Source organism: Pseudalkalibacillus salsuginis (assembly GCF_021646685.1).
Taxonomy (GTDB): domain Bacteria; phylum Bacillota; class Bacilli; order Bacillales; family Fictibacillaceae; genus Pseudalkalibacillus; species Pseudalkalibacillus salsuginis.
In genome coordinates, this window is record NZ_JAKJHW010000004.1 from 1 (window position 1) to 57,671 (window position 57,671).

Annotated in this window: 61 protein-coding genes (1 of these 61 running past the window's edge); 47 read left to right on the forward strand and 14 right to left on the reverse strand. The window is 41.3% G+C overall.

Annotation, left to right across the window (positions count from 1 at the left end; all coding sequences use genetic code 11):
* Positions 1 to 235: 235 nt before the first annotated feature.
* Positions 236 to 877: a YktB family protein gene (locus L1611_RS11830; RefSeq protein WP_236313304.1), complete on the reverse strand. Its 642-nt coding sequence runs from the start codon at positions 875 to 877 to the stop codon at positions 236 to 238.
* Between the two features lie 201 nt (positions 878 to 1,078).
* Here L1611_RS11830 and L1611_RS11835 point away from each other — a divergent pair, with 201 nt between their 5' ends.
* The 3 genes from L1611_RS11835 to L1611_RS11845 all read left to right on the forward strand — a co-directional run bounded on the left by L1611_RS11835 (position 1,079) and on the right by L1611_RS11845 (position 2,673).
* Positions 1,079 to 1,267 carry a hypothetical protein gene (locus tag L1611_RS11835; protein WP_221563994.1) on the forward strand — a complete coding sequence of 63 codons (189 nt, stop codon included), beginning with the start codon at positions 1,079 to 1,081 and terminating at the stop codon, positions 1,265 to 1,267.
* A gap of 145 nt (positions 1,268 to 1,412) precedes the next feature.
* Positions 1,413 to 2,210, forward strand: coding sequence for an inositol monophosphatase family protein (locus L1611_RS11840; protein ID WP_236313305.1), 798 nt, complete (start codon positions 1,413 to 1,415; stop codon positions 2,208 to 2,210).
* Positions 2,203 to 2,673 (forward strand): GNAT family N-acetyltransferase, encoded by a 471-nt coding sequence (locus tag L1611_RS11845; RefSeq protein WP_236313306.1) that lies wholly within the window; start codon positions 2,203 to 2,205, stop codon positions 2,671 to 2,673. Before L1611_RS11840 ends, L1611_RS11845 begins: the two co-directional genes overlap by 8 nt.
* An 88-nt stretch (positions 2,674 to 2,761) precedes the next feature.
* Here L1611_RS11845 and L1611_RS11850 read toward each other — a convergent pair whose 3' ends face one another.
* A complete protein-coding gene (locus L1611_RS11850; protein WP_236313307.1) occupies positions 2,762 to 2,953 on the reverse strand; it encodes a DUF5325 family protein in 192 nt (63 codons plus the stop codon).
* A 192-nt stretch (positions 2,954 to 3,145) separates the two neighbouring features.
* On the opposite strand from L1611_RS11850, the gene typA reads away from it, so the two are divergent.
* The 3 genes from typA to L1611_RS11865 all read left to right on the forward strand — a co-directional run bounded on the left by typA (position 3,146) and on the right by L1611_RS11865 (position 5,799).
* Positions 3,146 to 4,987, forward strand: a complete 1,842-nt coding sequence (gene typA / locus L1611_RS11855; protein ID WP_236313310.1) for a translational GTPase TypA — start codon at positions 3,146 to 3,148, stop codon at positions 4,985 to 4,987.
* Positions 4,988 to 5,008: 21 nt separating this feature from the next.
* Complete coding sequence (locus tag L1611_RS11860) at positions 5,009 to 5,332, forward strand: YlaH-like family protein (RefSeq protein WP_236313311.1); 324 nt, start codon at positions 5,009 to 5,011, stop codon at positions 5,330 to 5,332.
* A gap of 197 nt (positions 5,333 to 5,529) precedes the next feature.
* Positions 5,530 to 5,799, forward strand: a complete 270-nt coding sequence (locus L1611_RS11865; protein WP_236313312.1) for a hypothetical protein — start codon at positions 5,530 to 5,532, stop codon at positions 5,797 to 5,799.
* A 4-nt stretch (positions 5,800 to 5,803) separates the two neighbouring features.
* Here the strand turns inward: L1611_RS11865 and L1611_RS11870 are convergent, their stop codons facing one another.
* Positions 5,804 to 6,004, reverse strand: coding sequence for a YlaI family protein (locus L1611_RS11870; protein WP_225065429.1), 201 nt, complete (start codon positions 6,002 to 6,004; stop codon positions 5,804 to 5,806).
* Between the two features lie 261 nt (positions 6,005 to 6,265).
* On the opposite strand from L1611_RS11870, the gene L1611_RS11875 reads away from it, so the two are divergent.
* Positions 6,266 to 6,721, forward strand: a complete 456-nt coding sequence (locus L1611_RS11875; RefSeq protein ID WP_236313315.1) for a pyridoxamine 5'-phosphate oxidase family protein — start codon at positions 6,266 to 6,268, stop codon at positions 6,719 to 6,721.
* 292 nt (positions 6,722 to 7,013) lie between these two features.
* On the opposite strand, the gene L1611_RS11880 is transcribed toward L1611_RS11875, so the two are convergent.
* Positions 7,014 to 7,634: a YhcN/YlaJ family sporulation lipoprotein gene (locus tag L1611_RS11880; RefSeq protein ID WP_236313318.1), complete on the reverse strand. Its 621-nt coding sequence runs from the start codon at positions 7,632 to 7,634 to the stop codon at positions 7,014 to 7,016.
* Positions 7,635 to 7,783: 149 nt separating this feature from the next.
* Positions 7,784 to 8,275 (reverse strand): peptidyl-prolyl cis-trans isomerase, encoded by a 492-nt coding sequence (locus L1611_RS11885; RefSeq protein WP_236313319.1) that lies wholly within the window; start codon positions 8,273 to 8,275, stop codon positions 7,784 to 7,786.
* Positions 8,276 to 8,413: 138 nt separating this feature from the next.
* On the opposite strand from L1611_RS11885, the gene glsA reads away from it, so the two are divergent.
* The 5 genes from glsA to pyc all read left to right on the forward strand — a co-directional run bounded on the left by glsA (position 8,414) and on the right by pyc (position 15,085).
* A complete protein-coding gene (gene glsA, locus L1611_RS11890; RefSeq protein ID WP_236313321.1) occupies positions 8,414 to 9,343 on the forward strand; it encodes a glutaminase A in 930 nt (309 codons plus the stop codon).
* A 101-nt stretch (positions 9,344 to 9,444) separates the two neighbouring features.
* Positions 9,445 to 9,711, forward strand: coding sequence for an Fpa/YlaN family protein (locus L1611_RS11895; RefSeq protein WP_407681733.1), 267 nt, complete (start codon positions 9,445 to 9,447; stop codon positions 9,709 to 9,711).
* Positions 9,712 to 9,860: 149 nt separating this feature from the next.
* On the forward strand, positions 9,861 to 10,346 hold the full coding sequence (locus L1611_RS11900) for a site-2 protease family protein (RefSeq protein ID WP_236313323.1): 486 nt from the start codon (positions 9,861 to 9,863) through the stop codon (positions 10,344 to 10,346).
* 86 nt (positions 10,347 to 10,432) lie between these two features.
* The gene (gene ftsW, locus L1611_RS11905) at positions 10,433 to 11,632 is read left to right on the forward strand and encodes a putative lipid II flippase FtsW (RefSeq protein WP_236313324.1); all 1,200 of its coding nucleotides are present in this window, start codon (positions 10,433 to 10,435) and stop codon (positions 11,630 to 11,632) included.
* Between the two features lie 15 nt (positions 11,633 to 11,647).
* Positions 11,648 to 15,085 (forward strand): pyruvate carboxylase, encoded by a 3,438-nt coding sequence (gene pyc / locus L1611_RS11910; protein WP_236313334.1) that lies wholly within the window; start codon positions 11,648 to 11,650, stop codon positions 15,083 to 15,085.
* A 62-nt stretch (positions 15,086 to 15,147) separates the two neighbouring features.
* Here the strand turns inward: pyc and L1611_RS11915 are convergent, their stop codons facing one another.
* Complete coding sequence (locus L1611_RS11915; RefSeq protein ID WP_236313337.1) at positions 15,148 to 16,035, reverse strand: COX15/CtaA family protein; 888 nt, start codon at positions 16,033 to 16,035, stop codon at positions 15,148 to 15,150.
* Between the two features lie 504 nt (positions 16,036 to 16,539).
* Between L1611_RS11915 and cyoE the strand changes: the two genes are divergently transcribed.
* From cyoE to L1611_RS11950, 7 genes are all read left to right on the forward strand, one after another.
* Positions 16,540 to 17,478, forward strand: a complete 939-nt coding sequence (gene cyoE, locus L1611_RS11920; RefSeq protein ID WP_407681729.1) for a heme o synthase — start codon at positions 16,540 to 16,542, stop codon at positions 17,476 to 17,478.
* 81 nt (positions 17,479 to 17,559) lie between these two features.
* Entirely contained in the window at positions 17,560 to 18,615 is a 1,056-nt protein-coding gene (gene coxB, locus L1611_RS11925) for a cytochrome c oxidase subunit II (protein ID WP_236313339.1), read from the forward strand.
* Between the two features lie 35 nt (positions 18,616 to 18,650).
* Positions 18,651 to 20,510, forward strand: a complete 1,860-nt coding sequence (gene ctaD / locus L1611_RS11930) for a cytochrome c oxidase subunit I (protein WP_236313345.1) — start codon at positions 18,651 to 18,653, stop codon at positions 20,508 to 20,510.
* Positions 20,510 to 21,130 (forward strand): cytochrome c oxidase subunit 3, encoded by a 621-nt coding sequence (locus L1611_RS11935; RefSeq protein WP_225065441.1) that lies wholly within the window; start codon positions 20,510 to 20,512, stop codon positions 21,128 to 21,130. The genes ctaD and L1611_RS11935 overlap by 1 nt, the downstream gene beginning before the upstream one ends.
* A 3-nt stretch (positions 21,131 to 21,133) precedes the next feature.
* Positions 21,134 to 21,466 carry a cytochrome C oxidase subunit IV family protein gene (locus L1611_RS11940; RefSeq protein ID WP_236313347.1) on the forward strand — a complete coding sequence of 111 codons (333 nt, stop codon included), beginning with the start codon at positions 21,134 to 21,136 and terminating at the stop codon, positions 21,464 to 21,466.
* A 296-nt stretch (positions 21,467 to 21,762) separates the two neighbouring features.
* Positions 21,763 to 22,635, forward strand: coding sequence for a cytochrome c oxidase assembly protein (locus tag L1611_RS11945; protein WP_236313355.1), 873 nt, complete (start codon positions 21,763 to 21,765; stop codon positions 22,633 to 22,635).
* Positions 22,636 to 22,761: 126 nt separating this feature from the next.
* A complete protein-coding gene (locus L1611_RS11950) occupies positions 22,762 to 23,955 on the forward strand; it encodes a GNAT family N-acetyltransferase (protein WP_236313357.1) in 1,194 nt (397 codons plus the stop codon).
* 158 nt (positions 23,956 to 24,113) lie between these two features.
* On the opposite strand, the gene ytvI is transcribed toward L1611_RS11950, so the two are convergent.
* Positions 24,114 to 25,175 carry a sporulation integral membrane protein YtvI gene (ytvI, locus tag L1611_RS11955; protein WP_236313358.1) on the reverse strand — a complete coding sequence of 354 codons (1,062 nt, stop codon included), beginning with the start codon at positions 25,173 to 25,175 and terminating at the stop codon, positions 24,114 to 24,116.
* Between the two features lie 213 nt (positions 25,176 to 25,388).
* Entirely contained in the window at positions 25,389 to 25,751 is a 363-nt protein-coding gene (locus L1611_RS11960; RefSeq protein WP_236313361.1) for a YugN family protein, read from the reverse strand.
* Between the two features lie 367 nt (positions 25,752 to 26,118).
* On the opposite strand from L1611_RS11960, the gene L1611_RS11965 reads away from it, so the two are divergent.
* The gene (locus tag L1611_RS11965; protein WP_236313363.1) at positions 26,119 to 27,159 is read left to right on the forward strand and encodes a CAP domain-containing protein; all 1,041 of its coding nucleotides are present in this window, start codon (positions 26,119 to 26,121) and stop codon (positions 27,157 to 27,159) included.
* 103 nt (positions 27,160 to 27,262) lie between these two features.
* Here L1611_RS11965 and L1611_RS11970 read toward each other — a convergent pair whose 3' ends face one another.
* Positions 27,263 to 27,751 carry a PaaI family thioesterase gene (locus tag L1611_RS11970; RefSeq protein WP_236313366.1) on the reverse strand — a complete coding sequence of 163 codons (489 nt, stop codon included), beginning with the start codon at positions 27,749 to 27,751 and terminating at the stop codon, positions 27,263 to 27,265.
* A gap of 142 nt (positions 27,752 to 27,893) precedes the next feature.
* On the opposite strand from L1611_RS11970, the gene ylbD reads away from it, so the two are divergent.
* From ylbD to L1611_RS11985, 3 genes are all read left to right on the forward strand, one after another.
* Positions 27,894 to 28,313 (forward strand): YlbD family protein, encoded by a 420-nt coding sequence (ylbD, locus tag L1611_RS11975; RefSeq protein WP_236313370.1) that lies wholly within the window; start codon positions 27,894 to 27,896, stop codon positions 28,311 to 28,313.
* Positions 28,314 to 28,330: 17 nt separating this feature from the next.
* On the forward strand, positions 28,331 to 28,558 hold the full coding sequence (locus L1611_RS11980; protein WP_236313383.1) for a YlbE-like family protein: 228 nt from the start codon (positions 28,331 to 28,333) through the stop codon (positions 28,556 to 28,558).
* A 201-nt stretch (positions 28,559 to 28,759) separates the two neighbouring features.
* Positions 28,760 to 29,188: a hypothetical protein gene (locus L1611_RS11985; protein ID WP_236313385.1), complete on the forward strand. Its 429-nt coding sequence runs from the start codon at positions 28,760 to 28,762 to the stop codon at positions 29,186 to 29,188.
* Between the two features lie 3 nt (positions 29,189 to 29,191).
* Here L1611_RS11985 and L1611_RS11990 read toward each other — a convergent pair whose 3' ends face one another.
* Positions 29,192 to 30,004 carry an ATP-grasp domain-containing protein gene (locus tag L1611_RS11990; protein WP_236313387.1) on the reverse strand — a complete coding sequence of 271 codons (813 nt, stop codon included), beginning with the start codon at positions 30,002 to 30,004 and terminating at the stop codon, positions 29,192 to 29,194.
* A gap of 199 nt (positions 30,005 to 30,203) precedes the next feature.
* Here L1611_RS11990 and L1611_RS11995 point away from each other — a divergent pair, with 199 nt between their 5' ends.
* Positions 30,204 to 30,644, forward strand: coding sequence for a YlbF/YmcA family competence regulator (locus L1611_RS11995; protein ID WP_236313389.1), 441 nt, complete (start codon positions 30,204 to 30,206; stop codon positions 30,642 to 30,644).
* Positions 30,645 to 31,509: 865 nt separating this feature from the next.
* Positions 31,510 to 31,785 (forward strand): YlbG family protein, encoded by a 276-nt coding sequence (locus L1611_RS12000; RefSeq protein ID WP_225065454.1) that lies wholly within the window; start codon positions 31,510 to 31,512, stop codon positions 31,783 to 31,785.
* A 3-nt stretch (positions 31,786 to 31,788) separates the two neighbouring features.
* Here the strand turns inward: L1611_RS12000 and L1611_RS12005 are convergent, their stop codons facing one another.
* A complete protein-coding gene (locus tag L1611_RS12005; RefSeq protein ID WP_236313398.1) occupies positions 31,789 to 32,166 on the reverse strand; it encodes a DUF7147 family protein in 378 nt (125 codons plus the stop codon).
* Positions 32,167 to 32,657: 491 nt separating this feature from the next.
* Between L1611_RS12005 and rsmD the strand changes: the two genes are divergently transcribed.
* A complete protein-coding gene (rsmD, locus tag L1611_RS12010) occupies positions 32,658 to 33,230 on the forward strand; it encodes a 16S rRNA (guanine(966)-N(2))-methyltransferase RsmD (RefSeq protein ID WP_322972550.1) in 573 nt (190 codons plus the stop codon).
* A complete protein-coding gene (coaD, locus tag L1611_RS12015) occupies positions 33,231 to 33,719 on the forward strand; it encodes a pantetheine-phosphate adenylyltransferase (protein ID WP_236313405.1) in 489 nt (162 codons plus the stop codon).
* Positions 33,720 to 33,735: 16 nt separating this feature from the next.
* Here the strand turns inward: coaD and ylbJ are convergent, their stop codons facing one another.
* Positions 33,736 to 34,956, reverse strand: a complete 1,221-nt coding sequence (gene ylbJ, locus L1611_RS12020; RefSeq protein WP_236313406.1) for a sporulation integral membrane protein YlbJ — start codon at positions 34,954 to 34,956, stop codon at positions 33,736 to 33,738.
* A gap of 128 nt (positions 34,957 to 35,084) precedes the next feature.
* On the opposite strand from ylbJ, the gene L1611_RS12025 reads away from it, so the two are divergent.
* Together L1611_RS12025 and L1611_RS12030 are read left to right on the forward strand one after the other, a co-directional pair.
* Positions 35,085 to 35,879: a patatin-like phospholipase family protein gene (locus tag L1611_RS12025; RefSeq protein ID WP_236313408.1), complete on the forward strand. Its 795-nt coding sequence runs from the start codon at positions 35,085 to 35,087 to the stop codon at positions 35,877 to 35,879.
* Positions 35,866 to 36,894 (forward strand): SepM family pheromone-processing serine protease, encoded by a 1,029-nt coding sequence (locus L1611_RS12030; RefSeq protein WP_236313411.1) that lies wholly within the window; start codon positions 35,866 to 35,868, stop codon positions 36,892 to 36,894. The genes L1611_RS12025 and L1611_RS12030 overlap by 14 nt, the downstream gene beginning before the upstream one ends.
* Before the next feature lie 76 nt (positions 36,895 to 36,970).
* Here the strand turns inward: L1611_RS12030 and L1611_RS12035 are convergent, their stop codons facing one another.
* A complete protein-coding gene (locus L1611_RS12035) occupies positions 36,971 to 38,188 on the reverse strand; it encodes a nucleotidyltransferase (RefSeq protein ID WP_236313413.1) in 1,218 nt (405 codons plus the stop codon).
* 195 nt (positions 38,189 to 38,383) lie between these two features.
* Between L1611_RS12035 and L1611_RS12040 the strand changes: the two genes are divergently transcribed.
* The 4 genes from L1611_RS12040 to L1611_RS12055 all read left to right on the forward strand — a co-directional run bounded on the left by L1611_RS12040 (position 38,384) and on the right by L1611_RS12055 (position 41,097).
* The gene (locus L1611_RS12040) at positions 38,384 to 38,911 is read left to right on the forward strand and encodes a YceD family protein (protein WP_236313416.1); all 528 of its coding nucleotides are present in this window, start codon (positions 38,384 to 38,386) and stop codon (positions 38,909 to 38,911) included.
* 60 nt (positions 38,912 to 38,971) lie between these two features.
* Positions 38,972 to 39,145: a 50S ribosomal protein L32 gene (gene rpmF, locus L1611_RS12045; RefSeq protein ID WP_221564071.1), complete on the forward strand. Its 174-nt coding sequence runs from the start codon at positions 38,972 to 38,974 to the stop codon at positions 39,143 to 39,145.
* 423 nt (positions 39,146 to 39,568) lie between these two features.
* Entirely contained in the window at positions 39,569 to 40,330 is a 762-nt protein-coding gene (locus L1611_RS12050; RefSeq protein WP_236313419.1) for an enoyl-CoA hydratase/isomerase family protein, read from the forward strand.
* A gap of 116 nt (positions 40,331 to 40,446) precedes the next feature.
* Positions 40,447 to 41,097, forward strand: coding sequence for an RsfA family transcriptional regulator (locus L1611_RS12055; RefSeq protein WP_236313425.1), 651 nt, complete (start codon positions 40,447 to 40,449; stop codon positions 41,095 to 41,097).
* Between the two features lie 82 nt (positions 41,098 to 41,179).
* Here the strand turns inward: L1611_RS12055 and L1611_RS12060 are convergent, their stop codons facing one another.
* Positions 41,180 to 41,704 (reverse strand): N-acetyltransferase, encoded by a 525-nt coding sequence (locus L1611_RS12060; RefSeq protein ID WP_236313426.1) that lies wholly within the window; start codon positions 41,702 to 41,704, stop codon positions 41,180 to 41,182.
* Positions 41,705 to 41,872: 168 nt separating this feature from the next.
* On the opposite strand from L1611_RS12060, the gene L1611_RS12065 reads away from it, so the two are divergent.
* From L1611_RS12065 to murD, 14 genes are all read left to right on the forward strand, one after another.
* Complete coding sequence (locus tag L1611_RS12065; RefSeq protein WP_236313428.1) at positions 41,873 to 43,219, forward strand: acetyl-CoA carboxylase biotin carboxylase subunit; 1,347 nt, start codon at positions 41,873 to 41,875, stop codon at positions 43,217 to 43,219.
* Between the two features lie 12 nt (positions 43,220 to 43,231).
* A complete protein-coding gene (locus L1611_RS12070; RefSeq protein ID WP_236313430.1) occupies positions 43,232 to 43,444 on the forward strand; it encodes a biotin/lipoyl-containing protein in 213 nt (70 codons plus the stop codon).
* Positions 43,445 to 43,492: 48 nt separating this feature from the next.
* Positions 43,493 to 45,031 carry an acyl-CoA carboxylase subunit beta gene (locus tag L1611_RS12075; RefSeq protein WP_236313433.1) on the forward strand — a complete coding sequence of 513 codons (1,539 nt, stop codon included), beginning with the start codon at positions 43,493 to 43,495 and terminating at the stop codon, positions 45,029 to 45,031.
* A 306-nt stretch (positions 45,032 to 45,337) separates the two neighbouring features.
* The gene (locus L1611_RS12080; RefSeq protein ID WP_236313435.1) at positions 45,338 to 46,249 is read left to right on the forward strand and encodes a 2-dehydropantoate 2-reductase; all 912 of its coding nucleotides are present in this window, start codon (positions 45,338 to 45,340) and stop codon (positions 46,247 to 46,249) included.
* Complete coding sequence (locus L1611_RS12085; RefSeq protein WP_236313438.1) at positions 46,242 to 46,625, forward strand: DUF3397 domain-containing protein; 384 nt, start codon at positions 46,242 to 46,244, stop codon at positions 46,623 to 46,625. Before L1611_RS12080 ends, L1611_RS12085 begins: the two co-directional genes overlap by 8 nt.
* Positions 46,626 to 46,813: 188 nt before the next feature.
* Positions 46,814 to 48,433: a bacillithiol biosynthesis cysteine-adding enzyme BshC gene (bshC, locus tag L1611_RS12090; RefSeq protein WP_236313441.1), complete on the forward strand. Its 1,620-nt coding sequence runs from the start codon at positions 46,814 to 46,816 to the stop codon at positions 48,431 to 48,433.
* A 263-nt stretch (positions 48,434 to 48,696) separates the two neighbouring features.
* Entirely contained in the window at positions 48,697 to 49,128 is a 432-nt protein-coding gene (mraZ, locus tag L1611_RS12095) for a division/cell wall cluster transcriptional repressor MraZ (RefSeq protein ID WP_236313453.1), read from the forward strand.
* Between the two features lie 44 nt (positions 49,129 to 49,172).
* A complete protein-coding gene (rsmH, locus tag L1611_RS12100) occupies positions 49,173 to 50,105 on the forward strand; it encodes a 16S rRNA (cytosine(1402)-N(4))-methyltransferase RsmH (RefSeq protein WP_236313467.1) in 933 nt (310 codons plus the stop codon).
* Between the two features lie 17 nt (positions 50,106 to 50,122).
* The gene (ftsL, locus tag L1611_RS12105) at positions 50,123 to 50,485 is read left to right on the forward strand and encodes a cell division protein FtsL (RefSeq protein ID WP_236313469.1); all 363 of its coding nucleotides are present in this window, start codon (positions 50,123 to 50,125) and stop codon (positions 50,483 to 50,485) included.
* 16 nt (positions 50,486 to 50,501) lie between these two features.
* Positions 50,502 to 52,706: a penicillin-binding protein gene (locus L1611_RS12110; RefSeq protein WP_236313471.1), complete on the forward strand. Its 2,205-nt coding sequence runs from the start codon at positions 50,502 to 50,504 to the stop codon at positions 52,704 to 52,706.
* A gap of 66 nt (positions 52,707 to 52,772) precedes the next feature.
* Complete coding sequence (locus tag L1611_RS12115) at positions 52,773 to 54,707, forward strand: stage V sporulation protein D (protein ID WP_236313480.1); 1,935 nt, start codon at positions 52,773 to 52,775, stop codon at positions 54,705 to 54,707.
* Between the two features lie 205 nt (positions 54,708 to 54,912).
* Entirely contained in the window at positions 54,913 to 56,379 is a 1,467-nt protein-coding gene (locus L1611_RS12120; protein WP_236313483.1) for a UDP-N-acetylmuramoyl-L-alanyl-D-glutamate--2,6-diaminopimelate ligase, read from the forward strand.
* Between the two features lie 63 nt (positions 56,380 to 56,442).
* On the forward strand, positions 56,443 to 57,414 hold the full coding sequence (gene mraY, locus L1611_RS12125) for a phospho-N-acetylmuramoyl-pentapeptide-transferase (RefSeq protein ID WP_236313485.1): 972 nt from the start codon (positions 56,443 to 56,445) through the stop codon (positions 57,412 to 57,414).
* Positions 57,415 to 57,671, forward strand: partial view of a UDP-N-acetylmuramoyl-L-alanine--D-glutamate ligase gene (gene murD, locus L1611_RS12130; protein ID WP_236313494.1) — the 5' end (the start) only. Its footprint extends 1,096 nt past the window's final position; only the first 257 of its 1,353 coding nucleotides appear in the window; the start codon lies at positions 57,415 to 57,417; its stop codon lies off the right edge, out of view.

Here is a 57,671-nt window from a genome sequence, read left to right on the forward strand (position 1 = left end):
CCCTTTTTAGCCATAGAAAATCCCCTCCCAGGTAGACTCTTAAGAACATCATATCAAATGCTCTCTTTTTTTCCTGTCTACCTGAAGGGGATAATACCAAGCCAGCTCATTTTTCTTTACGAGTACAAAGGTTTTCAACTATTTATTATTACACTAGCAAAAAATTGAGAAATCTAATGATAAATACCTATACGTTCAATTTAAACCTGTAATATAATACATTAACTTTAATGGATTATTCAGATGCATGGACCTTACTTGCATAGTTGTATAGAGTGGTTAATGTATGGAATGTCTGATCCATTTTTGCAAGCAATGCTTTTCCATCCTGCAAGATTTCGTCATTTTTCGGAATGTGGATCCCGCATAATAATTCCGCTTTTTTGATGTCTTTCAAACGGGTTGTCATTTTAGAAAACTTTTCATGATCCACCTCAGAATGAGGAATCGCTTCAGGTTTCGTATGATCCACTGACCAGACGTAGTCCTTAGGAATCTGTTTCAGTACCTCATCCTGATGTTCAGTTAATATACGAGCAAAATCTTTTTTCACTGGAGATTCATAAATCACTGCAAACCAGACGAAGAGATGATCCTCAAATAACCCGATTTGAAAGTGTGGAAGTTTTTTATAACCACGTTTACTGTTTGCAAAAGCAACCCAGGTATCATCCGGAGGATTCACTGTTCTTCTAGCATGTTTTGCCGTATGATAAAACATTTCATCACCTGTAGCTGCTGACAGTGTCGGCGCAAAATGCTCACCAAGTTTTTCAAGCTTTGGACGAATTTGATTCTGGATAGCCTCCATCCTTGCATCGAGCCCCTGGATTTTGAAAACGTTAAAATCTTGTTCTGTAAAACCATTGAAATTCACGTGATTCACCTCGTTGAGTATATAAAATGAGTGTACCATACGAAGACTGTGTATCAAAATGTTAAACAGAGTAAGGCAATATATACGTTACAGGAGTGGGAGGCTATAGAATACCGGGGTTGTAGGTTGAAATTTCTGAATAGTATGATAAAAGCGAGCTTTGAAGTGTAAAAAGTTAAAAGAAAAGGAGTGTGAGTTACCATGAAACAAGTGATTCAAACGCTAAAATTGACGGAAGCTGAGCGTCGAATCCCAGTTCTTCGACTCGAAATCGATTATGAATTGGCAACTCTACACGAGGCACTCGTAGCAAAAAATACTGAACAAATCAAAAGATCAAAGAAAAAATTAGAACGATTAAGACAAGAAATGTTACAATTAGAGGCATAATAATTGTAAACAGATAGAACGAACCTTTTACTTGCAGGGTTCGTTTTTTATGGAGGCATAGAGAGATGAATACTTTCCTCTGAAAAAGGGTACCTAGTGGTTTATCCACATACATAATAAGCACCATTTTGAAAGGAGTGACGTTGTGGCGAACAATTGGGATGAAATTCGCAATCAAGCCGTTACATGGGCACACGAAGCCGGAGATGTCATCCGCGAATCATTTGAGAAAGAATTGACCATCGAAACAAAATCAAATGCTGATGACCTGGTAACGAACATGGATCGTGAAGTTGAAGAATATTTGATCAATAAAATCAAGGAATCCTATCCGGAGCATCAAATACTCGGAGAAGAAGGTATAGGAGAGGAAGTAACTTCTTTAGAAGGCACCGTATGGATCATCGACCCTATTGACGGAACGATGAACTTTGTCCATCAGCAAACGAATTTCGCCATCTCCATTGGTGTTTACCATGAAGGTGTTGGAATGGTAGGCGTCATCTATAATGTGATCTACGATGAAATGTTCCATGCTGTAAAAGGAAAAGGTGCTTTTTTGAATGATGTTAAGTTACCTGAACTAGAAGGCGTACCAATTGAAAAATCCATCATCGCGATCAATGCGACTTGGATCACAAGGAACGAGCGAATCGATCCAGCACGATTGGTTCCAGTCGTCGATCGTTGTCGCGGTACACGCTCCTACGGGTCGGCAGCTATTGAACTTGCTTTCGTTGCTTCAGGCCGACTGGACGCTTACATTACGATGCGCTTATCACCATGGGATTTTGCCGCAGGAAAAGTGTTAATTGAAGAAGTTGGTGGGCGTGTAACCAACCTGGATGGAGATCCACTGGACATGCTCGGCAGAAACTCCATATTTGCTGGTAAAGCAGGGCTCCATCAACAGATTTTAGAAGAATATTTATCCGATGATTGAACGGAATTTGACAATAGATGATCTCGGACTTATTTCAGAATGGTTTAAGCATTCTTCAGAGTGGATAAAAGAAGAAGGTATGCTGAAGGAAGAGATCGGTCCTCAAAGAATCGGGGTCTGGATGTCATTATATGATAGATACAAAGGTGACTGGTTGGTTTGGGAGGACAATGGGTCGACCAAAGGGCTCAGTTATCATATTCTTCATGCACCTTCCAACAAGAGGCCCTGGATCGGCATGGTGATGGTAGATCCCCTATTTAGAGGGGATGGGTACGGTAGACAAATCATCCAGTTATTAAGCGGAAAACTTCAAAAGGAGCACTTCAAAATCGTTTATGCCGGTTGTCCTTTTACGCAAATCGGTTGGCTTCAGTTCCTTGCAGCTTGTCGATTTGAACAAATCGGGACAGATACTTTGCCTTCTGGAAAAAGATATATAAAACTTGTAAGACCTTTATGAAAAAATAATCAGGGAATCCTTCAATCGGAATCGAGAGTCGTTAGGTTCACGAAGAAAGGCATTCCCTGTTTTGCATTTTGCTCAGCATTCAATGGTTCCTTTGGTTTTCCTCTCTAAATTTCTTCTTGAGTTTAAAACCAGCTCCCATAAGGATAAAAGTAGCAGTAAGAGCGATGACAGCAAGTAGAATGCTCTGCTCACCGATAGCTACACCAATTAAAGCGATATTAAACGTAACTAGAATCGAAATTAAAATAAAAATGATGGATTGTTTATTCATGGTCTACCTCCTAGAAATAGTGTATCGAAAAATGATAGAAAGAAAAAGTTTAAATTTTGTGTTATAATAGGAAAGTTGAAAATTTATTAGGTTTATACCATTAAGAGTATGTTCAAAAAGCCATCATCTAGATGATCGGTTATCCAGTTTGATCGGTCACATTTTGAGCACATATATTAAGGAGAGATTGAAGTGAATCTTCGAGAAGAACTACGCAATATTGCGATTATTGCCCACGTAGACCACGGGAAAACGACATTAGTCGACCAGATGCTCCACCAATCCGGAACGTTCAGAGATAACGAACAGGTCAGTGAACGTGCAATGGATTCTAATGATCTGGAAAAAGAACGTGGAATTACGATTTTGGCTAAAAATACAGCGATCAATTACAAAGAAAAGCGGATCAATATCATGGATACACCAGGACATGCTGACTTCGGTGGAGAAGTGGAACGTATCATGAAAATGGTAGATGGTGTGTTGCTGCTCGTCGATGCTTATGAGGGATGCATGCCACAAACCCGTTTCGTATTGAAAAAGGCACTTGAACAAAAATTGACTCCGGTCGTGGTCGTCAATAAAATTGACCGACCATTTGCCCGTCCGGTTGAAGTAGTAGATGAAGTGCTGGATCTATTCATCGAACTTGGTGCTGACGATGATCAGTTGGAATTCCCAGTCGTCTATGCTTCGGCTTTGAATGGAACAGCAAGCATAGATCCTGAAAACCAGGATGAAGATATGACGGCCATTTTTGAATCCATTTTAGAACATATCCCTGCTCCTGTGGATAACAGCAATGAGCCGCTCCAATTCCAAGTAGCATTGTTGGACTACAATGATTATCTTGGCCGTATTGGTATCGGAAGGGTATTCAGAGGCACGATCAAAGTCGGCCAAAGTGTTGCTTTGATGAAGTTGGATGGATCTGTGAAAAAGTTCCGGGTCACAAAGCTTTTCGGTTTCCTTGGATTGAAACGTGTAGAAATTAAAGAAGCACGTTCAGGGGACCTGATTGCGGTATCGGGTATGGAAGAAATAAACGTAGGTGAAACGGTCTGCCCTGAAAACAACCAGGACCCGCTGCCAATCCTTCGTATAGATGAACCGACTATACAAATGACTTTCCTTGTAAATAATAGTCCGTTTGCAGGACGTGAAGGGAAATATTTGACGAGCCGAAAGATCGAGGAACGTTTGAACCAGCAATTAGAGACAGATGTGAGTTTACGTGTAGAAAACACAGATTCTCCAGATGTGTGGACGGTTTCCGGACGTGGGGAACTGCATTTATCAATCTTGATTGAAAACATGCGAAGAGAAGGATATGAGTTACAGGTTTCTAAACCTGAGGTCATCATCCGTGAAATCGACGGCCAAAAATGTGAGCCGATCGAGCGTGTACAGATCGATGTTCCAGAAGAACATACAGGAGCGATCATGGAATCCCTCGGTGAACGAAAGGGTGAGATGGTCAATATGGTCAACCATGGTAACGGCCAAGTAAGACTTGAGTTCCTAGTACCTGCACGTGGCTTGATCGGCTACACCACGGAATTCTTAACTTTGACTCGCGGATATGGCATCCTGAATCATTCTTTTGACAGTTATCAGCCATATGTCCAGGCGAAAATCGGAGGACGTCGAGAAGGTGTTCTTGTTTCCATGGAATCTGGAAAAGTATCTCAATATGGGATCATTAATGTTGAAGACCGCGGAACGATTTTTGTGGAACCTGGAACTGACATTTATGAAGGGATGATTGTCGGGGAACACAACCGTGAAAATGACATCACGGTCAATCTGACAAAAGTGAAGCAGCTGACCAATATGCGTTCAGCGGGTAAAGATAATACCGTTTCAATGAAAAAGGCGCGTGTAATGACACTTGAAGAAGCTCTTGAATATTTGAACGATAATGAGTATTGTGAAGTTACCCCTGAATCCATTCGTTTGCGTAAGAAAATCCTTGATAAGAATGAACGTGAACGTATAGAGAAGAAGAATAAACTGACACAGCAGAATTCTTAATGAAAAAGGGAGACGGTACCATTGGAAGTCGATATCAACGAACGCCTTCAGTTTTTTGCAAAGCTATATAACGTCGATACGAATCCTGAAGTGGGTATGTGGTTTTTGTACCTGACCGTTCTTCTTTTATCCATCATCGTCTTCAAGTTGGGATTTTCAAGGAAATTACCGTTATTGAAAGCAGTGGTAGTTTATGTTTTCCTTGGACTCGGCTGTACGATTCTGACTTTTTTTGCTGTTTTTCTCCCTGTGACAGAAGGGCTGATGGTGGCAGCTGCGATTTTGATCATCTATAAGGTAAGATTGCATCAATCCAAAAAAGAAGAGCAAAGTGAACAACAATAAGAAAAAGGGGCTGACTTGATTTTAAGTCAGCCCCTTTTTAGAAAAATAAGAAAGTATTAAAATTTTGTATCAATGAAGCGATGCTTCAGTCCTCCTGCGGCGGCGTCAGCCTCCTCGTCGGACTTCCAGTGCCCGTCGTGGCTGAACAGGGCCGTTTGCGTTTTCATATAACCTAATTTATTAATCGGAGGTAGATGATGAATTTACAAGATGCTCTGTACAATTGGCTTACGATCAAAAAGGTTTCTGATGAAAGGAAAGACGATCAAGCCGCAAAGGATACACTGGATTTTTTTGAAGAAATGCTGAGGGATGACCATCAGGTCGCTGATCTTCAGATCGAAAAGAAGCCTCCCTTTTATCACATTCACTTTAAAATCGATGGGAAAGATTATAAAAAGCAGTTTCCGATTGAACTAATTGACGCATTATATGAAGCCATCGAATCTGAACCTAAATATAACTGACCGGTTACCACGATTCTTCCTTTGAGGAATTCCGATAAGTTACAAAATTTCCTGAAGTCTTACGCTCTTCTGTTCGTACTTTTATCCTTGAATGACAAGGCTGACACATGTATGTGTGAATGGGCCTATTTCTTAGTTTTTTAGCTAGAGGGCTCTGGTCTTCAATTTTTTCGATTTTATCACATAAAACACATTTGACACGCATATTGTCCACCTCTTTCTAAGACAAGTATATCATGAATGATTTCCAAACGTATAAACTAAACCGGAGAAGGGATTCAATCTTTCCTTGTAGAAGGTATTATATATAATACGAGATCATTCTACAATTTGGTTGGAACATTGGTTCATGAGGAGCCAAAGCGGCATTCCGAGGAAAAAAACGTTTCGTTCCCATGATGAACGAAACTTTGAATACTGTTTAATTTTAAAATAAGGAACCGTTTGATTAAAGGAGCTGGTAATAATGACAACGAAAAGTTTATCATCATTGAATGAAACGCAGTTTCGTCTATTGCAGAAAGAATGCTATGTAGTGGTGAATACCGTCGATCCTGTTGAGCAAACGCCATATGTAAATGCTATCTCCTGGGTACATGCCCTTGATGCCGAAACAATCGTTTTTGCTGTTGACTCACGTTCGCAAGCGGTCGCGAACATCAAAGAGAATGAACATATTTCGATTACTTTGATTGAAGATGAAACAACCTCTGTCATCAACGGGACAGCTCAGGTTTTGCAAGAGCGTATGGATTCTGTGCCCATCAAGCTCGCAAAAATAAAAGTCCATATTTCTGAAATTAGAGACGCTATGTTTTACGGAGCGAAAATAACCCAGCCTCCACAGTATGAAAAGACCTATGACGCTCAGGCTGCAGCCAGGCTTGACAAGCAGGTAATGACTGCATTGAAAAGCAACTGAAAACTCTTATAATGGGGTACTGTAAAATCTAAGCGGAAAAAGTTACTTTGAGGGAAATTCGTGATACATCTTGGGGATTGCGATCGATCAATTCTAGTGGATTCTTTAAAAACACCAGTTTTACAAAAATAGATGACCACTAATTTTTAGAATCTTTTCTTGGTTTCACAAATAGCGGAACAGTTCGATAAAAACGTTTTATATTTCGCTTATCCGGCAATTCTTAAGAGATCAGAAAGAAAAGCGGCTGCCCCATAAGTGTCTGACACTATTTGGGACAGCCCTTTTTTAGTTAACGGGTTTCTTTGATTTTATTTGGGTCGCTAGGTGTGCTTTTACCTTGTTTCTGTTGTTGTTTTTGCAGGTTTTTCTCTTCGTCCTTTGGAATACTCTTATCATTTTTCCTTAATGGGTCCGGCTCCCTCTTGTTGTGTTGGCCAGGCATTTCTGGCATAAGGCGGCCGGTGATCGCGGCTAGTTCCTCGAAAATCCCCCCAACCGGTTTTCCAGCACTGATTTGTCTGCCCATTTCTTGCAAGCGGGCATAAAGATCAGGGTCGGCTGTAATGACAGCATTTGCTCCATATGGATCATGTTGTAACGCTTCAGCAACACTGTATTTGATCGAACCTACTCTTGATCGATCGATGTGATCATCTACATCGATTCCTACCACTGCATATTTTCCCAGGACTACAGCGGTCGCATCCTTTACATCAGGTACCCTGGTCGCAATATCTACAAGACGTTTAGAAATATGTCGGGAGCTTTTTCTTTCATCATTAGTGTATTCCACACTTTGTTTAACTTCGATAGGCTTTGAATCATTCCCAAAGCTCTGATCATTATTATTATTCTGACAGGAAATTAACAGTATACATAGCGTAACCAAGAAATAAGGAAGTTTCCGCAACGTTGTTCATCCTTTCATATAACTCAAGTTACGCTTATTGTTCGTATATTCTTCTATCTTTATTCAAATGGACATAGGTTAATTAAGGGTTGTCATTAGCAAAAAAAAGCCTGTATCCATATAGATACAAGCCGTTTGCTCAAATTGGTTTATCTTACGATGATCCGGTTGATGTACCGGATTGGTTCGTTTTTGTTTGAACCATCACCATAGTAGAAATGAACTGGCCCATCTCCAAGAGGTTTCCCATTAAGAGAAAATCCAAGGATCCCATTTTTAGCATCATCAATCGAGATGGACACCACCTCTCCAGTGGACGTTTGTAATTCAATGGTTTTCGCATTATCAGGTTTTGCATTTTCAAGGAAAGGATTTAACGGAATCCCATAGGATTTCGTGAACAATTCTTCTTTATTGAATTGAATCTTGTTCTCGTTGGTATGAGTGGGTATTTTGGCACCCTCTCTCCGTTCACGATCCCAAAGCTGTGCAGCTTCTTTTGTATACACATCTTCAGGTTCAGTTATTTCTTCATCAAAATATGTACTCAAATCAACTTTTCTATCATCAAAAATCCATACACCAGGGTCCAGGGTGATAGGATATACGACACTTCCTTCAATCATTACAATGGATTCCATCATGCTCACTCCTTTAAAAAAATACAGTAATAAGTATAACGTTCTATCTTCGTTTTGTCACATTAGGGTATAGTACTACTAATATAAATAAACAATTACAATAGACAACGTTGTAGCGATTTTGGAGGTGTCGATCCTATGGATTGTGAAACCGATGAGGAACTGTTGGAACTAGTTGAACGTGCCAGGAAGTATACGGATCAAGGAAAAGTGGCCAGTTATATTCCTGCATTAGAAAGAGCGGAGCAAAATGATTTATCGTTGGCACTCTATTACACAGATGGTAAATGTCTTAAGGCAGGGGATGTGGAAAAAAAATTCACCCTCCAAAGTGTGTCGAAAGTGTTAGCGCTAGCACTCGCAATCATGGACAGGGGAGAAAATGAAGTATTTCAGAAAGTTGGGATGGAACCGACGGGAGATCCATTCAACTCGATAGCGAAGCTTGAAACGCAAATACCGGCAAAGCCATTAAATCCTATGATCAATGCTGGAGCCTTAGTCGTGTCGAATATGATTTCGGGTACTTCCATACATGAAAAGCTTGGTCGGTTATTAGCCTTAGTCCATGATATGACAAATAATTCAAGTATCGATATCGACCTTGAGGTGGCAAAATCAGAATTTGAGACAGCTCATCTCAACCGGTCACTATGTTACTTTATGAAACAGCATGGAATCGTAGAAGGAGATGTCGAGGAATTGATCGAGTTGTATACTAAGCAGTGCGCCATTCAAGTGACTTGTTATGACTTGGCACGGATCGGAATGATTTTGGCAAACAAAGGTACTGATCCAAAAACGAAAAGAAAGATACTGCCCGAGCGGATAGCCACCATTGTCAAAACGTTCATGGTGACCTGTGGCATGTACAATGCTTCAGGTGAATTTGCCATCCAAGTCGGGATTCCATCGAAAAGCGGGGTATCCGGGGCAATTCTGAGTCTGGTGCCTCCATCACTGGGAATAGGTGTATATGGCCCTTCACTCAACGAAAAAGGGAATAGTATCGGTGGAGTGAAATTGCTGGAAATGCTTTCACAGCGTTATGATTTAAGTATATTTTAAAAGGCTGCACGTTGATTTGTGTTGCAATTTCAGCGCTAAGACGATAGTATTGATAATAGAGAGAGGCACTTGGAACGGAGGGATTTGATTTGTCGACTGAGATGGTTACCGGTCATCGTGAAAAAGCATTTGCCTTGCTTCAAGCAGATGCAGAGAAAATCCTTAAATTGATTGAAGTTCAAATGGAAAACTTAACGATGCCGCAATGCCCTCTCTATGAGGAAGTCCTTGATACTCAAATGTTCGGACTTTCAAGAGAGATAGATTTTGCAGTACGTTTGGATTTGATTGAAGCTGAGCAGGGGAAGGCGTTGCTTGAATCACTTGAACGCCAATTGACAGCTTTACACGATGCTTGGTCTAAATGAAGCCAAAGTTCATGTCCTATATATGAAGCTCAAACTATCAATTGATGGTTTGAGTTTTTTACTTAGTCTATGACAACTAGGAAACATTGATAAAAATTCACATTAACGAAAACAGATGTGCATTCGATATGATACGATGGGAGGGAGAGATGAAGGAGGAAATTGGGATGATCCTGCTAGTGATCTTTGTGTTATTTCCATTAGCTACGTTTCTACATGAACTTGGCCATCATCTTACCGCGCGGCTAACAGGGATCAAGGAAACCCAGATAAGGGTAGGGATCGGGCCCCCTATTTTACATATCAACAATCGGTTATTGAAGTTGGAATGTCGTTTGTTTTACTTTATCGGTGCGCATACCTTTTCTGGTCAGATCGATGAAACAACGTCTTTCAATCGCTTTTTAATCACTCTGAACGGGCCATTGGTCAATGCAGTTACAGCTGGTTGGCTTTTGGGATTTTACGGTTCGGATAACTCGCTTTTTGGAAATGCGATGACTCTGTTTGCCTTCATCAATTTATGGATCGCAATTGGAAATCTTCTTCCTTTTAAAATTAGAAACCGAAAATCTGACGGATATATCGTCTTGGAAAGCTTGTGGATTTTTATAACAAGACTTAGACAAATCTAGGAATTATTCGTACTTATGGAAGGAAAAAAGTTTTTTTACTCGAATATTTTTGTTTATATGATAATTTAATGTGAGGGTTGACCATCATGTTCAAAAAAATGTTTAAACATTATGATTATACAATGATTACGGTTGTACTGGCTTTATGTACAATCGGCCTCGTGATGGTGTACAGTTCCAGTATGATCGTGGCAGTTACTCAGTATCATGAATCAAGCGACTTTTTTTTCAAAAAACATCTTGTCTGGGTTCTGATAGGGGCTGTCACCTTCTTTGCATTCATGATCTTACCTTATAAAATATACCAGAAATTGATCGTTCCAATCACTCTTGGGATGTTGGGAACTTTGATATTGGTAAAATTCATCGGCACCGAGGTGAATGGTGCGAAAGCCTGGTTCTCAGTAGGTGGATTCAGTATCCAACCTGCCGAGTATGCTAAAATCGGGATCATCATTTACTTGGCCTCCGTCTTCTCCAAGAAACAGGACTACATATCAGATTTCAAAACAGGTGTTGTGCCACCATTGATCATTTTATCTCTCGTTTGTTCGCTCGTCTTCATACAACCTGATCTTGGAGGTATGTTAGTCATAGCGATGACTGCAGGAGTACTGATTTTATGCTCCGGGATGAAATGGACCCACTTATCGATGATGGTCGGTGGAATAGGATTCCTTGGTTTCATAGCTTATAAATTCTTACTGACAACAGAACAAGTATCTCGATTTGCTGCAGCCTATCGTCCATTTGATGATCCTTCAGGAGATGGCATGCAACTGATCAATGGTTATCTCGCTTTAGGGACTGGAGGCTTATTTGGTAAAGGACTGGGACAAAGTATCCAAAAATATGGTTTTCTGCCCCACCCGCATACAGACTTCATTATCGCCATCATTGCAGAAGAACTAGGTTTTATCGGTGTACTGGCTATCATTTTGATGATCATGTTCATCGTTTTCAAAGGGATCTATGTTGGTTTGCATTGTAAAGATGCGTTCGGTAGTCTTTTGGCAATCGGGATTTCCGGTATGATCGGAATCCAGACGATCGTTAATTTAGGTGCTGCTTCGGGGACTCTCCCATTGACTGGTGTGACATTACCTTTCATCAGTTATGGAGGTTCTTCACTTATCTTACTGATGATTAGTATGGGTATACTTGTGAATATATCGATGTTTGTCAAATATCGTAAGCAGAAAACCCCTCCAGCTGATCAGTCTAACCCTATATCACAGCAACGTACGAAGTTGAAAGTCGTTTCACAGCAACGTTTATCACAATAAAGGAGGAATATCAATATGCAAAAGATCAACAAAATCCTTGTCGCAAACCGTGGTGAAATCGCAATTCGGATTTTTCGAGCTTGTACAGAACTGGATATCCGTACAGTCGCCGTCTACTCTAAGGAAGATTCTGGATCCTTCCATCGATATAAGGCGGATGAAGCCTATTTGATCGGAGAAGGTAAGAAGCCAATTGATGCATATCTCGATATCGAAGGGATCATTGAAGTCGCTAAGCGGTACGGCGTTGATGCTATTCACCCTGGTTATGGATTCCTTTCAGAAAACACTCATTTTGCAAAAAGGTGTGTGGATGAGGGGATCATCTTCATTGGACCATCTACTGAGCATCTGGATATGTTCGGAGATAAAGTTAAAGCGAGAGAACAAGCGATCAATGCTGATATTCCAGTCATTCCTGGAAGTGACGGTCCTGTTGAAACACTTGATGATGTACGAAGTTTTGCCAAAGAACATGATTTTCCGATCATCATTAAAGCAACCCTTGGCGGTGGGGGAAGAGGGATGCGGATCGTCCGGAACATGGCATCTTTAGCGGATGCATATGACCGTGCCAAGTCTGAAGCGAAAGCCGCTTTTGGAAAAGATGAAATCTATGTCGAGAAATTTGTGGAGAATCCTAAACATATAGAAGTCCAAATCCTTGCTGATCATCATGGGAATGTCCTTCATTTGTATGATCGCGATTGTTCTGTCCAAAGGAGACATCAGAAGGTCGTAGAGGTTGCACCGAGTGTTTCATTGACAGAGGAAAAACGCAATGAAATTTGTGAAGCTGCTGTAAAATTGATGAAAAATATAGATTATGTAAATGCTGGGACAGTAGAATTCCTTGTATCTGAAGATGGGTCCTTTTATTTCATTGAAGTGAATCCGCGGGTTCAGGTTGAGCATACGATAACGGAATTGGTGACTGGTATCGATATTGTCCAATCACAAATCATGATTGCGGAAGGCTATCAGCTGCACGAGAAACCGCTTGGTATTCCAGAACAAGGCAAAATTCACTGTCATGGTGTGGCGATACAGTGCCGAGTGACAACCGAAGATCCTGCTAACAATTTCATGCCGGATACAGGAAAAATCATGGCATACCGGACCGGTGGAGGATTCGGTGTACGGTTGGATGCTGGAAACGGGTTCCAAGGTGCTGAAATCACCCCTCATTATGATTCATTGCTGGTTAAACTATCTACTTGGGCCTTATCCTTTGAACAGGCAGCATCTAAAATGGTCCGGAACTTGAGGGAGTTCCGGATCAGGGGAATAAAGACGAACATTTCATTCTTGGAGAATGTCATCAAACACGAAAAATTCGTGTCAGCTGAATACAACACCTCGTTCATCGATTCGACTCCAGAATTGTTCGTGTTCCCGAAAAAGAAAGACCGTGGTACGAAAATGCTGTCTTATATCGCAAATGTCACTATCAATGGCTTTCCCGGTCTTGGTGTCCAAAAGAAACCAGCATTCAATAAACCAAGGGTTCCTTATGTGAACTATACGAAACCAATGCCGGACGGAACGAAGCAAATTTTAGACCAGCAGGGTGTAGAAGGATTGACGGAATGGATCAAATCACGAGAGGAAGTCCTCTTGACTGACACCACTTTCAGAGATGCTCATCAGTCCTTGCTTGCTACCAGGGTTAGGACACATGACTTGCTGCAAATCGCAGAACCGACCTCCAGACAAGTTCCAGAATTATTTTCGATGGAAATGTGGGGAGGTGCGACATTCGATGTTTCTTACCGATTTTTGAATGAAGATCCGTGGGAAAGATTGATCCAACTTCGGAAAAGATCTCCGAATGTGTTGTTCCAAATGCTTTTGAGAGCATCAAACGCAGTTGGATACAAAAACTACCCGGATAATGTCATTCGGGAATTTGTCAACAAATCGGCAGCTGCTGGGATCGATGTATTCCGTATATTTGACAGTTTGAATTGGCTTGAAGGAATGAAGGTAGCAATCGATGCAGTGAGGGAAACAGGTAAAGTGGCAGAAGCTTCCATTTGTTACACAGGGGATATTCTTGATTCAAGAAGGCCGAAATATAACTTGGATTATTATGTGACAATGGCCAAAGAGCTTGAACAGGCAGGAGCTCATATTTTAGGAATCAAGGATATGGCTGGATTATTGAAACCGCAGGCGGCCTATGAATTGATTTCTTCCCTGAAAGAAGAAGTAGACATTCCGATCCACCTTCATACACACGATACTAGCGGAAATGGGATCATGACATATGCGAGAGCAGTGGATGCTGGGGTAGATATTGTCGATGTCGCTATAAGTTCGATGGCAGGCATGACATCCCAACCAAGTGCCAACTCTTTATATTATGCTCTCGAGGGGAATGGAAGACGGCCAAAGGTTTCGATTCAAAACCTTGAGGAACTTTCGCATTTTTGGGAGGATATCCGTAAATATTACCAGGGATTTGAGAGCGGCTTGATCGCCCCACATACAGAAATCTATGATCATGAGATGCCAGGTGGACAATACAGCAACCTGCAACAACAAGCGAAGGCAGTAGGACTCGGGGAGCGCTGGGATGAAGTGAAAAGCATGTACCGGAGGGTGAACGACCTGTTCGGCGACATCGTAAAAGTTACCCCATCTTCCAAGGTTGTCGGGGATATGGCGCTTTATATGGTGCAGAATGACTTGACCGAAGATGATATTTTTGAGAAAGGTCAATCGCTGGACTTCCCGGATTCAGTAGTAGAGATGTTCCAAGGCTATCTAGGACAGCCTTATCAAGGTTTCCCTAGGGAATTGCAGCAGATCATCTTGAAGGGAAGAGAACCACTTACTGTAAGACCTGGTGAATTATTGGAGCCGGTTAATTTCAAGGAGTTGGAGGAAACGCTGTATCATAAGCTGAATCGGCCGGTAACAAGTCACGATCTCATCTCTTACGCACTTTATCCGAAGGTGTATCTTGATAGGGAGCAAATGATCGAACAGTTCGGCGATATCAGTGTGCTCGACACCCCGACTTTCTTGTACGGCATGAGATTAGGGGAAGAAGTCGAAGTTGAAATTGAACAAGGAAAGACCTTGATTGTTAAACTCATTTCTATCGGTGAACCCCAATTAGATGGGACCAGAACAGTTTATTTTGAGCTGAATGGACAACCCCGTGAGGTCGTCGTGAAGGATGAGAATGTAAAAGCAGAGGTTATAGCGAAACCGAAAGCTGATGAGAATAATGAAAAGCATATTGGAGCTTCAATGCCTGGTACGGTGATAAAAGTTCTGGTTGAAAAAGGTGAAAAAGTCAAGAAAGGTGATCATCTGATGATTACTGAGGCGATGAAAATGGAGACGACAATCCAAGCTCCTTATGATGCAGAAATAGGAGATCTATACGTATCGAATGGAACAACGATTCAACCAGGTGACCTATTGATCGAATTAGTTTAGCTGAATAGTGGATATGACTAAAGGGGCTGACACATTTGTCAGCCCCTTTATCTAGGGGTTTGTCAGGTTTTCCGTAATGCTACCATAACCAGATAGCTAAGTGTAGCGAATAAGAGTGATACAAACAGTCCGTGCATAAGACCGATGAAAAGGTTCAAGTTCGTAAAGATAATCAAAGCTCCCGTTGTTACTTGCAAGGAAACCAGGATCAATAATAATACAAATGAATTGTGAACAACTTTCACATCTTTATAATAAGATTTGATCTGGATATAGCTTAATAGAATCCATATGAAAAATAAACCTGCCATGAAGCGATGTGTATATTGGATCAGTTCCAATTCATTTGTCGGCGGGATGATCTCCCCGTTACATAATGGCCAACCTGAGCATGCCAGGCTGGCTTTAGTATGCCTTACCAAAGCTCCTGTGTAGACGAGTGTATATAAGTAAATGAATAAAAGATAAATATTCCATTTCAATCTTTTATTTACCTTTAATACGATTCGTTCATTTTCACTTTCGTAAATGACCATTGTCAATAGTACGACACTTGCAAAGGAAATCAACGAGAATCCGAAATGCAAGGCGAGTACAAAGGATGATTGGCCCCAAACGACAGCAGCAGCCCCTAACAGTCCTTGGAAAACGATGAAGAATACGGATAAGAATGCGAGCCATTTGACCTCTCGGCCTTCTCTGAATTTGATCCAGGCCCACAGCGCTAGAATAACCACCATAAGTCCGAGTGTAGCAGAAACGAGCCTATGGCTGTATTCTATCATCGTTTCTACTTTAGGCTGAGAGGGAAGTACTTCACCATAACATAACGGCCATGAGTTTCCACAGCCTTCACCAGAGCCTGTTGTAGTTACAATGGCACCCATCAATAATACTAAAAGCATTCCTGAACTGGTGAGAATGGCATAAAGCTTTAAAAATCGATTCATTGCCGACACCTTCTATATATTAATTGAGAAAAAGTAACTATTTTTTGTAATGCGAATTTCTGATCATTCTCAGAAAAAAGGTTTCTATCGATTCTTGCGATTCTTGATTTCACAAAATAACCTTCACATTTCTTCTATAATAATAGGGAGATTTGTAAACCTTATCATTATGAATAAGTTTAAAGCAAAAGACACCTCTTCACAAACCATCCTGAGAGGCAGTTTATCGCCCATGAAAATCAAGGGATAATGAAGTTGTTTGTAATGAAGGTCAAGTATACAAAACTATTGAATTCGTTTATAATGTTAAAGGACAATTTCAATCGACAATATCGTATCATATGTGTCTGTATGAAATCATCGAAAATGTGAACAAGCATAGACAATTCACAAAAAGTTATTTTCAGAAACCCTTTTTACTGATAAATTAGTATAGGTGTTTTCCTTACATTTATGTTTTAATGTAAGATATGGGAATTAGAGCTTTTAAAAGGAGGTGGAAGCATGAGCAAAATGAATACGACAACTTATGAAGCATCAAGCAGGGTTATGGAGCCTGGTCCATTGTCTGAGGCTAAACCTACTGGTACTTGGAAGGATTTTTTGACACTTGCGAAGATGGGGATCGTAATGTCTAATCTCATTACCACATTCGCTGGTTTTTGGATTGCCTTGAAGGTGACTGAAGCAAGCCTGATCGCCAACATCCCTACAGCGTTGTTGACTCTTTTAGGTGCAGCTCTCGTCATTGCAGGAGGGTGTTGTTTAAACAACTATATCGATCGGGATATCGACCATTTGATGGAAAGGACACATGAAAGGCCAACTGTTACAGGTAAGATTGATGCAAACCAGGTACTCTGGGTAGGGATCATACTTTCTGCTCTCGGGACACTGTTGTTGATGTTTGCCTCCTTGATGGCAGCACTTCTAGGTGTGATAGGTCTAGTTGTGTATGTCATCGTTTATACGATGTGGTTGAAGCGGACCCATTCGATCAACACTGTAGTCGGTGGGATTTCAGGGGCAATACCTCCGCTGATCGGCTGGGCAGCCGTCGATCCGAACCTGCATATGACAGCATGGCATTTGTTCTTGATTATGTTTTTATGGCAGCCGCCTCATTTTTTGGCTTTAGCTATGAAGCGATGTGAAGAATATCGGAAAGCAGGAATTCCAATGCTTCCTGTTGTTTCAGGTTTCGATATGACAAAACGACAGATGGTGGTTTATGTTGCAGCGTTGCTTCCGGTAAGTTTATACCTATATCATTTTGGAATGGTATATTTTACTGTTGCAGCTGTACTTGGGTTAGGTTGGCTAGCCCTTGGCATAGCCGGATTTTTTATGAAAAATGACATCAAATGGGCAAGACTGATGTTCGTGTACTCCCTGAACTATCTGACCATCCTGTTCGTTGTAATGATCATCGTCAATCGCTGAAGGGATATCGATTTCCCTTAAGCGGTTACATATTAAAAAAATTGTTCTAAGCACAACAAGAAAGCGGGGTTTGATGTAGTAATGAAACGATGGCTACGACTCGGGCGTCTTGTTCCGTTATTTGGAATTATGATGCTTGGTTTAATCGGTTGCGGAAATGAACAAATATCCGCACTTCAACCACAAGGTAAAGGTGCTAGCGCTCTTTTTGATCTGATGATCTTGAGCCTTGCTATTATGGTTGTCGTACTTGTAGTTGTTTTTATTCTTTTTGGTTATGTATTGGTGAAATTCCGACATCGTAAAGGGGACGATTCCATCCCTGAACAAGTAGAAGGGAACCATTTGCTTGAAGTTCTTTGGACTGCGATTCCGATCGTACTTTTAATAGTACTGGCGGTGCCGACAGTCATCACCACTTTCGACCTCGATGTCAGCGAAAAGAGTGCGCAAGCAACTGAAGAGGGTGGAGAACCTGCTGAGGAAGAGGGACCTATGACCATCAAGGTCACAGGACATCAATATTGGTGGGAGTTCGAGTATCCTGATCAAGAGGTTGTAACAGCGCAGGAACTCTATCTGCCAGTAGATGAAAGAGTGAATGTCGAGTTAAGCTCTGCAGATGTTATCCACTCTTTCTGGATTCCGAGCATTTCTGGGAAGATGGATACGAATCCTGGGGATAAATTGACGAACAAAATGTGGCTTCATCCTGAAAAGACAGGAACTTTCCAAGGTGCTTGTGCTGAGCTTTGTGGGGATTCACATGCATTGATGTATTTTAAAGTCAAAGTTGTCGAGCGTGAAGAGTTCGATGCGTGGATTGAAAGTATGAAGAATACGAAGTTCGATGACGCTCCGTCTGAGGTCGCTCAAGGTCAGCAAATTTTCGAGCAGAACTGTCTGCAATGTCATGCAGTCGGTGATCAAGGCGGGAACGTAGGTCCGGCGTTAACTGGGTTCGCTGACAACGATATGGTAGCAGGTATCGCAGAACACAATAAAGAGAACATCAAAAAGTGGGTAAATAATCCACAAGAAATGAAGCCTGGTAACAATATGCCGGATTTCAATTTCAATGAAGAACAATTAGATGCACTAGCAGACTACTTAATGGAACTTGAAACCGCTGAATAAGCAAAGTTTCAATCGCTTTATAAGGAGGTACTATCGTGAGTAACGCACATGCAGCGAATAAAAGCGTGCTATGGGATTGGCTGACTACAGTCGACCATAAGAAAATTGGAATTCTATACCTCGTATCCGGCGGATTCTTCTTCCTAGTCGGTGGTTTAGAGGCAGTATTGATCCGTATACAATTGATGAATCCTGAAATGACATTCTTAACAGGAAATCTCTATAATCAAGTACTTACCATGCACGGTACAACTATGATCTTCCTGGCCGCCATGCCGATAATTTTTGGGTTTATGAACGCGGTCGTACCATTACAGATCGGTGCCAGGGACGTAGCCTTCCCTTTTGTAAACTCACTGGGATTTTGGCTGTTCTTCTTCGGTGGAATCCTTTTGAACTTAAGCTGGTTCTTAGGTGGAGCCCCTGATGCTGGTTGGACAGCGTATGCACCATTATCAACAACATCGACCGGCCACGGTGTCGATTTCTATGTATTAGGATTACAGATTGCTGGTGCGGGAACGTTGATGGGGGGAATCAACTTCCTCGTCACGATCATCAATATGAGAGCACCAGGAATGACATTCATGCGTATGCCATTGTTCACATGGACAGCATTCGTAACATCTGGTCTTATCCTTTTTGCATTCCCTGCTTTGACAATCGGACTCTTCCTTCTCATGTTCGAGCGGGTATTTGAAGCTAATTTCTTTGATGCGAACATGGGCGGTAATGCCATCATCTGGGAACACATTTTCTGGATTTTCGGGCACCCTGAAGTATATATTTTGATCTTACCGGCATTCGGTATCATTTCAGAAGTTGTAGCTACATTCTCTAGAAAACGCCTATTTGGATATAGCGCAATGGTCTTTGCGACTGTATTAATCGGTTTCTTAGGTTTTATGGTCTGGGCTCACCATATGTTCACGGTTGGACTTGGACCAGTAGCAAACTCCATTTTTGCTGTTGCCACAATGGCGATTGCGATCCCGACTGGAGTTAAAATCTTCAACTGGGTATTTACAATGTGGGGCGGAAAGATTCGCTTTACTACAGCTAATTTGTTTTCAGTAGGATTCATTCCAACCTTTGTGATGGGTGGGGTGACTGGTGTCATGCTTGCTGTAGCGCCTGCTGACTATCAGTATCATGACAGCTATTTCGTTGTAGCCCACTTCCACTACGTCATTGTTGGTGGATTGATCCTTGGACTATTTTCAGGACTATATTATTGGTATCCAAGAATGTTTGGATTGATGTTGAATGAAGCACTCGGGAAATGGAACTTCTGGACGTTCTTCATCGGATTCCATCTTACATTCTTCCCGCAGCACTTCTTGGGTCTGATGGGGATGCCACGCCGTTACTTCACTTACCCAGAAGAGTTCGGTTTAGGCTCTTTGAACTTCATCAGTACGATCGGTGCCGTTTTTATGACAGTCGGTACCATCATATTCATAATCAATGTTGTCGTTACACATGCTAAAGGTAAGAAAGTCAGTGGAGATCCATGGGATGGCCGTACACTCGAGTGGGCGATTCCTAACCCTACACCACACTACAACTTCCTGCAAACTCCTTTAGTACGTGGATTGGATGCATTATGGATTGAAAAAATGGCAGGAAATAAGAAAATGACACCTGCAGAACCTGTGGGCGATATTCATATGCCGAATAACTCGGTTCTTCCTTTGTTCATGTCAATAGGCTTCTTCATTGCAGGATTCGGATTCATTTATTACAGTTCTGCTGGAGCGCCAGCATTGATTGCAATCATTGTTGGACTTGGAATCGGACTTGCCTGTATGTTCCTAAGATCATGGATTGACGATCACGGGCATCATCTTCATAAGGAAGATTTACTGAAAGAGGATAAGGGGGTTGACGCATAATGGATGTAGGTGAACGCTTAACGGACCAAAACTTCCCTGAATCCCCTGAGAAAGCTACTCTGGAAGGTAAAAACAAGTTTTTAGGATTCTGGTTGTTTTTAGGTGGAGAAACTGTACTTTTCGCAACATTATTCGGTACGTACCTGGGATTGCGTAATTCTTTCGGAAAAGGACCGGAGGCATCAGAAATTTTCCAGTTGCCTATGGTTTTCGCGGCGACAATCATCTTACTTACGAGTAGTTTAACGAGTGTATATGCTGTTTTGGCCCTTAAAGAAAATAGAGTCAAGCAAATGCGTAGATGGTTTTTCATCACTTTGTTGCTTGGTCTTTCCTTCTTAGGATTGGAGATCTATGAGTTCGTCGAATATGTGCATGAAGGACATACATTCACTTCAGGGGCATTCGGATCAGCTTTCTATACACTTGTGGGATTCCATGGAGGACACGTATTATTTGGATGTCTATGGATCACAGCATTACTCGTCAGGAACAGTGGACGCGGTTTAACCTTATATAATGCTCCCAAGTACTACCTGTTCGCTCTATATTGGCACTTTGTTGATGTAGTATGGGTATTCATCTTTACAGTTGTATATCTTATGGGAAAGGTGGGGTAATCGATGGCTAGTAACGAACAACCAAACTCAGTCCATCACCACTCGTCCTTACAAAAGAAAATTAAATTGAAGCAAGAACGCCGTCAGCATAACGTCTCGTTCGTCATGATGATCTTATTGACCATTGTTGCGTTTGCAGCAATTGCAAGTGACGCTATTTCCAACTCCGTCGCAGTTCTATTCATCATCGTTCTTGCTGGTGTCCAGGTCTTCTTCCAGCTTTACATTTGGATGCACCTGGGACATAAAGGGCATGAATTCCCTATGTGGGGGATTGCAAGTGGATTGTTGATCGCTCTAATCACAGTCGGGACCCTTGTAGGATTGATCTGGTAATATAATAAGGACTGACTCCAAAGGGGTCAGTTCTTTTTAACTAGATACGGATAAGAAAGTATAAAAATTTTGGTTCCGGTGAAGAAATGTCTAGCTCCACCGCCCAACCACTTGGATCACTTCAATCCTCCTGCGGCGGCAACAGCCTCCTCGTCGGACTTCCAGTGACCTTCGTGGCTGGTCAGGGCGTTTGCGCTTTTCTTTAAGTAATGACACAAAATTGTTCTACTCCGATCTGTGGATGTCAATCAGATTTGATAAGATAAGTAGAGAGAACAGAGCAAGGAGTGAATTTGATGCATAACCAACATCCGACTTCTTTAAGTGATGTAAGTTTAATCGAATTATGGAATCCATTCTATTTACTGATTACCATCGCAGTTATTGGGATATATCTTTTTTATACAAAAAATGGGCCATGGAAAGGATCTGTAACCAGAGGACAAAAAATCTGGTTTATCATTGGAGTTACCGGGTTTTATATTGCCAAGGGTACACCTTTGAGTGTCATAGGGCACCATTACTCATTTTCCGCACATATGCTTCAGATGAGTCTGTTGTATTTCATTGTCCCGCCGCTGTTGTTGATCGGGCTTCCGAAGGTGTTTTTCAGAAAGATCCTCGGTATTCGGATTATAGGCCGTGTCTTCCGCTTTTTCACGAAACCTTTGATTGCATTGTTATCTTTCAACCTGCTTATATCGTTTTATCACTTGCCGGTTGTTTTTGATACTGTCATGTCACACGGGCTTTTACATGAAACAGTACATTTCATCCTACTATCAAGCTCGTTCTTCATGTGGTGGCCTGTGATTGGACCTCTTCCTGAGAGTGATTCTCTTTCGGATCTACAGAAAGTCGGCTATATTTTTGCTGATGGTGTCCTTTTGACACCGGCGTGTGCTTTGATCATTTTTGCAGATGATCTGATTTATCAAACCTATATGCATGCACCACAAGTATTTGCTTTTCTCCAACCACTTGATGATCAGCAAGCTGGAGGTGTCATCATGAAGATTGCACAGGAAATCATATACGGAGGTATCCTGCTATATATCTTGATTCGCTGGGTACGGAAAGAACGTGCACAAGATAAAGAAGATGAGTTGAAAATCATGCAGGAAGCAAAGGCGAATGCAAAAGCAAAATTATCATTGAATGAACAATAATCAATAACAGGGTTGGCTTAGCTCGTTAAGCCGATCCTTTTTCTTTTTTTATGTCTAAAGATAGAGGATTTGAAGAAGGGTACCCTGAATAATGTAAGAGGACAAATAGTGAAGAGGGGGATATAGATGGAGTTACGTACGATTACAGAAAAAGAATTTGATGACTTTCTAGCCATGGGAGAATTCGCATTCCAATATGAACTCTCAGAGGAAGATAAGGAAAAAAGAAGAAAAATGACCGATTTGGGAAACTGTTGGGCCATATTTGAGCAAGGGAAGATGGCTTCTAAATTATTGATCCATCCAATGGAAATCTGGTTTGGTGGAAAGGTCATGGCGATGGGGGGCATTGCGGGCGTTGCCAGTTGGCCTGATTACCGACGGAAAGGACATATAAAAGCGCTCATGAAAAAATCACTGGATGTTATGCGAGATAACGGACAATCGGTTTCTATGCTTCATCCTTTTTCAGTAGCCTTCTATAGAAAATATGGGTGGGAATTGACACACGCTGTTAAAAAATATGAAATCAAACCTGAACAGTTGGCAGCCAAATATGAGTATGCTGAAGGGCGGGTGATACGAATTGCGCATGATATTGAAAGGTTGGATAACATATATGCCCAGTACGCCAAGAAGTACACGGGTATGTTGAAGAGGACAGAAAAGTGGTGGCGGTACTCTGTGTTACATGATCCCAGAGATATAGTTGCCGTCTATCAGGACGAAGAGGGAACCGATAAGGGTTATCTCATCTATAGAGTGAAAAAGAATGTGATGGAAATTGAAGAATGGGTATCTCTGAATGAACAAGCCAAATTGACAATGCTTCAATATGTAAGAAACCATGACTCGATGGTCGATTCGATCAACTTACATCCAGCTATCGATGAAAACTTCGAATTCTTGATGTTTGACCCTAAGATCAAGCAAGAAATCAGTTCGTATTTTATGAGTAGGATTGTTGACTTCAAAAAATTCATTGAAGCCTATCCTTTTCAGACAGAATTGGTAAAACCATTGATCGTTCATCTGGATGATCCACTTGCCAAGTGGAACAGAGGGACGTTTATCATCAAGAAGAGTGATGATGATGTAAATAAAGTGGATCACTTTCCTCCTAAGGAAGGAGCTAGATGCCAGCACCCCCCAGAAAAAGGGATACAATGTGACATTAACACGCTAAGTACGATGTTTTTCAATTACCAGACACCTAGGCAGCTTGCGGCGCAAGGCCGATTAAAAGGAAGCCCAGAAGAAATAGAGATGCTTGAAAGAATGCTTCCTAAACACCCCCCCTTCCTTTACGACTTTTTCTAAGAAGCTTTGAAGTGGTGCCAGGCACCGATCCAGAACCGTTGGTACTGGAGCGATCCTGAACGGTGCCTGGCACCATCTTTCAAGTGTTGGGAGATTTGAGGTTTCAAATAGTACCTGGCACACAAAAGAGCTGACCTTTATTGGATCAGCCCTTATTTTTAGATTTTGAAATTTGTTTTAACGATCCCTGCTTCACGTGCTGAATTGAAGATGATGAGTAGAAGTGGCCCGATAATGAAACCGATCACCCCAAAGAGCTTCAGACCCAGATACATGGCGATCAAGGTTGAAAGTGCGGATAAACCGATATGATGCCCCATCACTTTCGGTTCTACGGTCCTTCGTACGATCAATAAGATACCAGCAAGCACTGCGAGCTTCGTTCCTAATACCATGTTGCCAATCAAGAGATAATAGAGAGCCCATGGACCGAGGATGACGATGGAACCGATTATCGGGACAAAATCAATGACCCAAATGATGAAGGCCATCAATAGAGCAACCTTCGGAACGATCATATACAAACCGATCAGTGCTGCTACAAAAATGACGATACTGACTAAAAATTGAGCTTTCATGAAACCGAATATGACATATGACAGTCTCGTACTCATAAAGTGGACCTTCTCGGCAGTCTTTTCAGTCATGTGTGCGTAAAACCCTTTTTTCAGTCTTGGTATGTCCAAAAGGAATAGGAATAAAGCCAGCAGATATACGATTATACTTACTAAAAAGCTCGGAATAAAGGAGACGAGCGAAGTCAAGGATTCAACATAGTTCCTCTCAAGAAGTTTTATTCTGATAGACTCCAAAAATCGATCGACTTGACTGTTGATTTCAATGACGAATTCTTCGGGTAAATCTTGTGCAGCTTTTTCAAAGTTTTTCTCTATATCATCCCACACATTGTTCACTTCTGAAATATAGGTTGGGGAATTCTCTACAAAATTGATTGCTGAGGTAACTACTTTCGTCACTAAAAAATAACTGCCAATACCAAGTAAAATGACGAAAAGAGAAAAAACAATGAACACAGATAAATGACGTTTGAGTGAAAACTTTCTTTCAAACATCTTCACTGCCGGCTCTAAAATAAGCGCTGAAATAAGTGCAAAAACGATAGGCAGTGCTAAGGGCAATACCCATATGAACGCTGCAACGATTATAAGTGCGATTATAGTAAAAATGATCCAGCGTTTACGAGTTGAAAATTGGTTCAACTTGGTCCTCCTTACTCATTAGAAGATTCGATATGTATAAGCCTTTCCTAATGCAGGTCATTATTAATGAGCTCCTTACTATATATTATATTGCTTTTGTGAAAGTATGAACAGAGCCATGGCCGGAAATGAATGGATTGTTAAACAATTTTAAATAAATGACTCTCTTTTCTTTTTTAATCACTAAAAAAAGGGCGACTCAGTCAGCCCTTTTCATACGGTATGGTGCTTATCGATTTCTTCTTTCAACTCATTCAAAAGCTTTTTGCAATTTGCAACGACATGCTTAGGAAAATCCTCATCATATTCGACTCCGTGAGGATAATAATGCTTTCCGAGATACGGTTCCATGACTTTGATCAATGCATGTGGAGATTCAACTTCCCCTTCTACTGCATAACAAGGAACACGTAAATAGAAAACTTCGCCAGTATCCATGCTTTCAAACTTATAGTCATATGTAATTCGTTCGTAATCCCACTGTCCGGCACGTACTAATCCAACATTGTGCATTAAATGTTCAAGTATTTCGAAATTAACGACTTTACCTGCTAGTCCGATTTCTTCAAATTTCATGTGTTATCCTCCACATCCTTCGATATGTTCTTCCTTCATAATAATAGTATGAATCAGCTGAAGATGCAATCTTTCAAAAGATTATTCCGTATATTTATGTATGACTTTTGAAAATAAATCAAAAATTTGGCAAGACTAGACAATAAGAATAGCAGTTTACAATCATTCACATTGACTCATACCACCATACTGTTGCGATAATATATCTAATTTTTATTTACCCTCATACGATAGGTATAGGAATCGGACAGATTGAATAGGATGTTAATTAGTAGATTAAGCCCAAAGGATAGACAAGTATTCAGCTATAAGGTAATGTGAAAATAGGATTCGACAAATATTTCTTAAAGATCAGGGGGAGGGGCATATGAGAAGTATTGGAATGGTCATTGTCATAGCATTCATAATGTTCGGATTCAGTATTTTTTACGATGATATCGTAAATCCCCCTGAATTCAATGAGTCTCCAACCGAGCAAACCGATTCTAGTCCCTCTGAAAACCCAAATGAAGACCTTAAATTGCCAGAGTCGGGAATCCAGCAATTTCTACAGATGAATCAAGAAGAGTTACTAACAAAAATCGGAGAACCTGACCGTATTGATCCGACTCCTTATGGATACCAGTGGTGGATATATGATGAGGATCCGGATAAGTATATTCAGCTTGGTGTTGACAAAGGCAGAGTCGTTACGTTGTTTGCCCTTGGAAGAGATGTAGATGTTTCTCCATTGGAAATTGGGCAACAACGTTCAGAAATTGAAAAAAAGGTCAAAATGAATACAAAGGCAAAACTGGAGTTTGATGGAAATGAATACCAATTCGAATTGACGGAAGAAGAAATGAACACGAGGCCACTTGTGAAACTGAATGGGGCATGGGCCCAGCTCTATATGGATAAATTCGAAAAAACACTTGTAGGGATTCGTTACTTGACGCCAGAAATACTGATTATGCAACGACCTTATTCCCTTGAGTACCGAGGGAGGCTTATCGAACAACCAGAATTAGCTGAAAAAGATTGGGAAGAGATTCAAAATGCAGAAGAACTTCAAATCTTTACAATGACAAATGTCATCCGCAAGCAATACGATGTTCCCGCTCTTCATTGGCATGAAGAAACCTCTCAAGTTGCATATGGCCATAGTAAAGAAATGAACGAAGAAAATTACTTCTCCCATGAATCGCCAAACACAGGAAGTTTATCTGATCGATTGAATCATCAAGATATTGACTATTCCCAGGCAGGCGAGAACATTGCAGCCAATTATATAGATGGAATTGAGGCTGTCATCGGTTGGTTGAATAGCGAAGGACACCGGAAAGCTATGTTGAATGAGGAATTTACACACCTCGGGGTTGGTGTTTATGAAAGATATTATACTCAGAACTTCATTGTCCCCAGATGATTTAAATAATGAATAGACGTATTCGTAAAATAAAAGGTGACTCAAACGGCCGAACTAGCCTTTCGAGTCACCTTTTTAAAGATAAAGGGCGTTTGTACTTCTCTTACCTTGGGATTAAATAGAAGCTTCCTGTTGCTGCAGCGACAAGAATCCCTTCTTCATTGTAGATTTTTGCTTCAGTTACGGATGTTTTTGTCCCTAAGTGAAGGATCTCTGCTTTGCATACAAGGAATTCACCAACCCCTGGAGCGGTATAGTTGATTTTCATTTCGGATGTCACAGCGACTTTGTCATTCGGTATCTTCCTGTTGACGAAGGTGCCCATTGCAGTGTCCGCAAGAGTAGCTGTAAATCCTCCATGGACGATATCCACCGAGTTATCTAAAAACGGAGTGATAGGGATCGTCATGACAAGCAGATCCTCCTCCTGTTCAATTTCCGTTTTCATGAAGCTTGTTATGTAGGTGCTGTAACTCCCGAATTGCTTTTCACAGATCCCATCCACTATTTGTTCCAACACCATTTTATCTTTGTCAGAACCGCTTTCTAGTATGGCTTTTACCTTCTCTAGCAGTTGATTTGATGATTCCATTCCTAGTCCTCTTTTCTTTTTGCCTCTTTTTAGTGTATCAATGAAAAAATAATTCTTGCAACTATAAAATAGGCGAACATAATCAACTCCTGCGTTGTACTATATACTGTAGGCTTGAGTTGAACGTATGGGAGGCATTATAGTGAGTAAGCAAGCGAAAAATAATGAAAAGGTCGAACAATTCAAGATGTTTGTACGCTCACACCCTGGATTAATCGATCACGTAAAGAACGGAAACCAGACATGGCAAGATGTTTTTACAGAATGGAATCTTCTAGGTGAAGATCATGAACAATGGGGTAAATATATAGAGCGAGAAATTGGAGTTTCATCAACTACAGCAGCAAAACCGAAGAAAAACGGGAAAAATGTGAATGACCTTTCAGTAGGTGAAATCCTTTCGATGTTCAAAAATCTGGATATTGATGAAGTCCGTCAATATGCTTCACAAATCAGTTCTGCAATGGCAGGTATCCAAGATATGCTACAGCACTTCCAAAAAGGTCCGGGAAAACGACCACCTTATCCAAATAATCCATTCAGCCAGTTTTTTAAAGATTAGTAAAGGGAGTAAAAAAGATGCGTAAAGAAATCATCGATTACTTAGATCAGCGCCCAGACCTGAAGTTCATTGTCAGAGAACATCCTGATTGGTATAAGAAACTATCCCGTAACCCGGCTGCGATACAGGAGTTGGAAAATGAAGCAAAGTTTTTCTACGGCCAGACTTTCGGGCAGAAGATCGACCGCCTGCATGGACAGATAGAGACGATATCACGACTAGTCCAACTATTTGGAAAACATTGATTCGGGTTGACTCGATATAGAGTGGCATAACCTCCAATTACACTTTTATAAGGTTATACACCACTTATGAGTCAACCTTTTTATTCTCATTGTGGGACAAGCATTGTGAATTCACCAGTTATCCATAATTACTTTTCCCATGCCCATGGATATTTTAACTAGCACCTGCAAAACCTATTGGGTGAGGAGGTGCATCCTATCGTGTGGAAAAAACGTCTATTTATTATAGTATCAGCAGTATTTTTTCTCTCTGCTTGCCAGGTCCAAGGAAATGGGAAAATCCAAAAAGTGACCATAGAAAAAGACCCTTCAATCTTTAAGGCATTAGAAGTCACCAGCCCTGCAACATCACTATCCATGACAGTGCGGCATATGATTTCAAATGGCAACGTGTTTGTTGAATGCTACGTGCCTGGATTTGAGTTTACTGAGGCAAGCAGTCAAAATAAACAAAAAAAAGGGCATTTGAGGATCTCGGTTGATCATCAAAAACCCTATCCTGTTTATAAAGCTGCATTCATTATAAAGGATCTTCCGAAAGGGACCCATCATATAGCTGTCACCCTGATTGATGCGAAAGGTGAAGCCATTGAAGGCCTGAATAAAGAAATTACAGTAACAATTTCTTGAACATTACGAAGGGACTTGCTCGGTCGTCCCGAATGGATTCGGAGGATACAAGGGACTGAACTGTCGTAATAAATATTGGAATATCTTTTCTTGGATATTGATTTCTTGGCTTCTTAACGCTTCATTTCCGAATAACGTATTGAACTCTAGAAAATATATTTGTCCATCGACCAATGCAAGATCGAATCCTGCATGGTTTATGTTCAACTGTTTGGCTATACCGATTGTCAGCTTTATGGCTTCTTCCGGAATATCGAGGATTGAAATCTTCCCGCCTTGTGAGACATTATTGTGGAATTGACCTTCCCCTGAGCGCCAGTACGCAGCGATTACTTCTTCTCCCACTATACAAACCCTTAGATCCCTGTCCATTTCTAAAAATTCCTGTACATAAAGAGTGGTATTGTTTCTTGCGTACTCCAAAAAGTCTTCTCTTGAATTGATCAGAAAAACACCTCGACCCATCGAATTACGGGGTTCTTTTGCCACAAATGGAAAAGGAAAAGTTTCAAGTATATGGTCGATGTTACTTTTTGAATTTCCAAGAATCTCCGTGTAAGGGACATGAGCTGGACAAACAGTCCAAAGAGCTCTTGTCATTTCTACTTTGTCGTATCCTAGATGGATGGATTCAACACTAGGAAAGATCGTTTTCTTAAGACCATATACAAGTGAATTGACTTGCCAATGTTCGGGAAATAAGATTACATCAGCATCCTTGATCGATGCTTGTTCCCGAAACATAAGTTCTGGCTTGATATATCTTACTCCGGGCAAACCAATCGTCCGAAATGGATTGAATGTTACAATTTTCATTTTGCTATCCCCTAAATTATACTAAACGAGAAAATTATATAGCGAAACAAGGGGACTGTCAATAAAATTTTCATGTCCAAAAAATGAAAGGAAAGCCTCTGAATGGAATATCTTAGAATGTGGGATTGGCAATAATGGGTTCACTTGTGGCATACTATACGTAACCCATAAATAAAGGGGTGGAGGTGTATGTTTTCATATGTTAGCAACAGTTGAAGGTATAGAGATCCTAGACGGGGCAGATGAACTGGCATCTGTAATCGTCAATTCAGACATAGGACAAGAATATAAAGAAGCGAAGAAAAAACTTCGAGAAGATAAAGAGGCTCAGAAGTTGATTGATGAGTTCTCCAAAATGAAGGAAAAGTATGAGGAAGTCCAAAGGTTCGGGAAATACCACCCAGATTACAAGACGGTTTCAACCGATATAAGAGTTTTGAAACGTGAAATCGATTTAAATGAGACTGTCGCAGCGTTCAAAAGAGCAGAGAAGGAATTGGAAGGGCTTTTGAACGAAATCTGTGGCGTATTAGCAGGTCAAGTTTCGAAAAACATTAAAGTTCCAACAGGCAACCCATTCTTCGATAATATGTCTTGTGGCGGTGGATGTGGATCCGGAGGGGCTTGTGGCTGCGGATAAAATGGAATAGAGTTGGAGAGGATCGGTCCAATTTGGATCATCCTCTTTTTTAAAAGGATAAGAAAGTATAAAAATTTTGGTTCGATGAAGGGATGTCCAGCTCCAACGCCTAACCACTTGGATCACTTCAGCCCTCCTGCGGCGGTCGACACATTGATTTAGGTCGAAGTGGTTACCCACGCAGAACCGAACTTTGTTTGGTTCGAGCCTCCTCGACGGACTTCCAGTGACCTTCGTGGTTAACCAGGGCGTTTCCGCTTTTCTTGATGTCCAGCTCCAACGCCCAACCACTTGGATCACTTCAGCCCTCCTGCGGCGGTCGACACATTGATTTAGGTCGAAGTAGTTACCCACGCAGAACCGAACTTTGTTTGGTTCGAGCCTCCTCGACGGACTTCCAGTGACCTTCGTGGTTAACCAGGGCGTTTCCGCTTTTCTTTTTATTTTATACTTATCGGAATCGAATGCAGTCATGACATAAGTTCCCACAACAGAACATTTTTTGTTGTGGAACATAAAAACGGCTCCGGTAGACAAGCAGGAGATTTTCTTTTCGTACATAAACCGATTCGAAGTGAAGCCGTTTTCCCTTCATGGCTTTTACAGCGGCTTTCTCAATAAGTGGTTCAACGGTTTTTCTCTCTACTGGGGAGAATGACGTCAAATAGAGAAACGGTATGCCCGCCCTTTTTGACAAGGAAACGTCCTTGAATTTTGAGGTGCTGAGCAAATTTTCGATAAACGCATTCCTAACCATTTCAAGGTCCATATGTACAGCCCCCCTCAGTAAATGTCCTATAAGTGATTGCGCGGCATTTGCCTTCATGCTAGACTGAATAAAAACTGGTGAAAAGGAGTTCCCCTAATGCTGACGAATCGTACCGGATTGGCCGTCTGGCTTCATTCTTTAAAATATATCAAACAGCTTCGCAAATTTGGCAATATCCATTATGTATCGAAAAGGATGAAATATGCTGTTCTGTATTGTGATACGGAACAGAAAGACCGGATCATCGAGAAGATCGAAAAACTTCATTTTGTAAAAAAAGTAGAGCCTTCCCATAAAGCCTATATAAAGACTGAATATCAAAATGCACGTCCAGACAAGGCCAAAGAATACGACTATAAAATCGGTCTGTAATGATTATTGCCAGGCAGGTATGACGTGCTGCATTCTGAGAATTCCGGTTAAATATTGATAGTATAGCTCTTTTTCGTTGAATTCGTTCGACGGTCTTACTTCAAGAACCTTCAACTCTTTATTTTGCATAGAGGCACAGTCCTGGAACAAATCCCATCGTTTCGAGTGCTCTGGAACACCCTCAAGACAAATATATATCGGTTGGAAGTTTGATTCCCCTGCTGGTTGTAAAACAATCGCTACGGAACAAACTTCTTTTTCATTGATCTTTGTCTTCAAAGCAATGAACCTTGTAAGACGTTCAGCATTCGTTTCAGCTATTTCGATCAGTTCATATATATCAGAGTAGCCCTCCCCCAGTTCAATGAAGCGTTGAATCATGATTTTACCTCCTTGTTCATTTCATCTCATTCCTAACTTTAGCATGGATAACCCATACTGTGAATCGGTTGCATTTTACCATTATTAGAAAAGGCTTGTTATACTTGATTTTTCATTTTTGCGCAATTCACTCCATTTCCATACTCATCATTAAATTTCAGCAAAGCCAGCTGAGCCTTTGCTGCACTTATACCTTCTTAACATATAAAAAAAGCCCGCAGGAATGAATCCTGCGGGCTGTTCCATACCCTTACATGCCTAGAAACATTACGGAAATGTTCATTTGCCGTAGGGACAGAACAATGGGAGAGGAGAAACCGGAGTTAAGCCTATGGGGAAATTAAGCTTACTCCGTGGTTCAACTTACAACACCTGTGAGGGTGCTGTAATCCTATTATTGTACAGTTCAGAAGCTTATATACGCTCTATTTAAGAATTGTCCGTTTTTATGGTAGGATAATGGAGGTAAATAAAATTACGACGAGGTATACATGATGAGAATAATATCAGGTGAATTTAAAGGCCGTAAGTTAAAGTCTGTACCTGGTTCAGGTACAAGACCCACCTCCGATAAAATACGTGAATCAATCTTCAATATCATTGGTCCCTACTTTGATGGAGGCATGTCATTGGATCTTTACGGTGGTAGTGGTGCTTTGACGATAGAAGGCCTTAGCCGAGGGGTGGATAAGGCGATCATCATTGATGCAGACTCCAAAGCGGTGGAGACGATAAATTATAACCTCCAAAGTCTTGATTTGTCTAATAGAGCCGAGGTTTTCAGGAATGATTCATATCGCGCATTGAAAGCCCTCCGAAAAAGAGATACCCAGTTTACATATGTATTCCTTGATCCTCCTTACAAAAAGCAAAAGATCAAAAAGGAAATCGAGTTTTTAATGGAATATGGTTTGCTTGAACGAGCCGCAATGATTGTCTGTGAGCATGATGCAGTGCTTAAGCTTCCTGAAGAAATCGGTACTTGTTATCGCTTGAAGCACGAGCAATATAATAGCACGACAGCGGTTACAATATATAGAAATGAGATAGAGGGGGAAAGATAAATGAGCAAGAAGCAGGCGATATGCCCAGGGAGCTTTGATCCGATCACCTACGGCCATCTTGATATCATTTCAAGAGGTGCAAGTGTTTTTGATGAGGTAATTGTAGTTGTTGCGAATAACCAAAGTAAAAAATCGCTCTTTTCTGTCGAAGAGCGTATAAATCTGATAAAGGAAGCGACCAAGGACATACCGAACATTAGAGTCGACTGGTGTGAGGGATTGCTTATGGATTATGTCCGAACGACCGGTGCCAAGGTTATTTTAAGAGGATTGCGTGCCGTTTCTGACTTTGAGTATGAAATGCAGATCACTTCGATCAACCGGAAGCTGGATGAATCAGTTGAAACCTTTTTCATGATGACCAATAATCAATATTCATTCTTAAGTTCCAGCATCGTTAAAGAGGTTGCAAAGTACCATTCCCCGGTTACCGACCTTGTACCTAAGGTGGTAGAAGAAGCTCTGAAGGAGAAGTTTGCAAAAAAATAAATTTTCACAGACTTCTCTACATCATTTTGAATTGTGTTATGGAGCGTAATTGCATCAAGATGAAAATGACTAAGCTTATAAAGGTAACAAAAGCACCTATAGTCAACAGGTGATGCCATGTATCATAAATCCAAGAAATCGATGGATGCGATGCAAATGTTTCAACAGCTGTTCCATTTGTCTGGTTTAAATAAAGAGGTTTCCATAGGATGACCGTCAATATCGCTGCGATGAATCCATGCAATACTCTAGCCAATAGAAAGGGTTTGAACCGGATATCTGTTTCCGCTAATATACTAGCCACTTGCGCTTGAACTGAAAAGCCATTGAAAGCCAGGACGAAGCTGACCAAAACAGCTTGATCGAGAAGTCCAGGCCCACTGGTTTCACTGATCAATTTGCTGCCAAGTGTGATTTCAAACATTCCTGAAAGAAAGGGAGGAATAAGCACTTGAGCAAAGCCTAGTAAAGTCGTAAATGTGGACAGGACAGACGCCATAAACATAGTAATATGGAACTCTGTCAGCATACGGTTCAATACTGAAAAAAGAAGGATGAACCCGCCAATCATGAGTAAAGTCTGTATCGAGTGTTTGACGGCGTCACCGAGCTGTTGTCCGAATGGACGTGAATCCATCTTCCTGACTTGATACATCCTGTTGAGTGCATACATCAAGCGGTTTTCTGGAATAGGAATAAAAATATGTCTTGGCCGAGACTCAGGTGGTCCATAAAATCGCATGATGAATCCTACAAAGATATTACCAATATAATGGGCTGCTGCTAGAAGGACACCCAACTCTGGATTATGAAAAAAGCCGAAAGCCACAGCACCGAGTATGAATAATGGATTAGAACAATTCGTAAATGCGACTAGACGCTCTGCTTCAATTCGCGAAATTTCTTTCTCTTGCCTGAGTCTTGCTGTCAATTTCGCTCCAGCCGGAAACCCTGATGAGATCCCCATCGCCCAAACAAACCCGCCTGAACCTGGCACTCTGAATAGAGGGCGCATGACCGGTTCCATCAAAACACCGACGAATCTTACAACACCGAAGCAGATCAATAGTTCACTTATGATGAAAAATGGGAGCAAAGAGGGGAAAACGATTTCCCACCACATTTTCAATCCAGCCAATGATGATTCAAATGCTGCTTTTGGGTATACCATTAAGGAGAATGCAAAAAGGGAAGTTACAATCGCAAAAAGTAAATTTTTCAAACGGGAAGGGTACAATCCGAATCCTCCTTATGAATACGCTAATATATACGTGACATTAGATAAGTTGTCCTCATTCATTTATACGTGAATATGCCGAGATTAGACCTCTATGAGAGGTTCTCAATGAAAGAGGAGGTCATCCTGTGAATCAGCCCAAGATCGGTTTAGCTCTAGGTTCTGGAGGGGCTAGAGGCTTTGCTCATATAGGTGTTTTAAAAGCTTTGTATGAAGCGGAAGTTCCTATCCATATGATTGCAGGAAGCAGTATGGGGGCTCTGGTAGGAGCATTTTATTGTACCGGCCATAAGCCGGATACGATGGTGAAGATGGCAAGGATGTTTCGTAGACGGTATTATATGGATTATACGGTTCCCAAAATGGGATTTGTAGCTGGAGAAAAGGTGAAACAGCTTATATATGCTTTGACGAAAGGCTGTAGGATAGAAGATTTGGACCTCCCATTTTCAATCATTGCTACCGATCTTTTGAAAGGCGAGAAGGTCGTCATTACTAAAGGACTTATATCTGAAGCAGTCAGGGCTAGCATCGCTGTACCAGGTATTTTTGTACCGTATGAAAGGGATGGACGGCTCTTGGTCGATGGAGGTGTGATCGACAGGGTGCCGGTTTCCGTCGTGAAGGAAATGGGGGCGGATCTCGTCATTGCTGTTGATATTTCGCACATTAAAGAAGACCCGGAAATCAATACGATCTTTGATGTCATCTTGCAGAGTATCGATATCATGCAGCGGGAACTCGTAAAAGCAAATGATATTGCTACAGATGTACTGATCAGGCCACTGGTGGAAACGTTCAGTTCTTCTGCATTTAAAGACATAGATGAGATCATTGCCATCGGGGAAGAAGAAACTAAAAATCGTATTCAAGATATTGAAGCTGCGATTCGTGACTGGAGGAAGAACCATGAAAAAAATTAGATCCCAATGGCCCTGGGTTGTCATATTATTAGCCTTTGTGATTGCTTTCCTGCCGCTGCCATATTATTTCACACAGCCAGGCGATGCAAAGGTGTTGAGCCCTATTATCGAAGTAGAAGAAAAGAATCAAGCAAAGGGATCCTTCATGCTGACGACAGTATTAGTAGGGAAAGCCAACGCTGCAGAATATTTATGGGCCAAGGCCAGTGAATATCGGGAAGTGATTCCAGAAGACCAGATCAGGGGTTCAGACGAAACGGAAGAGGAATATGAATCAAGGCAGCTCCAGATGATGCAAAGTTCCCAGCACGCAGCAACCATAGTCGCTTTTAAAGAAGCGGATAAGTGGATTGAAATCATCAATAAAGGTGTCTTCATAACGGGAGTCATATCAGGTATGCCAGCAGCGGAAAAACTAAAGGTTGGGGATCTGATCACCTCCTTGAATGGAGAAGAAATCAAAACTGCTGAAGAGCTCGTCAACAGATTGAAAAAGTTTGATGCCAATGAAAAAGTTCAACTGACTGTCAATAGAGATTCAAAAGAAAAGGAAATCACACTGTCTCTGAAACCTTTTCCGAAAAATATTGTCCAGAACAGTGAAGAAGAACGTGCCGGGATTGGTATAACTTATCCAGTCACATTTACCGAAATCGAGACAGATCCGCATATGAAAATTGAGACCAATAATATCGGTGGTCCATCTGCAGGTTTGATGTTCACCCTCGAAATCTACAATCAATTGACAGAAGAGGATTGGACGAAAGGGTATCAGATTGCTGGAACAGGGACGATGAACGAAAAGGGAGAAGTTGGACCGATCGGCGGGATTAAACAAAAGATCGTGGCAGCTGATAAGGCTGGTGCTGAAGTTTTCTTCGCCCCGGTCAAAGCGGACAATTACAAACACGCAAAAGAAGCTGCAGATGATATCAATACTGAAATGAAAATCGTCCCGGTTGAAAAATTCTCTGGTGCCCTGGAGTATCTGAAGGGCTTGAAAGAAAAGGGCTGATAGCACAATTTGACCTCGCTATTTATTTGGTTGGAGCCTCTTCTTCTGACCTCCAATGACCTTCGTGACTGATTTCTTAAACGCGAATCGGAGGGTTTGAATATTCCTGTCTCCAAAGCCTTGAATGGTGCTCAACTGGAAAACCGAGGATATATGTATTCGTCGCTATGATGTCCAGTTGCAAAAAGTCATCAGTATGTTTAGAAAGTGTGCTGACGATTGGAAGTTCAACCTTCTTTTTATTGGCGTTCAGATACAGTTGTCCCTTTTGGTTCATTCCTAGCAAGCGGATGTAAGTCGGCTGCACTGTCAATGCTTTATCCATTGTTTCTTTTTTCGCGTTTGTCAGTAGATGTGTACATAGCCTCTGAAGCCGTGTCCACGTATATCTTTTCGTCTTGACATCTTCAAGAAACCCGGAAAAGGATTCCGAACGTAAAATCTGGTTCATCAGCCGATTCTCGATTCCTTCGACACATTCATATACCTGGGATAATTCCTCTGGAGAAGATGTGATCAGTCTATGTTTCAAGAAATTGAAATAACGTTCCCAGCTAATGAATGTTCCGAATATTTGTTGGTGTTGACCCAATCCGTTGAATGTCGTCGGGGGGACGAGATCTTTGATACCAGAGAGGCTCCCTTTGTCGCCGAACAGGATTTTTCTGATTCCAGTAGCGCTGGCAATCTTGTCAGTTCCATGTTCTTCATCATGATAACCTGCGCCAGTACGCTGGATTGTATCTATATTCATCGTAGACCCTATTTGACAAATTGAATTCACATAATGATACCCCAGAATATTATTCGGTTTTGTCAGATCGACAGATTCCTGTGGCCTGCCTTGGAGTTCTGAAAAAGCCATTGAAGCTGCAGTCGGGTAACTGACCCCTGTCTGGACATGTTTTTGAATCCAATCGTTATATTCCTTTTGGTTTTCGTTAAGGAAATCTACCGTATTCATGAAGGGTTCTATTTTTCCGGATTCACTGCCAAATATGATTTCATCGCATTTCAATGCATCTAGGATGGAGACAGCTCCAAAAGCAAATCGATCTGCACGTTGGGTGGCAAAAGCATACGGAAGTTCGACGATTAGATCGACTCCGGCCTCCAGTGCCATTTTTGCCCTTGTCCACTTCGAAACAAGTGCAGGTTCCCCCCGTTGCAGAAAGTTACCGCTCATGACAGCTATGACTGTATCTGCCTGTGACTGTTTCTTAGATTGTTGCAAATGATATAAATGGCCATTATGAAAAGGGTTATACTCAACGATCAATCCTAAGGTTTTCATGATATTACTCCTTCTAATTTGGTAGTGGGAAAGGATATACGTTAAAATTGGGATGAACGTGTATGGATGATGAAGGTCAGTCTCCACTATTGTACCAAATTGCAAAGGTTCAAGGAAAATGACTGTAAAGAAAAAATGTTGACAATTTATTTTTTGAAAGCTATAATTACTACTGTTGCCTTGAGGTGATGACAAATGAAATGGTCCATACAACAACTGAGAAGTTTTCAACGTAAAGGACTAGAACTTGATGAAACAATCGAGATTGACTCGATCTGTGATTTTGATCCTGAAATCCGCGAAATAACACCTGTCCACGTAAAGGGTTATGCTGAAATCAATCAAAATCGAGCTGTATTCCATTTGACGATGGCTGGAAAGATGACGCTGCCTTGTGCAGTAACTCTTGAAGATGTACCTTTCCCTTTCAAAATCCATTCTACAGAGATATTCTTGTTTGAACCAGATTATGGTATGGATGCCGAAGAAGAGGACATCCATGTTGTCGAAGACAATACAGTTGATCTGATACCTTATATCCGGGAAAACATATTGTTGGAAAAGCCGTTGAAGGTCATCAGCTCTGAACCAACTGATAACCCTCCTGCTCCTCCATCAGGTAAAGGATGGGACGTAGTTGAGGAAGAAGAGGATCGACAAGATAAGGTTGATCCACGGATGGCCGATTTGGCCAAATTTTTTAATGATAGCGATAAAAAGTGAAGAAGCGTCAAACCAATTGACATTCTCTAGCTGAACAATTCCTTCAAGGAGGTGGAAACCATGGCAGTACCTTTTAGAAGAACCTCTACAACTCGTAAGAACAAGCGTCGTACTCATTATAAGTTGAAAGTACCTGGAATGGTGAAATGCCCACAATGTGGCGAATACAAGCTTTCTCACCGCGTATGTCCAGAATGTGGAACGTACAAAGGAAAAGAAGTAGTAGAAAAGTAAGACCAACAAGAGTGCCTGTTTAGGAGTGCAAATTCCTGACAGGCACTTTTTGGATTGTTGATTCGATCAATTAAACAGGAATCAGTGTTTTATTTCGTAGATTGGTGCAATAATGTTTAAAGTCGTGCAATTACCTTTCTAAATCGTGTAATTCTTTTTCAAAATCGCACAATTAAGAAAAGTGACCTTCATTTTAGAACTTATCCTATGTATTAAAGCCAAAATAATTATTGATATCGCCATCACCGACCTCTTCAAATAACATTTTTAGCCGCTACAACAATCAAAATTCCTTTCTTAAGCACAACGATAAGCATCTCAAAACACTTCAAGTTCATCTTAAAGCTTCATACCTGAAAAGTCGCCTTACTGTTTTGATATAATGGATAGAACCAGCTATTTTATGCATAAGTAGGTGATCATATGGAGAAAGTGCAAGTGGAAATCAAAAACGGCATTTGCTGGCTGACTTTAAATCAGCCAGAGCGATACAATGCAATCGACCATGACATGATTGCTTTATTGGATCGTTGCTTGACAGAGGTAAAGGACAATCATACTGTAAAAATACTCGTGATACGTGGGTCGGGAGAAAAATCATTCTGTTCAGGTGGTGACTTGTCAGTCTTCCACCAATTACATACTGAGAAAGAAGCGTACAGAATGCTTTCTAAAATGGGAAATGTCTTATTCAAGGTTTTCTCTTTTCCTAAGCCTGTGGTTGCACTCCTCAATGGGATAGCGGTAGGAGGTGGATGCGAAATCGCTTCTGCATGCGATTTCAGGGTTTCTTACCCGAACGTAAAATTCGGTTTCATTCAGGGAACGCTCGGAATTACAACCGGATGGGGTGGATCGACCTATGTTATGGAACGTATGAACCCTGAGAATGCTTTGGAGATGTTGATCAGTGCGAGGAAATATTCAGCTCAGGAAGGGTATGAAAAAGGGTTTATCCAAAAAATATTAGCTGAAGAAGACCCTATGAAAGACTTTTATGAATGGATCCAGTTCTTTACAACGAAAACAGCAAGTGTTCAAGAAGCGTATAAACAACGCCGTTTGGATTGTTATGATCTTATAGATATCAAAAATCGGGTTGAAAAAGAAATAAGTGATTGTTCCCGGTTATGGGAGTCAGATGAACATCATCAGGCAGTGAGAACCTTTTTAAACCGCAAGTGAGTGGTTGGTATCCGTTCTGGACATCCAAGAATAGAAACTTTTACTAGAACAAAAGTCTATCTTTTCTACCATCTGCATATGTTGTAAGTAAAGTAGAAATGTTTGGAGGGATGCAAATGGGCTCGACACGTCAGGATGCTTGGAATCATGATGAAGATCTATTGCTAGCAGAAGTCGTTCTGCGACATATACGGGAGGGCGGAACTCAACTAGCAGCATTTGAAGAAGTTGGAAAAAAATTATCTCGGACATCAGCGGCATGCGGTTTCAGATGGAATTCATTAATCCGGAAAAAATACGATGCTGCCATAGCCATTGCCAAAAAGCAGCGAAAACAGATGATGAAAGAGAAGCAACCGAAAACACATTCTGCTACCAATGCTGGACAGCAATCACATACTCCTCAAAATGATCAAGAAGAAATAAGGGTAATGAACAGAACAGATGTGAAATCAGATTTATGTATGGATGATGTGATCTATTATTTACAATCCATTCGATCGGCTGAGCAGAATACACATACGATCCAAGGGGAAAATGAACGATTGAAAGAAGAACTTTTGAAGCTTGAAAAGGAAAATGAAGTATTGAGTCATAAACTTCAAAAATTACAGACTGACTATGAACATGTTTATGAAGATTATAAGATCATGTTGAATTTCATGGAACGGGCAAGGAAAATGGCAGTGACAGACGGAGATGAACAGGATTCTCAAGTGAAATTTCAAATGGATTACAATGGAAATTTAGAAAAAGTGGAAAAGTAAAGAATAAGCTGACGAAAAAAGTGTCAGATTCTTCAAATGAAGGATCTAACACTTGATTCAAGTCAGCTTTTCGTTTTATAAATCACAATTCAGTGGAAGATACGTCCGTTTCTTTGATCGGTCCATCTTCCTTTTCTGTAAGCTCTTGTTCTGCAACTCCTGCAGGATACCATACATAAGGATTTTCTCCGCGATCGCGGCCAGGGTTGTACGTTACAGACGAAAAGCCCATCTTTTCCCAAAATTGACTGGACCTTTGTCGTGCATTCGTCTTAATAGGGAGATTAAACGTTTTTGCGTAGTTGACGAGTGCACTACCGAACCCTTTCTTATGGTAATCTGGTAAAACTTCCAACTTCCAAAGTTCAAGGTAATCTTGAGGCGGATCGAAATAACGGTCATAGGTTCCATCAATACGATAAAGGCTCATTCTGGCAACCAATTTGTCCCCATAGTATACCCCGTAAAAAGGTGATTCGCTATCGTTATCAATGATATTTTCCTGCAAATCTTCCAGCATAGATAATTCTTGGACTCCATATTCCTTGAACTTCTTGAATTCTTCTAACGTTTTATAATTAACGAGAAGTTTTTGTACTTTATACATCGCTCGGCGTCCCCCTTCATTTATTCTCCCTTTCTATCTAATGTTATTATATAATAAAGTTACGAAAATTTCTGCAAAAGTAAAAAATTTCTGCAGGATTCTACAGGAATTAGGCGGATTCTTGTTGAAAGTAGTAGATTGTAGCCCAGAGAAATAGGAGGAGATGGTTTGAAAAAGATACTGATCGCAAACAGAGGAGAAATTGCAGCCAGGATAGTCAAAACGTGCGAAAAATTACAGATTGAACCAGTTATCGTATACTCACAAGCGGATAAAGATCTTCCTTATGTGAAAGATGCCAACATAGCTCATGAAATCGGTGAGCCTCCAGTAGTCAAATCATATTTGAACAGTGAACGTATTTTGGAGATTGCACTTCATGAAAAGGTTGATGCGATTCATCCTGGATATGGATTTCTTTCAGAGAACGCGGACTTTGTACGAAAAGTTGAAAACGCTAACATTAAATTCATCGGGCCCTCTGCGGATGTCGTAGAAGAGATGGGCGACAAGGTGAAAGCGAGAAAGACGATGCAGGATGCAGGTGTTCCTGTCGTGCCCGGCAGTGACGGTCCGCTCAGTGATGTGGAGGAGGCAGTCCAACTGGCTGCTGATATAGGTTATCCGGTTATGATCAAGGCGAGTGCAGGCGGCGGTGGAATCGGAATGCAGCGGTGTGAAGACGAGAAAGCATTACGCACAGCATTCATTTCCAGTCAAAACCGAGCTAAAGCTTATTTCGGTAATGATGAAATGTTCATGGAAAGGTTCATTTCTAACAGTCGCCATATCGAAGTGCAAATCTTCGGTGATGAGCAAGGAAATGTCGTTCATTTGTTTGAAAGGGATTGCTCGATCCAGCGCAGACACCAGAAAGTCATCGAGGAGACACCTTCGCCATTTTTAAGTGAAGAGGTTCGCCGACAGATTTGTGAAGCGGCTGTCCAAGCTGGTAAACATGTGAATTATACGAATGCAGGGACAGTTGAATTCATTGTGGATGAGAATGAGGATTTTTATTTCTTGGAAATGAATACACGGTTACAGGTGGAACATCCAATCACAGAAATGATTACTGGATTAGATCTGGTAGAATGGCAGATTAATGTAGCTCAATCAAAACCATTGCCATATTTACAGGGGGAACTTACCAAATCAGGGCACAGCATCGAATACAGGATCTATGCAGAAGATCCGCATACCTTCTTACCTTCCCCGGGAAAGATCGAGAAATTCCAATACCCGACCATTGAAGGTGTACGTGTAGATACTGGGTTCAGTTCCCAGACACAAGTGACACCATTTTATGATCCGATGATTGCAAAAGTCATCATCTACGCAGAAGATCGGGATAAAGCACTGGAAAGATCCCGACGTTTCTTCGAGGAATGGACCTTAGGCGGAATCAAACACAATGGACCTTTATTCGATCAAGTATTAAATGATGAATCATTTCAAAAGGGAGAATACACTACAAATTACTTAAACGAAATGATAACAAAAGTTGAAAATTAGGAGTGATCCAACATGAAAGAAGTAACAGCATCAATGGCAGGTACCGTATTAAACGTATTGGTTTCAGAAGGAGAAAGTGTATCAGCAGGGCAAGCGGTCCTTACACTTGAATCTATGAAAATGGAGATCCCGATTGAAGCAGCAGCAGAAGGTGAAGTTGAATCTGTCAACGTCACTGTAGGAGATTTCGTTAATGAGGGTGACGTGCTCGTTGTCATGAAATAAAAATGAATGAGCGCTCGTTCTCTTAAAAAGCAATAAAGGAGGAATTGGATGTTGAAGACAATGAATGAAACATTGCATGAGGCCTCATCAAAGATAGAAGCAGGCGGTGCTGAAAAGTATCATGAAAAGCTGAAAGCCCAAAATAAATTGTTCGTCAGAAAACGCCTCGAATTATTATTTGATGAGGATTCCTATAAAATTGAAGACGGAAAATTCGCGAATAACCAGGCTGAAGGGTTACCGGCTGATGGAGTCGTAACGGCGATCGGGAAGGTGAATGGCCAAAAGGTTTGTGTAATGGCGAATGATTCAACCGTAAAGGCTGGTTCCTGGGGTGCAAGGACGGTTGAAAAAATCATCCGGATTCAAGAAACGGCCATGAGACTAAAGGTACCTCTCCTTTATCTGGTCGATTCGGCAGGGGCACGGATTACAGATCAGATCGACATGTTCCCGAATCGCCGTGGGGCCGGTAGGATCTTTTATAATCAGGTGAAAATGTCAGGGATGTTGCCTCAAGTCTGTATCCTATTCGGACCTTCTGCTGCCGGCGGCGCATATATCCCTGCATTTTGCGATACGGTCATTATGGTAGACCAAAACGCTTCCATGTATTTGGGATCCCCGAGAATGGCTGAAAAAGTGATTGGGGAAAAGGTTACCCTTGAAGAGATGGGCGGAGCTCGAATGCATTGCAGTGTAAGCGGGTGCGGAGATTATCTAGCAGCAACAGAAGAGGAAGCAATCGGGTCCGCACAGAGCTATCTCTCTTACTTCCCATCTAATTATAATGAAAAACCTTATAAAGAAGAGGGGAAATTGCCAGTACAGGGACGGAGTTTATCTGAAATCGTGCCTGAAAATCAAAATGTCCCATTTGATATGTATGAATTCATTGACGGACTTATTGATGAAGGTTCATTTTATGAAATAAAGAAGTTGTTCGCTCCTGAAATCGTGACCGGTTTTGCACGGATTGATGGAAAAGCAGTCGGGATCGTGGCAAACCAGCCGAAAGTCAAGGGCGGCGTTTTGTTTGTAGATTCGGCTGACAAAGCTGCGAAGTTCATCACATTATGTGATGCCTTTTCGATTCCATTATTGTTTCTTGCTGATGTACCAGGCTTCATGATCGGTACGAAAGTTGAGAGAGCAGGGATCATCCGACATGGTGCCAAGCTGATCGCAGCGATGAGCGATGTCACGGTTCCGAAAATTTCGGTCGTTGTCCGAAAAGCATACGGAGCTGGCCTCTATGCTATGGCAGGGCCAGCTTTTGAACCAGATTGCTGTATAGCGCTCCCAACTGCCCAAATCGCAGTAATGGGACCTGAAGCAGCTGTCAATGCGGTATATTCTAATAAAATTAATGAAATTGAAGATCCGAAAGAGCGGATGAAATATGTTCAAGAGAAACATCAGGAATACAAGGAACATATCGATATTTATAAGCTTGCTTCTGAAATGATTGTTGATCAAATAGTATCTGCGGATGATTTACGTGCGGAGCTGATCGATCGGTTTACTGCATACGAGTCGAAAGAAATGATCTTCAGTGAACGAAAGCATCCAGTGTACCCGGTTTAAGACTTAATGGGGCTGTCCCAAAACAATAGTGTCAGATACCACCACACAACATTTTGTTTCAAAAACACATTTTTTCTCAAAATGTTGCTAGGGACGGTGAGAGTCAGACACTAATGGGACAGCCCCCTTTTTTGTATATTTTTTAAGTTATTGGGATCATTCTCGAGTTATTCATTTCAAATTTGGAGCATTGGAAAATATAAGAGTACCGATGAATGGATCAAATTACAATGGAAAGATTTATCAGTAGAGTCAATTTTGTGCTACTATAATCTTACAAATCCTTGTTCAAAGGTTGGGGTTATCATGAAAATTGGGGTTATTGGTGGCGGCGCGATAGGACTGCTATTTACAGCTTATCTTTCAAAAAGTCCTCATGATGTTGTGCTTTGTGTGAGAAGGGAAATCCAGCGACAAGCAATTCAGACAATGGGACTGACTTTGAATTTTGGGACTTCAGTATATACTTGTCAACCTGATGTTCGTTTACTATCAGGTAGAGATCATGGGGACATTGATGTATTGATAGTCGCAGTTAAATCTTATGATGTTGAGCAAGTAATGCCTGAAATCGGTGAAAGGTTCAGCCGGACACGTTCTATTCTGTTTGTACAGAACGGCATGCAGCATCTCCGTATCTTGCCAAAGCTGCAGATGCATTCAATCTATTTGGGGGTGGTAGAGCATGGTGCATTAAAAGAATCGGATCATTCAATCATCCACACAGGACTGGGGCAAACCAAAATCGCGCCTTATCTGGATGGCCATTCCGGATTCAATTGGGAAAAGCTCTCAAAAGAAGACTTCCCATTCACTTACCAAAACGATTGGTATGCCATGCTCAGTGAAAAACTACATATCAACGCTGTCATCAATCCCCTTACCGCTATATTGAAGGTTAACAACGGTGCTCTCCTTGCCAATCCATATTGGTTCTATTTGATGAAACAAGTCAGTAAAGAAGCTTGTAAAGTCTTGAACATCGAAGATCATGAAGCTTGGAAGGATTTAGTGTCAGTTTGCGAAAATACTTCTTTAAACAAATCTTCCATGTTAAGGGATATAGAGAATAATCGAAAAACAGAGATCGACGCAATTAATGGCTTCCTTCTGAATGCTGCCCAACAGAAGAGTATCGAAGTTCCTAATAATCAATTCGTATATCAAGTCATCAAAGGGATGGAAGATCATATGGAAAGTAGGGAAAACAATGGTTGATTTTTTATTAGCATCCTTGGGGGTATTGGTGACGGTACCTTTATTGGCTTGGATCATGGTTTATTGGATAACACGAAAAATAACCCGCCATAAAAAACGGTCCTTCCTGTTTGCTACAGACGTGACCACTTTTTTCCTGATTCTTTCTGTCATATTTACCCTATATACCATTTGGGGGAATGCTTTTTTGTGGCCGATCATCATCATCATTTTAATACTGATTATCAGTATTACCTTCATATATTGGAAACAAAATAAAGACATCGGACTTTCCAAAATCATCAAGGCAACCTGGCGCTTAAATTTCCTGCTATTTTCTTCCGGATATCTAGTCCTTTGTATATATGGGTTGATCAATCGTGTATTTGCCCTATAAAAATGAATTTTATGAGAAGCGGTTCCAGTAGTTCCTGTACTAACGTATATATATCCTGATTTGTGATTTTCCTGGTACGATGTTGGATTCTTAGGAGATATAGGCAGATTTGTTGGGAGTAGAATCGGTAATTTGCTATACTCATATTCGCAAAGCGTCTGTCGTGTTTTTAAGAAAGGAAGAAATGTATGAAAGTGCTAGAGCTACCTTTTCAAAATAAAGATAACCTCTTTTCTGCCTATCTGAAGGGAAATTCAGATGTAGGAAGTTTATTTGATTATAATCCGTTTGAGAACGAAAGCTATATCGATCGTTGGAAAGACCTTCAGGAAAGAACCTTTCCTAGAACTGCCCTTTACAATCATCTGACTTCATATCATCAGTCTTTACCAGCTGAGAGTAAAACATTTGATAATATTGAAAAATTGAAGGACCCCAAATCGACAGTTGTTGTGACAGGGCAACAGGCCGGGTTATTGACAGGTCCTTTGTATACGATACATAAATGCCTTTCAACTATCCTTTTTGCTCAGGAAAAAGAACGTCAACTCGGAACGCCTGTCGTTCCGGTGTTCTGGATAGCAGGAGAGGATCATGATTTTGATGAAATCAATCATATCCACATACCGATAGATGGGCAACTTAAAAAATACAAATTGAATTTATATGAAGGTATGAGATCAGTTTCTCATATAGAGGTTGATGAGGATCTGTTGTTCCCATGGGCTGAAGAAGTGATCCGTTCTTTCGGGGAGACAGAGCATACACAAAAACTCAAAGATCTGATCCAAAAAGCTATCAAAGAGAGCGACACATTGACTGGATTTTTCGCTTACCTTATGGTTGCGCTCTATAGTGATTTCGGATTGGTCATCCTTGATTCCCATCATCCGGATTTGCGAAGAATTGAAACGCCATTCTTTGAGAGCATGATCCGCAAAAATGAAAAAATTGATGAGGCTTTTCAAAATGGCCTTGCAAATGTCAATAACCTTGGGCATGCCTCACCCATCGAATCCGAAGAGGGAAGTGCACATCTCTTTATTGAAGAGCGGGACACTAGAGTTTTGTTAATTCGTGAAAATAGCTCGTTTCGAGGTAAAAACAACGAATGCCTTTATAATGAAGAAGAGTTATTGAATATTGCACAAACAACACCATCAAGGCTCAGTAATAATGTGATCACCCGCCCGTTGATGCAAGAACTTCTCTTGCCGACATTAGCCTTTGTAGGTGGTCCTGGGGAAATCAATTATTGGAGTGCATTGAAACCTGTCTTTCATGCTTTTGATATGAAGATGCCACCTGTCCTGCCACGTTTGTCACTTGTACTCCTGGACCGTTATACCCAAAAGACAATCGAGGAGAAGGAACTTGACCCCGTTCAGGTCGTTTTTAATGGTGTATTGGATGAAAAGGATAAATGGTTGGCTGACAATACAGATTATGATCTGGATGAAGAAATCGGTCATGTATTGGAAGTATTCAAAAAGGGACATGACAATTTAGGGAAAACGGCTCATGATATTGATAGAGGGCTGGATCGATTGACTGAAAAAAACTGGAGCATCATTGAAGATCAAATCCTCTTCTTGAAGCAAAAGATGGAAAAGTCCATTTATCAAAGACATGAGGTCGAATTGAAAAAATTCGATCATATACAAATGCACCTGCTGCCAGATGATCAGCCTCAAGAAAGAATATTGAATGTCTTCTATTTCATCAATCAAATCGGATTTGAATTCATTTCAGAATTAGCAACACAATATTATTTATGGAACGGGAATCCAAAGGCGATAAAACTCTAATCGAATACGATTGTTTTACGCCATTCCAACCTGTTCGTGAAAAATCAACAGCATTAATGAAAACCTGGACGGAATAAAGGGAATCACCCCTTTATCATGTCGTATTTCAGCTGACGATACTGTAAAAAAATAGCGATGAAAACTCGGGAAATCCTGCATTTATAAGCAGGATTTTTTTTTGTGGAAAAGAATTATTAAACAAGTGGTGTGAAGTGGGGAGTTGTGGTAGACTTAGGGAAGAAAGTGGGGAGGGGGACCCGTATATGTTCATGGGAGAGCATTTACATACCATTGACGATAAGGGAAGAATGATCATCCCCTCGAAGTTCCGTGATGAATTAGGAACCACTTTCGTACTAACAAGAGGACTAGATCAATGTGTTTTTGGTTACCCTCTTGAAGAATGGAAGCAGCTTGAAGAAAAGCTTAAAGCACTCCCATTCACCAAAAAAGATGCACGCGCCTTCACAAGGTTCTTCTTCTCAGGAGCCGCAGAATGCCAGCTTGATAAACAAGGGCGTGTAAACATTGCATCTACACTACGTCAATATGCAAAGTTGGAAAAGGACTGTGTCGTAATTGGGGTAAGTAACCGGATCGAAATTTGGAATAAAGAGGTTTGGGAAGATTACTTCAACAAGTCTGAGGATTCATTTGGAGAAATTGCAGAAAGTCTCATGGATTTTGACCTTTAAAGGGATGGGACGAGCGTAGTTAGAGCGGAAATTGAGGGACAGTTATGTTTGAGCATGAAACAGTATTGAAACAAGAAGCAATCAAAGGACTGAACATTAAAGGAAATGGCATCTATGTGGATTGTACCCTTGGGGGAGCGGGCCATACAGAAGAGATTTTAAAACGGCTCACTTCTGGATATGTTTATGCATTTGATCAGGATTTTCACGCAATCAAGCATGCCGAAGAAAGATTGGCAAAGTACGAAGGTAAGTTCAGTATCATAAGATCTAATTTCAGAAATCTGAAGCAAGAACTCATTGAAAAAGGGATTAGTGGTGTTGATGGGATTTTATTTGATCTTGGTGTCTCTTCTCCACAATTGGACGAAGCAGACAGGGGATTCAGTTATCATCAAGACGCCCCGCTGGATATGAGAATGGATCAGACGAGTGAACTGACCGCGTTCCATGTAGTGAATGAATGGTCGTACGAACAAATTGTCTCGATATTATTCAAATATGGAGAAGAAAAATTCGCGAAATCAATCGCAAGGAAAATCGAAGCACATAGGGAACGGGAACCAATTCAAACGACTGGTCAATTGGTGGAAATCATAAAAGAGGCGATACCCGCAAGAGCGCGACGAAAAGGTGGACATCCTGCCAAAAGGACCTTCCAGGCCGTTCGGATAGCTGTCAATGATGAGCTGAATGCTTTTGAAGAGGCTTTATGGGATGGAATCGAAATGTTGAATCCAGCGGGAAGAATCTGTGTCATTACCTTTCATTCGCTTGAAGACCGGTTATGCAAGAAAGTCTTCAAGGAAGTGAGCAGTGAACCGGATTTGCCGCCAGGGATGCCGGTTATTCCGGAGGAGTACCAACCGAATATGAAGTTGGTTACACGGAAACCAATTACTCCAGAATCTGGAGAACAAGAGAACAATAGAAGAGCGAGATCGTCGAAATTACGAATCGCTGAAAAGAGAAAATAGAAAGGGGAATAGGGAGTATGAGCAATCTTGCCCATCAAGTACAGAACAAACCGAACCATGTTCAAAATCCACAGTCACAACCTGATGTCATCACACGTAAAAGATCGAAAATTACTAAAGGGGAGAAAGTCCTGTGGGCGTTCGCTGCTTTAATGTTGGCAGCGGCTTCGATCTTCATCATTTCGAACTATGCCGAAATGTACACTGTAAATAAAGAAATCCAAGTAATGGAACAGAACATCGATCAACATAGCAAACAAGTGGATGATTTGGCCCTTGAAAAGTCAGAACTCAGCGAACCATTAAGGATCATAAACTTTGCAGAACAGAGGTTAGGCATGAAGTTCGACGATAAAAATATAAAAGTAGTAAACAATTAGTTTAGGTGTGGTTTGAATGATAGAGAAAAAGAATTCGAATATTAATAAAGGAGCAGTGATTCTATCTTTGATATTTGTCCTGCTCTTTTTCTTTTTGATTGGGCGCTATTTTTATTTAGGTTGGACAGGTCAGGCAGAGGGTGTCGATCTTGAAAAAATGGCGGATGAACAGTGGACAAAGACAGCTTCTCTTGATGCAAACAGAGGGACGATTTACGATCGTAACGGTAAAGCGATCGCTGAAGATATTCCTTCCTACACGGTCATCGCCGTCCTGAACGAAGATTACAAGAATCATATAAAGGATCCTGCTGAGGCAGCTAGTAAACTTGCCCCTATCCTCGGTATGACTGAATCTAGATTGACAGATCTGATGAGCAAAGAAGGACTATTCCAGGTAGAACTTGGTCCAGGGGGGAAAAAGATCAGCCATTCCAAAATGGAAGAAATCAAAGCATTGGATATCAGCGGGATCGATTTCCAACGGCATACGAAACGGTATTATCCGAACCAGGATTTCGCTTCCCATATACTTGGGTATACTTCCAACAATGAGGAAGGGGTCAGGACAGGGCTGATGGGATTGGAAAAATACCTCGATGAGTATTTGCAGGAAGAGGATGGTTCCTTAAAATATAAAAGTGACCGATACGGCTATAAATTACCTGATCCAAAGGAAGTCATTAATGAGCCGAAACATGGGTCAAGTGTCTACTTGACTATTGATGAAAAAATCCAATTATTCCTAGAGCAAGCAATGAACAATGTTGAAAAAGAATATGATCCAAAGCGGATGATGGCGATCGCAGCAGATCCAAAAACGGGTCGGATCCTTGCAATGTCCAACCGCCCAAGCTTCAATCCGAATACAAGGGATATCACAAACTATACGAACTTCGCTATCGGATCAGCCTTTGAACCAGGTTCGACTATGAAGGTATTCACCCTTGCAGCTGCGATTGAGGAAGGCGTCTATAATGGGAACGACAAATACAAATCGGGAGTATACAAGACAAAATATAGCAGGGTTAGGGATCATAACAATGGGAAAGGATGGGGGACGATTACGTATGATGAAGGCGTAAGAAGATCCTCGAATGTAGGTTTTTCGAAAATAGCCAAAGAGCAGCTAGGATTTGATAAGTTGCATGAATACTTGACAGAGCGGTGGCAGTTCAATCAAAAAACAGGTATTAATATTCCTGGAGAAGCCAGCTCGAAAATACAATATCAAAGGGAGATAGAAAAATTAGCTACAGCTTTTGGTCAAGGTACTTCCATTACCCCGATCCAACAGATCCAAGCAGCAACAGCAATCGCCAATGGCGGGAAGATGATGAAACCGTTTGTCATCGATAGAATTGTAGATAAGAATAGCGGTGAAGTGTTGAAAAATTCCAAACCACAGGTAGTTGGAAACCCGATTTCTGCAGACACCTCCAAAAAAGTCCGTGAACTTCTAAGGTCTGTTGTAACCGATGGAACCGGGAAAAACTATAACCTTGAAGGCTACGAAGTAGCGGGTAAAACGGGGACTGCTCAGCTCTATGAAAACGGAAAATTGATGCGAGGCCATGACAATTATATTTTCTCTTTCTTAGGAATGGCACCGGCCGATGATCCGAAGTTATTGGTCTACGTCGCAATCGATCGACCGGATTTGGATGATGAGGCTTATGAATCAGGATCTGTACCTGTATCGAAGGTTTTCAATCCAGTCATGCAAGGTGGACTTCAATATTTGAATATCACTCCTGATGAAACACAAGAGAAAAAAACAACGGAGAAGACTTCAAACAACCTTAAACTTGATGATTTTGAGGGACAATCTTCCATTGGGGTAAAAAAGGAATTAGAGGAAAAAGGAATGAATGTGCAAATCCTCGGAGAAGGTGATCGTATCATCAGCCAAGCACCATACGCGGATACGATGATTCTTGAAGGTGAACAAGTCTTCCTGCGGACGGAAGGAAAAGTGAAAATGCCGGATCTCACTGGGATGTCCCGATCTGAAGTCATGCATCTTGCTCAAGTGCTAGATTTGAAGACGCCAGAATTTACCGGAAACGGGTTCGTTACGATACAAAGTATCAAAAAGGGTTCAATCGTTAAGGAAGGTTCTTCTCTTGTCGTTGAATTAAAGTCTCCACAAGAAGCTTTACAGCAACAGGAAGAAGAAAATGAAAGTGATGGTGAAGAGGAAGAAATAAGGAATAACTGATTTGTTCTAGCTGTTTCTGTACAGGCATATAATGAAACGAGCTCATCTGCCGAGGAGGTTGGACAAGTGCGTGTTTCTAATGTAACTGTACGGAGACGGCTTGTTTTTGTGTTCGTAGCCGGACTCTTATTTTTAGTAGTGATCATGGGTCGGTTAGGTTATGTCCAGTTTGTGAAAGGGGAATGGTTGACAGGATTGGCGCTGGATTCTTGGAGCCGTAATGTCCCGTTTGAACCGAAACGTGGGGAAATCCTTGACCGGAACGGAGTTGCAATTGCGAAGAACATCAGTGCTCCGACTGTGTATGTCGTACCGAAACAAGTAAGGGATCCAGCAGCAACCGCGCAAAAACTGGCAGCGGCATTGGACATCAATGAAACAGAAGTCTATAAGACGATCACCAAAAGGGAATCAATCGTCAATATTTATCCTGGGGGCAGAAAAATTAGTAACCAGAAAGCGAATGAGATAAGGGGCTTCGATCTTCCAGGAGTTTTTATAGCAGAGGATAGCAAACGCCATTATCCGTTTGGGAACTATTTATCCCATGTTCTGGGATTCGTAGGTATCGACAACCAGGGATTGACAGGGCTTGAGCTGCAATATGATGATTATTTGAGCGGAGAAAAGGGACATGTCTCTTTCTATACTGATGTCAGGGGTAATCGGATGCCATCATTATCGGATGAATATGAACCACCGAAGGATGGGCTGGATCTCAAACTTACGATCGACTCGAAAGTCCAGTCGATCATTGAACGAGAGTTGGATATTGCAGAAGCGACCTACAATCCTGACGGTGTCGTTGCTATCGCGATGGACCCGAAAACCGGTGAAATACTTGGAATGTCTTCCAGGCCAGACTATAACCCATCTAATTATCGGGAAGTACCCCAGGAGATCTACAATCGGAATAAACCCGTCTGGAGCACCTATGAGCCAGGTTCCACTTTCAAGATCATTACGTTGGCAGCTGCTTTAGAAGAAAATAAAGTAGACCTCAAAAGGGACACAATCCATGATCCGGGTTCGATTGAAGTAGCGGGTCGGAAGTTGAGGTGCTGGAAAAGAGGCGGCCATGGGAGTGAAACTTTCTTAGAAGTGGTCCAGAATTCATGTAACCCAGGTTTTGTAGTTTTAGGCCAGCGTTTAGGGAAAGAGAAATTGTTCTCTTACATCAATGATTTTGGTTTCGGAGAAAAAACGGGGATCGACCTTCAAGGGGAAAGTAAAGGGATCCTGTTCAACCTTGAACAAGTCGGTCCGCTTGAACTTGCAACGACTGCTTTCGGACAAGGTGTTTCTGTTACCCCGATCCAGCAGGTTTCAGCTGTCGCAGCTGCTGTAAACGGCGGATACTTATATACCCCCTATGTTGCCAAAGAATGGTTGGATCCTTCAACAGGGGAGACAGTAAGTAAAAATAGTCCGAACATGAAACGGCAGGTCATCTCACCAGAAACCTCCAAGGAAGTTCGTGAAACGCTGGAAACTGTGGTTGCACAAGGGACCGGGAAAGGTGCGTTTGTCGATGGATATCGTGTAGGAGGAAAAACTGGTACAGCACAAAAAGCTGTCAACGGCCAGTACTTGAAAGATAATCATATCGTTTCCTTCATAGGTTTTGCCCCTGCTGATGATCCGCAAATCGTCGTCTATGTGGCTGTGGACAACCCGAAAGGAACAGTACAATTCGGTGGGATCGTAGCAGCGCCGATCGTTGGTAACATCATAGAGGACAGCTTGCCTGCAATGGGTGTGCCGAAAAGGAAGGATCAGGTTGAAAAGGAATTGACCTGGTTAGACCAGCCTCTGATCCAAATTCCCGATCTCAAAGGAAAGACAAGGCAAGACATTCATAAAGCATTTTATGAATTGAAGATCGAAACAGTCGGTACAGGTGATACTGTGATCGACCAAGCACCTGCCCCGGGAGTGAAAATGACTGTAGGTTCGACGATTCGTCTCTATATGGGTGACAAAACATCTTCAGAGGATTAGAATGGAACCTAGAGTACTTACTGCATGAACAAGCATATGGATCGTACTGTAGGATTAACAGTGTCAGACATTCTCTTGATCAATCAACAGACCTGAGTAGAGTACTCTGTAAGTTAGACTGTTGAATTGAGAGTGTTTGGCACTTTCCTTTGAAGGTATAGTAATATGAAGAGGGACGAAAAGATAAAAGGATGGATTGTCAGTTATGAAGAAATTGAATGAATTGCTTGAGCACCTATTTGTATATCAATTGAAGAATGAGGGGAATCCCGAAATTACCGGAATTGAGATGGATTCCCGCAATGTTGAAAAAGGAAACCTTTTTGTATGTATAAAAGGGGCGAATTTTGATAGTCATGAATATGTTGACGATGTGGTAAAAAGAGGAGCATCGGTTATTGTAGCAGAAAAAATGGTAGAAACATCTGTGCCTGTCATCCTTGTGAGAGACAGCCGCCATACACTTGCAGTGTTGTCTGATCAATTTTATGATCATCCTACCCATCGATTACAATTGATTGGAGTTACTGGTACTAATGGAAAGACGACGATCACACACATCTTGGATAAAATGTTTCAAGAGCAAAACCAGCGTACTGGTGTGATCGGGACGATTGAAATGAGAATCAACAATCAAACGTATCCAGTCACCAACACCACTCCTGAAGCACCATTCTTACAAAAAGCCTTTGCGAAAATGGTCGATGAAAAGGTAGATGGAGCTTTCATGGAGGTATCCTCCCATGCTTTGGAAATGGGGAGGGTCAGGGGTTGCGACTTTGATATCGCTGTATTCACCAACCTTTCACAGGACCATCTCGATTATCATAAAACGATGGAGCAGTATCTTCAGGCAAAAGGTCTTCTTTTTTCGCAACTTGGAAATACATATGGTAACAAGAAGAAAAAGGTTGCCGTGTTGAATGAAGATGATGCAGCGACAGTGAAATACAAAAAACTCACCGCAGCTCAAATCATGACATACGGAATTGAGAATAACAGTGATGTCATGGCAAAAGAGATTTCAATTACCGGCAGAGGGACCACGTTTCAGCTGCATACATTGAAGGATACCTATGAAATTCAGATGAAGCTTATCGGTAAATTCAGTGTATACAACGTACTGGCTGCGATAACTGCAGGCATAGCAGCTGGCCTTGATGAACAAAAAATGGTTGAATCTGTCGAACGACTTGAAGGGGTTCCTGGCCGATTTGAAGTGGTGGATGCAGGACAACCATACACGGTCATTGTGGATTACGCCCATACACCAGACAGTTTGGAAAATGTGTTGACAACCGTCAATGAGTTTGCGGAAGGCAATGTATCTGTCATTGTCGGTTGTGGAGGGGACCGTGATCGAACGAAACGGCCGATGATGGCAAAAATCGCAGTTGACAATTCAGATCTCGCGATATTCACTTCAGATAATCCTCGGACAGAGGATCCACGGCTTATCCTGAAGGATATGGAATCCGGTGTTGATGAAGGCTCTTATACTTCCATTATCGATCGTAAAGCTGCTATAGAATACGCTATTGAGAATGCTGAAGAGAACGATGTGATTTTGATCGCTGGCAAAGGACATGAAACGTATCAGATCATTGGAAATAATACGATTGATTTCGATGACCGTGAAATAGCACGTGAAACAATTAAAAAACACAACTAGTGGAATTCATCAAACCAATATTGTTATTTATTCAGAAATTATTTACTTGGAGGGGTTATAAGGATGGTATCAGCATTGATTGTTACCCTTCTGGCTTCATTTCTTGTAGCTGTCGTCCTTTCGCCGATTTTCATACCATTTTTAAAGCGTTTAAAATTCGGCCAAAGCATACGCGAAGAAGGGCCCAAATCACATCAGAAAAAATCTGGAACACCGACTATGGGCGGTATAGTCATCATCGTTTCCTTAATATTATCAACATTAGTGATTTCTTGGTATTTTAATCTTCTTACGATCGAAACGATGATTCTATTGTTTGTCACGTTAGGCTACGGAATCATCGGATTCATAGATGATTTCATCAAAGTCGTCATGAAGCGGAATCTAGGTTTGACATCGAAACAGAAGCTGCTCGGACAACTCATTATTGCAATCATCTTTTATGTTGGCATGAGAACAGCTGGGATATCGACTACACTTGCACTGCCTGGAACAGATTGGTCCATCGAGTTAGGTTGGTTCTACTTCATTTTGATCATCGTTATGCTTGTCGGTGCATCCAATGCTGTCAATCTGACAGATGGTCTTGATGGGCTTTTGGCCGGAACTGCTGCCATTGCCTTTGGAGCATTTGCAGTAGTGGCTTCAAGTAAATTTGAAATAGGTATCGCATTGTTTTGTCTAGCTGTCGTAGGTTCCCTTCTAGGATTTCTTGTTTTCAATGCCCACCCTGCAAAGGTATTCATGGGCGATACTGGATCCCTCGCTTTAGGAGGGGCAATAGCAGCAGTTGCAATCCTGATCAAAATGGAACTCCTGCTCGTCCTCATCGGTGGAGTATTCGTCATTGAGACGTTATCCGTCATGATTCAGGTCGTTTCGTTCAAAGCAACAGGGAAGCGTGTTTTCAAGATGAGTCCACTGCATCACCATTATGAATTGAGTGGTTGGAGTGAATGGCGGATTGTCGTTACTTTCTGGGGTGTAGGGCTGTTATTAGCTGCTTTAGGCGTTTATATCGAGGTGTTAAGTTAGATGGAGCGTAAATATGAACTCAATAATAAAAATGTTCTTGTAATCGGACTTGCTAAAAGTGGTTTTGCTGCAGCTAAGGTGTTGATCAAGCATGGTGCCAATGTAGTCGTCAACGATATGAAGGAACTGGAAAAGAATAAAGAAGCGAAAGAACTGATTGCGCATGGAATTGAAGTCCATTGTGGCAGTCATCCCTTATCGTTGTTGGACAAGCCAATCGATTTCATCGTGAAGAATCCAGGAATACCATATGATAA

Excerpts from the sequence above, each read along its gene's own strand:
- L1611_RS11835 (WP_221563994.1), top strand. The coding sequence starts at position 1,079 with ATGAAACAAGTGATTCAAACGCTAAAATTGACGGAAGCTGAGCGTCGA.
- L1611_RS11845 (WP_236313306.1), top strand. The coding sequence starts at position 2,203 with ATGATTGAACGGAATTTGACAATAGATGATCTCGGACTTATTTCAGAA.
- L1611_RS11850 (WP_236313307.1), bottom strand. The coding sequence starts at position 2,953 with ATGAATAAACAATCCATCATTTTTATTTTAATTTCGATTCTAGTTACG.
- L1611_RS11865 (WP_236313312.1), top strand. The coding sequence starts at position 5,530 with ATGAATTTACAAGATGCTCTGTACAATTGGCTTACGATCAAAAAGGTT.
- L1611_RS11870 (WP_225065429.1), bottom strand. The coding sequence starts at position 6,004 with ATGCGTGTCAAATGTGTTTTATGTGATAAAATCGAAAAAATTGAAGAC.
- L1611_RS11875 (WP_236313315.1), top strand. The coding sequence starts at position 6,266 with ATGACAACGAAAAGTTTATCATCATTGAATGAAACGCAGTTTCGTCTA.
- L1611_RS11885 (WP_236313319.1), bottom strand. The coding sequence starts at position 8,275 with ATGGAATCCATTGTAATGATTGAAGGAAGTGTCGTATATCCTATCACC.
- glsA (WP_236313321.1), top strand. The coding sequence starts at position 8,414 with ATGGATTGTGAAACCGATGAGGAACTGTTGGAACTAGTTGAACGTGCC.
- L1611_RS11895 (WP_407681733.1), top strand. The coding sequence starts at position 9,445 with ATGGTTACCGGTCATCGTGAAAAAGCATTTGCCTTGCTTCAAGCAGAT.
- L1611_RS11900 (WP_236313323.1), top strand. The coding sequence starts at position 9,861 with ATGAAGGAGGAAATTGGGATGATCCTGCTAGTGATCTTTGTGTTATTT.
- ftsW (WP_236313324.1), top strand. The coding sequence starts at position 10,433 with ATGTTCAAAAAAATGTTTAAACATTATGATTATACAATGATTACGGTT.
- pyc (WP_236313334.1), top strand. The coding sequence starts at position 11,648 with ATGCAAAAGATCAACAAAATCCTTGTCGCAAACCGTGGTGAAATCGCA.
- L1611_RS11915 (WP_236313337.1), bottom strand. The coding sequence starts at position 16,035 with ATGAATCGATTTTTAAAGCTTTATGCCATTCTCACCAGTTCAGGAATG.
- cyoE (WP_407681729.1), top strand. The coding sequence starts at position 16,540 with ATGAGCAAAATGAATACGACAACTTATGAAGCATCAAGCAGGGTTATG.
- coxB (WP_236313339.1), top strand. The coding sequence starts at position 17,560 with ATGAAACGATGGCTACGACTCGGGCGTCTTGTTCCGTTATTTGGAATT.
- L1611_RS11935 (WP_225065441.1), top strand. The coding sequence starts at position 20,510 with ATGGATGTAGGTGAACGCTTAACGGACCAAAACTTCCCTGAATCCCCT.
- L1611_RS11940 (WP_236313347.1), top strand. The coding sequence starts at position 21,134 with ATGGCTAGTAACGAACAACCAAACTCAGTCCATCACCACTCGTCCTTA.
- L1611_RS11945 (WP_236313355.1), top strand. The coding sequence starts at position 21,763 with ATGCATAACCAACATCCGACTTCTTTAAGTGATGTAAGTTTAATCGAA.
- L1611_RS11950 (WP_236313357.1), top strand. The coding sequence starts at position 22,762 with ATGGAGTTACGTACGATTACAGAAAAAGAATTTGATGACTTTCTAGCC.
- L1611_RS11960 (WP_236313361.1), bottom strand. The coding sequence starts at position 25,751 with ATGAAATTTGAAGAAATCGGACTAGCAGGTAAAGTCGTTAATTTCGAA.
- L1611_RS11965 (WP_236313363.1), top strand. The coding sequence starts at position 26,119 with ATGAGAAGTATTGGAATGGTCATTGTCATAGCATTCATAATGTTCGGA.
- L1611_RS11970 (WP_236313366.1), bottom strand. The coding sequence starts at position 27,751 with ATGGAATCATCAAATCAACTGCTAGAGAAGGTAAAAGCCATACTAGAA.
- L1611_RS11980 (WP_236313383.1), top strand. The coding sequence starts at position 28,331 with ATGCGTAAAGAAATCATCGATTACTTAGATCAGCGCCCAGACCTGAAG.
- L1611_RS11990 (WP_236313387.1), bottom strand. The coding sequence starts at position 30,004 with ATGAAAATTGTAACATTCAATCCATTTCGGACGATTGGTTTGCCCGGA.
- L1611_RS11995 (WP_236313389.1), top strand. The coding sequence starts at position 30,204 with ATGTTAGCAACAGTTGAAGGTATAGAGATCCTAGACGGGGCAGATGAA.
- L1611_RS12000 (WP_225065454.1), top strand. The coding sequence starts at position 31,510 with ATGCTGACGAATCGTACCGGATTGGCCGTCTGGCTTCATTCTTTAAAA.
- L1611_RS12005 (WP_236313398.1), bottom strand. The coding sequence starts at position 32,166 with ATGATTCAACGCTTCATTGAACTGGGGGAGGGCTACTCTGATATATAT.
- rsmD (WP_322972550.1), top strand. The coding sequence starts at position 32,658 with ATGATGAGAATAATATCAGGTGAATTTAAAGGCCGTAAGTTAAAGTCT.
- coaD (WP_236313405.1), top strand. The coding sequence starts at position 33,231 with ATGAGCAAGAAGCAGGCGATATGCCCAGGGAGCTTTGATCCGATCACC.
- L1611_RS12030 (WP_236313411.1), top strand. The coding sequence starts at position 35,866 with ATGAAAAAAATTAGATCCCAATGGCCCTGGGTTGTCATATTATTAGCC.
- L1611_RS12035 (WP_236313413.1), bottom strand. The coding sequence starts at position 38,188 with ATGAAAACCTTAGGATTGATCGTTGAGTATAACCCTTTTCATAATGGC.
- L1611_RS12040 (WP_236313416.1), top strand. The coding sequence starts at position 38,384 with ATGAAATGGTCCATACAACAACTGAGAAGTTTTCAACGTAAAGGACTA.
- rpmF (WP_221564071.1), top strand. The coding sequence starts at position 38,972 with ATGGCAGTACCTTTTAGAAGAACCTCTACAACTCGTAAGAACAAGCGT.
- L1611_RS12050 (WP_236313419.1), top strand. The coding sequence starts at position 39,569 with ATGGAGAAAGTGCAAGTGGAAATCAAAAACGGCATTTGCTGGCTGACT.
- L1611_RS12055 (WP_236313425.1), top strand. The coding sequence starts at position 40,447 with ATGGGCTCGACACGTCAGGATGCTTGGAATCATGATGAAGATCTATTG.
- L1611_RS12060 (WP_236313426.1), bottom strand. The coding sequence starts at position 41,704 with ATGTATAAAGTACAAAAACTTCTCGTTAATTATAAAACGTTAGAAGAA.
- L1611_RS12070 (WP_236313430.1), top strand. The coding sequence starts at position 43,232 with ATGAAAGAAGTAACAGCATCAATGGCAGGTACCGTATTAAACGTATTG.
- L1611_RS12075 (WP_236313433.1), top strand. The coding sequence starts at position 43,493 with ATGTTGAAGACAATGAATGAAACATTGCATGAGGCCTCATCAAAGATA.
- L1611_RS12080 (WP_236313435.1), top strand. The coding sequence starts at position 45,338 with ATGAAAATTGGGGTTATTGGTGGCGGCGCGATAGGACTGCTATTTACA.
- L1611_RS12085 (WP_236313438.1), top strand. The coding sequence starts at position 46,242 with ATGGTTGATTTTTTATTAGCATCCTTGGGGGTATTGGTGACGGTACCT.
- bshC (WP_236313441.1), top strand. The coding sequence starts at position 46,814 with ATGAAAGTGCTAGAGCTACCTTTTCAAAATAAAGATAACCTCTTTTCT.
- mraZ (WP_236313453.1), top strand. The coding sequence starts at position 48,697 with ATGTTCATGGGAGAGCATTTACATACCATTGACGATAAGGGAAGAATG.
- rsmH (WP_236313467.1), top strand. The coding sequence starts at position 49,173 with ATGTTTGAGCATGAAACAGTATTGAAACAAGAAGCAATCAAAGGACTG.
- ftsL (WP_236313469.1), top strand. The coding sequence starts at position 50,123 with ATGAGCAATCTTGCCCATCAAGTACAGAACAAACCGAACCATGTTCAA.
- L1611_RS12110 (WP_236313471.1), top strand. The coding sequence starts at position 50,502 with ATGATAGAGAAAAAGAATTCGAATATTAATAAAGGAGCAGTGATTCTA.
- L1611_RS12120 (WP_236313483.1), top strand. The coding sequence starts at position 54,913 with ATGAAGAAATTGAATGAATTGCTTGAGCACCTATTTGTATATCAATTG.
- mraY (WP_236313485.1), top strand. The coding sequence starts at position 56,443 with ATGGTATCAGCATTGATTGTTACCCTTCTGGCTTCATTTCTTGTAGCT.